Here is a 52,249-nt window from a genome sequence, read left to right on the forward strand (position 1 = left end):
CACGGCTCCGGCAAAACGACGCTGGTGAGCGGAAATCTCCGACTCGCCGCAGCCCTGGTCGGCAAAGAATTTAACCTGTTCTTCTTCCCAGACTGCGTCCAGCGCCTGCGGCGTATCGTCGCGGGCTTCGTCGGCAATCTTCTCCGCCACTTTCTGGCTGTCGACCTGAGTGTTGGCCAGCTTCAGCAGCAGCTCGAACAGCACCGCATAGCGGCTCTCGCGCTGCTGCAGGCGCGCGCTGAGCAGGCCGAGGATCGGCGCGACGTCCCGCAGGCCGCCAAGCGCGTCCTCTTCCGGCAGCTGCGCCAGATACTCCAGATACAGCGGCAGATGATCCGGCAGCTCATGGCTATCGAGCAGCAGACCGTGGCGCTCATACTGCGCCATCAGGTCAACCATCGCCTGGCCGCGATCGCGGGATTCGCCGTGCACGTGTTCAAACAGCAGCAGCGAGGTGGCCCGGCCGCGGTCAAACAGTTCGCTGTAGGCCGCCTGGGCATCCAGCGGATCCTGAGCCAGCAGATCGCGCAGAAAAACGCCCAGCGCGTGAGCATCTTCTTTGCTGAGTTTCTCCGATGACGCGAGCGCCTCGAACATCTCCTGCTGATGCTGCCATAAGGCAGCGTCAGGGTATTCGAGCAAACGCGACACAATCACAAGTTCAATCATGCGTGCGGCTCCGTTTTGCTGGTCACGTCGATGGCGTCGATGCGACGGCTGTTGAACAGGTTGAACTGGCTGTCAGAGCCGTGGCAGCCGTCGCCAAAGCTAAAGCCGCAGCCATTTTTCTCCGGAAACGCTTCCCGCGCCTGTTCACGATGGCTGCTCGGCACCACGAAACGATCTTCGTAGTTGGCGATCGCCAGGTAGCGGTACATCTCCTGAGCCTGCGCTTCGCTTAAGCCCACCTCTTCCAGCGCGCGGGTATCGACAACGCCGTCAACGGTTTCCGCCCGCTTATAGTGACGCATCGCCAGCATCCGCTTCAGGGCCAACAGGACCGGTTGGGTATCGCCGGCGGTCAGCAGGTTCGCCAGATACTGCACCGGAATACGCAGGCTTTCCACGTCCGGCAGGATCCCGTTGCTGCCCAGTTCGCCGGCATCGGCGGCGGACTGAATCGGCGACAGCGGCGGCACGTACCAAACCATCGGCAGGGTGCGATATTCCGGGTGCAGCGGCAGGGCCAGCTTCCAGTCCATCGCCATTTTCCAGACCGGCGACTGCTGCGCGGCTTCAATCACGCCCTGCGGTACGCCATCTTTCAGCGCCTGCTCAATCACTTTTGGGTCGTTCGGATCGAGGAACACGTCCAGTTGACGCTGATAGAGATCTTTCTCGTTCTCGGTGCTGGCGGCATTTTCGATCGCGTCCGCGTCATACAGCAGGACGCCGAGGTAGCGGATTCGGCCCACGCAGGTTTCGGAGCATACCGTCGGCATTCCGGATTCAATACGCGGGTAGCAGAAGATGCACTTCTCAGATTTCCCGCTCTTCCAGTTGAAGTAGATCTTCTTGTACGGGCAGCCGGTGATGCACATCCGCCAGCCGCGGCACTTGTCCTGGTCGATCAGTACGATGCCGTCTTCTTCACGCTTATAGATGGCGCCGCTCGGGCAGGTTGCGACGCACGCCGGATTCAGGCAGTGCTCGCACAGGCGCGGCAGATACATCATGAAGGTGTTCTCGAACTGGCCGTACATCGCCTTCTGCATGTTGTCGAAGTTCTGGTCTTTGGCGCGCTTTTCAAACTCGCCGCCGAGGATCTCTTCCCAGTTCGGACCGCTGGTGATCTTGTCCATCCGCTGGCCGGTGATCAGCGAGCGCGGACGGGCGATCGGCTGGTGTTTACTCTCCGGGGCGTTATGCAGGTTCTGGTAGTCGTAATCGAACGGCTCGTAGTAATCATCGATGCCCGGCAGATGCGGGTTCGCGAAGATTTTACCTAACAGCATCGCGCGGTTGCCCATGCGCGGCTGCAGCTTGCCGTTGATTTTGCGGATCCAGCCGCCCTTCCATTTCTCCTGGTTTTCCCAGTCGTTCGGAAAACCAACGCCAGGCTTACTCTCCACGTTATTGAACCAGGCGTACTCCATCCCTTCCCGGCTGGTCCAGACGTTTTTACAGGTTACCGAGCAGGTGTGGCAGCCGATGCATTTATCGAGATTCAGCACCATGCCGACTTGTGAACGAATTTTCATTTTACGCTCTCCTGTACCTGGTCATTGCCTTCGCCGTCTAACCAGTTAATGTTCTTCATCTTACGTACCACCACAAACTCATCGCGGTTGGAGCCGACGGTTCCGTAGTAGTTAAAGCCATAGGCCAGATGGCCATAGCCGCCGATCATATGGGTCGGTTTCGGCGTAATACGGGTAACCGAGTTATGGATCCCGCCGCGCTGGCCGGTGACTTCAGAGCCAGGCAGGTTCACGATGCGTTCCTGCGCGTGGTACATCATGGTCATCCCGGCCGGCACGCGCTGGCTCACCACCGCGCGCGCCGTCAGGGCGCCGTTGGCGTTGAACACTTCGATCCAGTCGTTATCTTCGATACCCAGATCTTTCGCATCCGCCTCGCTCATCCAGACGATCGGACCGCCGCGTGACAGGGTCAGCATCAGCAGGTTATCGCTGTAGGTCGAGTGGATACCCCATTTCTGGTGCGGCGTCAGGAAGTTCAGCGCCTTCTCCGGGTTGCCGTTGGACTTCTCGCCCATCACCGCTTTCACCGAGCGGGTGTCAATCGGCGGACGATAAACCAGCAGGCTCTCGCCAAAGTCGCGCATCCACTGGTGATCCTGATACAGCGACTGACGACCGGACAGGGTACGCCATGGGATCAGCTCGTGAACGTTGGTGTATCCGGCGTTATAGGAGACGTGTTCGTCTTCCAGCCCGGACCAGGTGGGGCTGGAGATGATTTTCCGCGGCTGCGCCTGGATATCGCGGAAACGGATCTTCTCGTCTTCTTTGTTCAGCGCCAGGTGCGCGTGCTCGCGGCCGGTGATTTCGCTCAGCGCTTTCCACGCCTTCACCGCCACCTGACCGTTCGTTTCCGGCGCCAGGGTGAGGATCATCTCCGCGGCGTCGATGGCCGTTTCCAGCTTCGGCTGACCTTTCGCCGGGCCGTCGGCCTTGGTGTAGTTGAGCTTACGCAGCAGGTCCATTTCGCTCTGGGTATTCCAGGCGATGCCTTTCCCGCCGTTGCCGATGGTTTCCAGCAGCGGGCCAATGGAGGTGAAGCGCTCATAAGTCGCCGGGTAATCACGCTCGACCGGAATAATATGCGGGGCGGTTTTCCCCGGAATCAGGTCACATTCGCCCTTCTTCCAGTCTTTGACGTCCAGCGGCTGCGCCATTTCCGCGGCGGAATCATGCTGGATCGGCAGCGTAACGACGTCGGTTTCTTTACCGAGGTGGCCCACGCACACTTCAGAGAATTTCTTCGCGATACCTTTATAGATATCCCAGTCGCTCTTCGATTCCCAGGCCGGGTCAACGGCCGCCGACAGCGGATGAATAAACGGATGCATATCCGAGGTATTCATGTCGTCTTTTTCGTACCAGGTGGCGGTCGGCAGCACGATGTCGGAGTAGAGACAGGTGCTCGACAGACGGAAGTCGAGCGTCACCACCAGGTCCAGTTTGCCGTCGAGGCCGTTATCGCGCCATTCGACTTCTTCCGGCTTCACGCCGCCCTGCTTGCCAAGGTCTTTACCCTGAATGCCGTTCTCCGTACCCAGCAGGTACTTGAGCATGTACTCATGACCTTTACCGGAGGAGCCCAGCAGGTTGGAACGCCAGATAAACAGGTTACGCGGATGGTTTTTTCCGTTTTCCGGCTGCTCTGCCGCAAAGCGAATCGATCCCTCCTTCAGAGATTTGACGGTGTAATCCACCGGCGTCATGCCCGCTTTTTTCGCCTCATCGGCGATGCGCAGCGGGTTTACGCCCAGCTGCGGCGCCGACGGCAGCCAGCCCATCCGCTCGGCGCGGACGTTGAAGTCAATCAGATGGCCGCTGTAGCGGGATTTATCCGCCATCGGCGAGAGCAGCTCCTGCGCGGTCACGCTTTCATAGCGCCACTGGCTGGAGTGGTTATAGAAGTACGAGGTGCTGTTCATATGACGTGCCGGGCGTTGCCAGTCAAGGGCGAACGCCAGCGGCTGCCAGCCGGTCTGCGGACGCAGTTTTTCCTGGCCCACATAGTGCGCCCAACCGCCGCCGCTCTGGCCGACGCAACCGCAGAAGATCAGCATGTTGATCAGACCGCGGTAGTTCATGTCGAGGTGGAACCAGTGGTTGAGACCCGCCCCGACGATAATCATCGACCGACCATGGGTTTTATCGGCGTTATCGGCAAACTCGCGGGCGGTACGGATAATATGCGCGCGGGAGACGCCGGTAATTTTCTCCGCCCAGGCCGGAGTGTAGGCTTTCACTTCATCATAGCTGGCGGCGCAGTTGTCATCGTTCAGACCGCGCTCCAGGCCATAGTTGGCCATGGTCAGGTCGTACACGGTGGTCACCAGGGCGGTGGAGCCGTCAGCCAGCTGCAGGCGTTTAACCGGCAGTTTGTGCAGCAGAATGTTTTCCAGCGCGACTTTGTTGAAGTGTTCAGAACCTTCGCCGCCGAAGTACGGGAAGCCGACGTCCGCGACCTCGTCATGGCTGCCCAGCAGGCTCAGACGCAGCTCAATCTCTTCGCCGGTTTTACCGTCGCGCTGTTCGAGGTTCCATTTGCCTTTGTCGCCCCAGCGGAATCCGAGGGAACCGTTCGGCACGGTCAGATCGCCCTTCTCATCAAAGGCGACGGTTTTCCATTCCGGATTCTTCTCCTGACCAAGGGAATCCACGAGGTCGGACGCGCGCAGCGTGCGGCCGGCGGCGTAATAGCCGTCGCGCTCCTCAAGCATCACCAGCATCGGCATGTCGGTGTAGCGACGCACATAATCGGTGAAGTACTGGCTCGGTTTATCAAGATGGAACTCACGCAGCATCACGTGGCCCATCGCCAGCGCCATCGCGGCATCGGTACCCTGCTTCGGCGCCAGCCACAGATCGCAGAGCTTGGCGATTTCGGCGTAGTCCGGGGTGATGGCGACAGTTTTGGTCCCTTTATAGCGAACTTCGGTAAAGAAGTGCGCATCCGGGGTACGGGTCTGCGGCACGTTGGAGCCCCAGGCGATGATATAGCTGGAGTTGTACCAGTCGGCGGATTCCGGCACGTCGGTCTGCTCGCCCCAGGTCATCGGCGAGGCCGGCGGCAGGTCGCAGTACCAGTCGTAGAAGCTCAGGCAGGTACCGCCGATCAGCGACAGGTAACGAGCGCCGGAGGCGTAGGAGACCATCGACATCGCCGGGATCGGCGAGAAGCCGGCCACGCGATCCGGACCGTAAGTTTTCACGGTATAGACGTTGGAGGCGGCAATCAGCTCATTCACTTCCTGCCAGGAGGAGCGGACAAACCCGCCGCGACCGCGAGCCTGCTTGAAGCTTTTCGCTTTGTCGGCGTCTTCGATAATCGAGGCCCATGCCTCAACCGGATCGCTATGCTGGACCTTCGCTTCCCGCCACATCTTCATCAGGCGTTTGCGCATCAGCGGGTATTTCAGGCGGTTCGCGCTGTACAGATACCAGGAGTAGCTGGCGCCGCGCGGGCAGCCGCGTGGTTCGTGGTTTGGCAGGTCCGGACGAGTGCGCGGATAGTCCGTTTGCTGGGTTTCCCAGGTCACCAGTCCGTTTTTGACATAAATCTTCCAGCTGCATGAACCGGTGCAGTTGACACCGTGAGTGGAACGCACAATTTTGTCATGCTGCCAACGTTGACGGTATCCATCCTCCCAGTCCCGGTTGGTGTTTAGAAGCTGGCCGTGCCCATCGGCAAAGGTTTCACCCTTCTGTTTGAAGTAGCGAAACCGGTCCAGGAATTTACTCATCGGGTTTCTCCTGATATGGAGCCTGACGGCTCTCTGATAAATCGACATTGCTGGATTTGCAGCGAAGGTAACGCTATGAAAGCGGACGGGAATTGATAGCGATCAATACGGACTGGCTTGTTATCGCGGCGGAAATTGGCATTTACCACCAAGGTGGTAGTAATCTCGATTTTTTAACTTAATGTTTTTTAATGGTTTTTATCGAAAAATGGGTCGCCAGGCGCGGTATTGTTCACCAGGGAGGTATTAAGGGGTAGAGCAGTGACGCTGGCAAGCCGTCCCTTCCCGGCTCAGTGGCCAATACGCATACAATCACCTATTAGTATGTTGTAACTAAATAGACCGGTAAAAAAAAGGCGCCTCCTCCGGGAGTACGCCTATACGAAGCAACATCGACGATAGCGAATTACTGACGCTTACGGCCGTATACCGCCCAGGTGATGATCACGCAGGCGATATAGAAGATCAGGAAGACTTTCATCGCGCCGGCCGGCGAGCCGGTCAGATCCAGCGAGATACCGAACGCCTTCGGAATAAAGAAGCCGCCGATGGCGCCAATGGCGGAGATAAAGCCCAGCGCCGCCGCGGTATCGGTCGCCGCCTCGCGCATCGCCTGGGCTTCGCTGCCGCCCTGGGCCTTCACCCGGTCCATGGTCAGCTTACGGAAGATCACGGAGATCATCTGGAAGGTGGAAGCGCTCCCCAGCCCGGCGGTCAGGAACAGCACCATAAACACCGCGAAGAAGGCGATGAAGTTACCGCCCTGGCCGTTGGTCGGCAGGGTCAGGAACAGCAGCGCACAGAAGACAGCCATCACCACAAAGTTGACCAGCGTCACGCGGGTACCGCCGAGACGGTCGGAGATCGCCCCGCCCATCGAACGCGCCAGCGCGCCAATAAACGGACCGAAGAAGGCGTAGTGCAGGATCTGCACGTCCGGGAACTGGGTCTTTGACAGCATGGCGAAACCGGCGGAGAAACCGATAAAGGAGCCGAAGGTCGCCAGATAGAGCAGCGCCATGATCCACAGGTGCAGGCGTTTGAGCACCGGCAGCTGTTCGCTCAGCGAGGCTTTAGAAGCGGACAGGTCGTTCATAAAGAACCACGCCGCCAGGGTGAAAATAATCAGGAAAGGTACCCAGATCCATGCGGCGTTTTCCAGATACAGCATTGAGCCGTCCGGCTGCTCGCTGCCGGTCCCGCCAAAAATGGCAAACACCGAGACCGACACCACCAGCGGCGCGACCAGCTGCATCACGCTGACGCCCATATTACCAAGGCCGCCGTTGACGCCCAGCGCCCCGCCCTGCTTCGCTTTCGGGAAGAAGAAGCTGATATTGGCCATACTGGAGGCGAAGTTGGCCCCGGCGAAGCCGCACAGCAGAGAGATGATCACGAAGACGCTAAACGGCGTGGAGGTATCCTGGACCGCAAAGCCCAGCCACACGCACGGCACAATCATGATCCCGGTACTGAACGCCGTCCAGCGGCGGCCGCCGAACAGCGGTACCATGAAAGCGTAAGGCACGCGCAACAAAGCGCCTGACAGCGCCGGCAGCGCGGTCAGCATAAACAGCTGATCGGTCGTAAACTGAAAGCCCACTTTGTTGAGGTTAACGGCAACGGCGCTGAACAACATCCACACGCAGAACGCCAGTAACAGACAGGGAACGGAGATCCATAAATTGCGGCTCGCCACATGGTGGCCGCGCTGTTGCCAGAATTCAGGATCTTCAGGCCGCCAGTCGGTAATGACCGAGCGGTTAGCCTTCTCCGGGAGGGAAGATTGACTCATAGATACCTCTGATTATTCATTTTTCCTGCCGCTACCTTAGGGGTTGCCCCGGGCGGTAAGTTGATATAAATCAAAGGAAAAGCGCGCGCTAATTTGTGCGAAAATAAACCATGCTCCGAAGTGAGTAGAGAATGGTGGGAAAAAAAGTGTGGTTTTTCACACGGCTGCCGGGATGCGTCTAACCCCTCTCCCAACGGCGCCTACCACCGACAATTAAGGAGTAACTCTTTGTGGGTATGGGTATACTCCAGGGGATAGCCGAGAATAAGCGCCACTCCCGGGGACACGACCGGTCAGGAGCCACGCATTCCATGTTAAAACGTCTTTTTACCCCGCTGACGCTGGTCAATCAACTGGCGTTGATCGTCCTGCTTGCCACCCTTACAGGCGTCGCCGGTATGGCGATCTCCGCGCGCCTGGTCAACGGCGTGCAGGGCAGCGCGCACGCCATTAACAAAGCCGGGTCATTACGCATGCAGAGCTACCGGCTGCTGGCGGCGATCCCGCTGAATGAACACGACCAAAAGCTGGTCGATGATATGACCGCCACCGTCTTCAGTCCGGAGCTGCAAAACTCCGCCCGCCGCGACGGGCAGGAGCGCCAGCTGCAGGCCCTGCAGCAGTACTGGCAGCTGGCGCTGGCTCCCGGCATGCAGCGCGCGGTCAACCAGGCGGAGGTCGCCCAGGATGTCGCCGACTTTGTCGATCGTATCGACCAGCTGGTCACCGCATTCGACCATACCACCGAGCAGCGTATCGAACGGGTGGTCTGGATCCATCGCCTCCTCGCCATCGGCATGGCGCTGCTGCTGATCTTCACCATCATCTGGCTACGCGCCCGCCTGCTGCGGCCATGGAAACAGCTGCTGAGCATGGCGCGAGCGGTGAGCCAGCGTGATTTCACCCAGCGGGCGCACATCAGCGGACGCAACGAAATGGCGACTCTTGGCATGGCGCTAAATAACATGTCGGAAGAGCTGGCGGAAAGCTACGCCGTGCTGGAGCGCCGGGTGCAGGAGAAGACCGCCGGGCTGGAACAGAAGAACGAGATCCTCGCCTTCTTATGGCAGGCCAACCGCCGGCTGCACGCCAACGCCCCGCTCTGTGAACGCATTTCGCCGGTGCTGAACGGTCTGCAGGGTCTGACGCTGCTGCGCGATATCGAGGTGCGGGTCTACGATCTGGAAGATGAAGACAACCATCAGGAGTTTACCTGCCACTCGGATAATGAATGTGATGACATGGGCTGCTACCTCTGCCCACGCAACCTGCCGCCGCTACCGGATGGCGGCACAACGCTGAAGTGGCGGCTGTCGGATGCGCATAATCAGTACGGCATCCTGCTGGCGACGCTGCCGGTTGGCCGTCATCTCAGCCACGATCAGCAGCAGCTGGTGGATACGTTGGTTGAACAACTGACCAGCACCCTGGCGCTGGACCGCCATCAGGAGAAACAGCAGCAGCTGATCGTTATGGAAGAGCGGGCCACTATCGCTCGCGAGCTGCATGACTCCATCGCCCAGTCGCTATCCTGTATGAAGATGCAGGTCAGCTGCCTGCAGATGCAGGGCGACGCCTTGCCGGCGGAGAGCCGCCAGCTGCTGGGGCAGATACGTAACGAGCTGAATACCTCCTGGGCCCAGCTGCGTGAGCTGTTGACCACCTTCCGCCTGCAGCTGACCGAGCCAGGCCTGCGCCCGGCACTGGAGGCCAGCTGTCAGGAGTACAGCGCCCACTTCGGCTTTACGGTGCAGCTTGATTATCAGCTCCCACCGCGCTTTGTGCCGTCGCATCAGGCCATTCACCTGCTGCAGATCGCCCGCGAAGCGTTAAGCAATGCCCTGAAGCATGCCTGCGCGACCCAAGTCACCGTGACGGTGTCACAACGCGATAATCAGGTCCGTCTGGTGGTGGCGGATAACGGCCGCGGCGTGCCGGACCACGCCGAGCGGAGTAACCATTACGGTTTAATCATTATGCGGGATCGCGCGCAAAGTCTGCGCGGCGACTGTCAGGTTCGGCGCCGGGAAACCGGCGGGACCGAAGTGATCGTCACGTTTATCCCGGAAAAAACGTTTTCCATCCAATAAGGAGACCCCCATGAGTCAACAGGAACGGGCAACCATCCTTCTCATTGACGACCATCCGATGCTGCGCACCGGCGTGAAACAACTGATCAGCATGGCGCCGGACATCCAGGTGATTGGCGAAGCCAGCAATGGCGCGCAAGGTATCGAGCTGGCGGAGTCGCTGGATCCGGACCTGATCCTGCTGGACCTCAATATGCCGGGCATGAACGGTCTGGAGACGCTGGACAAACTGCGTGAGAAATCGCTGTCTGGCCGGGTGGTGGTCTTCAGCGTCTCTAACCATGAAGAGGACGTTGTTACCGCCCTCAAGCGCGGCGCTGATGGCTATCTGCTGAAAGACATGGAGCCGGAAGATCTGCTGAAAGCGCTGCAGCAGGCCGCCGCCGGCGAGATGGTATTAAGCGAAGCGTTAACCCCGGTGCTGGCCGCCAGCCTGCGCGCCAACCGCGCCACCTCCGATCGCGACATCAGCCAGCTGACCCCGCGCGAGCGCGACATCCTCAAGCTGATCGCCCAGGGGCTGCCGAACAAAATGATCGCCCGCCGGCTGGATATCACCGAAAGCACCGTCAAAGTGCACGTCAAGCACATGCTGAAGAAAATGAAGCTCAAATCCCGGGTGGAAGCCGCGGTATGGGTCCACCAGGAGCGAATTTTTTAAGGCGAGTCCGTCCACGAGACGCCAGGCGCGGTGAACTTGACCAGCGGCTCAGTCAGCGCCAGGACGATCTCATTGGAGGAGACGCGCTGCCCCTGTTTATCCTCTACCACCACCGACAGGCGCCAGCGGTTCGCGGCGCCCGGTTCACTGTTCCACACCGGCATAATCACGCTCCAGCCATCGGGGCTGCTGGCATCCACCGGCGGCGTCAGGCTGAGTGCCTGGGTGTCGCCCTGCCAGTGCAGCGACTTGATGCCGTGCAGACTATGGATCTGCAGCTTCAGCTGCACCGTCTCCCCGGACTGTAGATCCCAGGGCGGCGTGGCCAGATAGACCGTCAGATTTTTGCGCTGCCGATACTCCACCACCGGCAGATTATCCCGCTCCGGGCTGTCGAAGCGGCTGCCGCGCAGCGAGTTGCTGAACGCCACCTCGTCCGCCGCCAGCTGCTGCTTGAGCGGCACGCCAAAGCGGTAGTTGAGCTTCAGGCCAACGTTGTTCTGGCTGACGCCATTTTCCCCTTGCTTATGCTTGGCGGTCACGGTGACCAGCGGGACCGGGGTATAATTGAGCCCGACGGAGACGGCCACCGGGTTATGGTAGCCTGTGCCGGTGTGAAACAGATCGACGCTGTCGCCGAAGTACTGTTCGACGCTGACGCTGGTGTTGATGTGCTCATAAAACGGCAGCCGCGCCTGGGCGGTAACGTCATACCCCGCGGCCATCCGCTGCTCCTGAGTTTGATTCTCCCGCAGCTGCCAGTCGCCCAGCGGATGATAGTAGTTCGCCGACAGGCGGAGATATTCCCCCCACGCCTCGGCGCCGACGCTGCCGCGGGCCAGGCTTTCGCTCAGCACCTTGTCATAAAACGAGTTATAGCCCAGCAGCCAGCCGCCGACCCGCCAGCGCTGGCCAAGCCCAATGTTGCCCACCAGATCGTTCTCGCGCCGGGTCACCGAATACTGGTTCCACGTCAGGTAGCGATCGTTATCCTGCAATGGCACGAACCAGCTCCCTTTACTGCCGGTGAACTTCCCCTCTTTATCGACCAGCAGGTCGACATTGGCGTTGCCCCACGGCGAGAGCCAGCTCTCCAGCTGGTGGCTCACTTCATTGCCGAGTTTGTTGATGGCGAACATCTGCGCCTGCTCGCCCGCCGTCAATCCGTTATCGCTCATGCTGGCCTCGCCGAATTTCTTCGCCACTTCGGCAAAGTGTCTGGCGTCGTCATCGACCTGCGGGGCGATCCCCAAATCGGGCAAGGGATCTTCTCCCTGGGGCGTAAGAGCGGTGTCGCTGGCGGTCAGCGCCCAGACGGGAGCGCCCGGCAGCAGCAGGAGAAAGATCAGGGATGGCAGCAAACGGTACGACACAGGCATCAACAGGTTTTGCGCGGGCTCGCAGAAAAAATTGGAAGATAGTTTTAGTTTATCGTTTTTTCCCTTCTCCCGCAGCCCTGCGGACAATTCCAGGAATATGCTGAAACCGGTTGGGCAAATAGTCGCCCAACCACAGAAGGTGCCGCCGCGCCGTTACGCCCCGGCGCGGGTCGGTTGCGCCGTCAGCAGCGCGTTGAGCTCCGGCACGCAGGAGCCGCAGTTGGTCCCGCACTTAAGCCTGGCGCCCAAAGCCCCAACGCTGGCGCAGCCGCTGGCGATGGCCTCGCCGATCGCCCGCTCCCCCACCCCAAAACAGCTGCAGACGATCCGCCCCGGCGGCGCGGCGGCGGCGTCCGGTCGGCCGCTGAGCAACGCATGGCGCCGGGCGGCATCGGACGGCGGCGCGGCGAAGGCGGCGCTTATCCCTGCGCTATCCACCGCCGGCTCGCGCGCATCGCTCCACCAGCCCAGCATCAGCCTCCCCTGATGCCACGCCAGCAGGTTCCACACCGCGCCGCCGTCTGCTATCTGCAGCTGCCAGCCGCGCTGCGCGCACCAGACGCTGAGCCACTGCCGGGCTGACGCCTCCCCGGCCAGCGAGTAGTGCAATACGCCCGCCGCCGCCCGCCGCCGCCAGTGCCAGGCCGCAGGAAACGGAAGCGGTTCGCGACAAAACAGTTCGCTATGCCAGGCAGGCTGCCAGGGGGCGATGGCCACCGCCGCCTGTTTACTTTCCGGCTGGGCGGAATGCGGGTCCGTGACGGCGGCCAGCAGATTATTCACCCGCCCCTGGCGGGCGAACTGATTGTTCCAGTGCATTGGGACAAACAGCGAGCCGGGGCGCTGGCCTTCGCTGATCGCCACTTTCGCCACCATCACCCCATGGCGCGACCAGATCCGCGCCAGCCCGCCGGCGACAAGCTGGTAGCGAACGGCGTCCTGCGGCGCCACCTCCACCACCGGCTCCGCGATATGCTGCATCAGCCGCAGCACGGCGCCGGTGCGGGTCATGGTGTGCCACTGATCGCGGATCCGCCCGCTGTTGAGGATCAGCGGATAAAAGACATCGGTTGCCGCCCGGGTCGGCTGAGGCGTCACTGGCACCATCCGCAGCCTGCCATCGCTATGCCAGCCGCGCGTGACATCCCAGGCGGCGCGGCGGCGGCTGACCGGCCAGCGTACCGGCGCCATGGCGTCCCATGCCTCGCGGCTGAGATCCGCCAGCGCGCCGATATCAAACGCCCGCTGGCCGTCGTTTTCGAAACCGGACAGCGCCGCATGCTCGCGGAAGACGTCATGCGGATGCTGCCAGGCAAACGCCTCGCGATACCCCAGCGCCTGCCCTACTCTGGCGATGATCCACCAGTCCGCTTTCGCCTCCCCCGGCGGCGGCAGGAAGCTACGCTGACGGGAGATGCGCCGCTCCGAGTTGGTGACCGTGCCATTTTTCTCGCCCCAGGCCAGCGCCGGAAAGCGAATGTGGGCGAATTGTCCGGTATCCGTCTCAGCGGCGACATCCGAGACGATCACCAGCGGACAGCCGGCCAGCGCCTGGCTCACCGCGTGGCTGTCGGGGAGCGACACCACCGGGTTGGTGCCCATGATCCACACCGCTTTCACCTCGCCGCGGCCGATGGCGGCAAACAGCTCCACGGCGGTCAGCCCCGGGGTCTGCGCCAGCCGCTCGGTTCCCCAAAAGCGGGCCAGCCGCTGCAGATCGTCTGGCACAAAATCCATGTGCGCCGCCAGCATCGTCGCCAACCCGCCGACTTCGCGCCCGCCCATGGCGTTGGGTTGACCGGTCAGCGAAAAGGGGCCGCAGCCGCGGCGGCCATACTTTCCGCTGGCCAGATGGACGTTGATGATGGCATTACATTTGTCGCTGCCGCTGGCTGACTGGTTAATTCCCATGGTGTAGAGGGTGATGGCCCGCGGGGCGGCGATAAAATCGCGATAGAAACCCGCCACCTCATCGGCGGGCAGGCCGCAAAAAGCCGCCACTTTCGCCACGTCCCAGCCGCGGGCGGCGGCCAGCGCCTGCGGGCCGTCGCGAAAACCGTCGACGCAGGCCCCGGCCTGCGCCAGGGCGTTAAGCAACCCCACGAACAGCCCGCCGTCGCTTCCCGGCGCCAGCGCCAGATGGCGATCGGCGATCTCGCAGGTGGCGGTGCGCCGGGGGTCGATCGCCACGATCTGCAGCCGGGGATTATCCCGCTTCGCCTGCGCCAGACGCTGGTACAGCACCGGGTGCGCCCAGGCGGCGTTCGAGCCGACCAGCACCACCAGATCGCTGTTTTCCACATCCTCATAGCTACAGGGCACCACGTCGGCGCCAAAGGCCCGCTTGTAGCCGGTCACCGCCGACGACATGCACAGCCGCGAATTGGTGTCGATGTTCGCCGCGCCGATAAATCCCTTCATCAGCTTGTTGGCGGCATAGTAATCCTCCGTTAACAGCTGGCCGGAGGCGTAGAAGGCCACCGCCTGCGGACCGTGCTGGTCGATAACCTGTTGCAGGCGGGAAGCGGTCTCCGCCAGCGCCTGAGACCAGGCCACCGGCTGGCCGTCCACCTCCGGCGCCAGCAGCCGCCCCGCCAGACCCATGGTCTCCCCTAGTGCCGCCCCTTTGACGCACAGGCGGCCGAGGTTGGCCGGGTGCTGATCGTCGCCGCGCACGCTCACCTGACCCGCGTCATCCACGCTCGCCAGCACGCCGCAGCCTACGCCGCAGTAGGGACAGGTCGTTCGGATGGTCTTCATCAGGAGGCCTCCGCTCGCGCCAGCAGCTGCTGGCTGCCCACCCACACTTTGCCGTTTTCCACTTTCACCGGCCAGGCGCGCACTGCCTGTTCACCGCCGTCGCACGGCCAGCCGTCGCGCAGGCGAATCCGCTGTTTGTACAGCGGGGAGATCACCACCGGTTCCCCGCCGACGTCCCCTAACAGCCCCCGCGACAACACGTTGGCCGCGCTGCCCGGCTCGCGGTTGTCCAGGGCATACACCCGATCGCCGAAGCGGAACAGGGCGATCTGCCGCTCCCCTAACCGGGCGCCGATCCCCGCCTGCGCCGGGATAGCGTCAAGGTCGCAAATCGCCTGCCACGGCCGGGATGGGAGTTCGCCTTCAGGCAACGCTTCAGCAGGCAACGGCTGCGGCTGACCGCGCAGATCGTGGCGCTGCACCGCCTCGTCGGGCTGGTCGCTGTTCACGAAGGAGCGGAACAGCGCCAGGCGCTGGGGATCGTTGAGCGTGGTCTGCCACTCGCACTGGTAGCTGTCGACGATGCGGGCCATCTCCTGTTCCAGCTCCTCGCCAATGCCGAGGCTGTCCTCCAGCACCACCTGCCGCAGGTAGGCCACTCCGCCCTCCAGGTTGTCCATCCAGGTGCTGGTCCGCTGCAGGCGATCGGCGGTGCGGATATAGAACATCAGCAGACGATCGATGCTGCGGATCAGCGTCGCTTCGTCGAGGTCGCTGGCAAACAGGTCGGCGTGACGCGGCTTCATTCCGCCGTTGCCGCAGACGTAGAGATTCCAGCCTTTGTCGGTGGCAATCACCCCGATGTCTTTGCCCTGGGCTTCGGCGCATTCGCGGGTGCAGCCGGAGACCGCCATCTTGATTTTGTGCGGGGCGCGCAGCCCTTTATAGCGATGCTCGAGCCGCACCGCGAGCCCGGTGGAGTCCTGCACGCCGTAGCGACACCAGGTTGCGCCGACGCAGGACTTCACCGTGCGCAGCGACTTGCCATAGGCGTGGCCGGTTTCAAACCCGGCGTCGGCCAGCTCGCGCCAGATCGCCGGCAGCTGTTCCAGCCGCGCGCCAAACAGGTCGATGCGCTGGCCGCCGGTCACTTTGCTGTAGAGCTGGTAACGTTTGGCGATCTGCCCGATGGCGATCAGCCCGTCCGGGGTCACTTCCCCTGCCGCCATCCGCGGCACCACCGAATAGGTGCCGTCCTTCTGAATGTTGGCGAAATAGCGGTCATTGGTATCCTGCAGCGGCAGGTGCGCCGGCTTCAGCAGATATTCGTTCCAGCAGGAGGCCAGCACCGAGGCCACCAGCGGTTTACAAACCTCGCAGCCGTGCCCCTGGCCGTAGCGGCTAATCAGCTGCTCGAAGGTATGGATATGGTTGACCCGCACCAGATGGTAGATCTCCTGACGCGACCACGGGAAATGCTCGCAGACGTCTTTTTTCACTTCGACGCCCTGCGCCGCCAGCTGGTGCTCCATCACCTGTTTCACCAGCGCGCTGCAGCCGCCGCAGCCGGTGGCCGCTCTGGTGCAGCTTTTTATCGCCGCCATATCCCCCGCGCCATTGTTCACCGCCTGGCAGATATCGCCTTTGCTGACGCTATGGCAGGAGCAGATCGGCGCGCTGTCGGGCAGCGCCGCCACCCCCAGCGCCTTCGGCGCGGCCCCCTCCAGCGCCGGCAGGATCAGGCTCTCCGGACGCGGCGGCAGCGCCATGCCGTTCAGCATCATCTGCAGCAGCGTGGCGTAGTCGCTGGCGTCCCCCACCAGCACGCCGCCAAGCAGGGCTTTGCCGTCCTGACTGACGACGATTTTTTTGTAAACCTGCTGCGGACCGTCGGTCCATTGATAGCTCTGGCAGCCCGGCGTGCGCCCCTGCGCATCGCCAAACGAGGCTACGTCAACCCCCAGCAGCTTCAGTTTGGTGCTCATGTCGGCGCCGCTAAAGCAGGCGTCCTCTCCTGCGAGGGTGGCCGCGGCGATCCGCGCCATCTGATAACCCGGCGCCACCAGGCCGTAAATTTTATTATCCCACAGGGCGCATTCGCCTATCGCCAGCACGTCCGGGTCAGTGGTGCGGCACTGGCCGTCGATGCCAATCCCCCCGCGCTCGCCAACCTGCAGCGCGCAGCCGCGGGCCAGCGCGTCCTGCGGGCGGATCCCTGCCGAGAAGACCACCATGTCGGCCGCCAGCGTGCCGCCGTCGGCAAAGTTCAGCCGCAGGCCGTCGGCCTCGCGCACGATGGCGGTGGTGGCTTTGCTGGTATGCACCCCCACGCCGAGGGCGACGATCTTCTCCCGCAGCATCGCCGCCCCGCCGTTATCCAACTGGACGGCCATCAGGTTCGGGGCAAACTCCACCACGTGCGTCTCCAGCCCCAGCTGTTTCAGGGCGTTGGCGGCCTCCAGTCCGAGCAGGCCGCCCCCGATCACCACCCCGGTCTTCGCCGCGGCGGCATGGGCGGCGATACGGTCGAGATCGTCAAGGGTGCGATAGACAAAGCACCCGTCGAGATCGTTGCCAGGGATCGGCGGAACAAAGGGATAGGAGCCGGTCGCCAGCACCAGTTTATCCCAGTGGGTTTCATGCCCCTCGGCGTCCCGCACCAGCCGCGCGTCGCGGTCGATCGTCGCCACCGCCTTGCCGAGGCGGAGTTCGATGCCGTGCTGGTGAAAGAAATCATCGGCCACCAGCGACAGCGATTCGGCGCTGCGTCCGGCGAAATATTCGGAGAGATGCACCCGATCGTAGGCGGCGTAACGCTCTTCGCCAAACACCACGATACGATATTGCTGATGCAGGTTGCGGCTCACGCATTGTTCGAGAAAATGGTGGCCGACCATGCCATGTCCCACCAGCACTAATACAGGTTTCGTCATCGTCATTATTCCTGCAGCCTGCGGCTGCGTTGAAGAAGGGTCAAAAAGCCAGTCCGCGGTGGCGGGCTCGTCGCTTTCCAGGCGCGCGGTGAGCGCGGCGGCGGTGGTACAGTCGCCCATCAGCAGCACGCCGCGCAGGCGGCCGTCGCGCAGCAGCAGGCGACGATAGTGCCGGTCGATGGGATCCCAGCTGGTATAGATGTCATCCTGTTCGCCGGCCTGCTGTTCGCCGACGCTAAAGAGTTCAATGCCGGTGACCTTCAGGCGGGTCCCGGCGTCCTGCCAGACAAAGCCCTCGCCGGGGGCGCCGCACAGGCGATCCGCCAGCACCTCGGCCTGGCGCAGGCAGGGAGCCACCAGCCCCCAGGTCTGGCCGTCAATTTCGCAACACTCGCCAATGGCGCTGATCCCTGGCAGCGAGGCGGCCATCTGGCGGTCAACCACGATCCCCTGCTGGCACAGTACGCCGGACTGCGCCGCCAGACGGCTGTTGGGCTGCACGCCGGTCGCCAGCACCACTCTGGCGGCGCGGAATACGCGCCCGTCCGCCAGCCGCACGCCGTCGGCGTCGATGGCGGCGATCCGGCACTCCAGCACGCAGCGGATACCGCGCGCTTCAAGCTGCAGCCTGAGCTCATCGGCGGCAAAGGCGTCGATCAGCGGCGCCATTAAGCCGCTGCCGCGATGCAGGAGTGTGACCTCCCCGCCGCGGCGACGCAGCGCCGCCGCCGCTTCCACGCCCAGAACCCCACCGCCAATCACCACCGCCGGGCCGGGTATCGCCAGAATACGTTCCACGTCCGCCAGGGTGCGGAAGGGCATAACCTGCGGACGATCAATGCCCGGCAGCGGCGGGATAAAGGGCCCCGAGCCGGTGGCGAAAACCAGCTCGTCCCACGGCAGCCAGGCGTCAGCGATGCGCAGCCGCCGTTGCGCAACATCCACTTCATCCACCGCCTCGCCAGACCGCAGACACACCCCGTGCCGGGTGTACCACTCCGCCGGCAGCAACGGGATCTGTGATGCCGTTTTTTCGCCAGCCAGCAGCGGCGAGAGCTGGATGCGGTTATAGGCCGGGTGCGGCTCGTCGCCGACGACGGTAATGGCAAACCGCGCAGGGTCGCGCTCAACCAGCCGCTGCACCAGCCGGGTGGCCGCCATGCCGTTACCGATCACCACCAGTCGCCGCGTCATGACCGCCTCCTTATGCCGCTTTCGGCTGTTTTTCATACAGGAAATGGAGGATCTGCTGGCGCAGATGGTGATACCGGCTGTCGTCCGCCAGCTGAACGCGATGCCGCGGACGCGGCAGATCGACCGCGAGGATCTCGCCGACCGTCGCCGCCGGGCCGTTGGTCATCATCAGCACCCGGTCGGAAAGCAGCACCGCTTCATCAACGTCGTGGGTGATCATGACGATGGTGGTATTGAGCTCCTGCTGGATATGCATCACCGTGTCCTGGAGGTGAGCGCGGGTCAGCGCGTCCAGGGCGCCGAAGGGCTCATCAAGCAGCAGCACTTTCGGCTTCATCGCCAGCGCCCGGGCGATACCCACCCGCTGCTTCATGCCGCCGGAGATCTCCCCGGGCCGTTTATGCAGCGCATGACTCATCTGCACGCGCGCGAGGTTGTGTTCAATCCACTCCCGACGCTCATGCTTGCTCATGGTGCGACGGAACACCTGATCCACCGCCAGCGCCACATTGTCGAAACAGCTCAGCCACGGCAGCAGCGAGTGGTTCTGGAAAACCACCGCCCGCTCCGGCCCGGGCCCGGCGATTTCCCGGTTATCGCACAGCAGTCCGCCCTCGGTAGGGGTCGTGATCCCGGCGATTAGATTCAGCAGGGTCGATTTTCCACAACCCGAGTGGCCGATCAGGCTAATGGTCTCCCCTTCGACGATATCGAAGGAGACATTCTGCAGCGCCAGAAACTCGCCGCTGGCGGTGTTGAAGCGCTGGCTGACGGCCTGCACCTGAATTAATGGTTTCATGTTGGCTCCTTATTTTTCCTGCCAGCTAAAGCGGCGGGCGAGCAGCATCAGGCCCTGCTCCAGCAGCAGGCCGACGACGCCGATAATGACGATGGCGATGATGATGTTTTCCACATTGAGGTTGTTCCACTCGTTCCAGATCCAGAAGCCGATCCCCAGCCCGCCGGTGAGCATTTCCGCCGCCACGATCACCAGCCAGGCGATGCCGATGGAGAGGCGCACGCCGGTGAGCACCGCCGGCAGCACCGCCGGAAAGAGAATTTTGCGCATCACCGTCCACTCTGAGAGCTGGAGGACGCGGGCGACGTTGAGATAGTCCTGCGGGATCCGCCGCACGCCTTCCGCGGTGTTGATCACCATCGGCCAGATGGAGCAGATAAAAATGGTCCAGCTGGAGGCTGGCTCCGCCTTCTGGAACAGCAGCAGGCCAATCGGCAGCCAGGCCAGCGGGCTGACCGGGCGCAGCAGAGCAATCAGCGGATTAAACATGCGGGCGAAGAACAGCGAGCGGCCGATCAAAAACCCCAGCGGAATGCCCGCCAGCGCCGCCAGGCCGAAGCCCACCGCCACGCGCTGCAGGGAGGCCAGCACGTTCCAGCCGATCCCCATGTCATTCGGCCCGTCCTGATAGAACGGATCGGCGAACAGCGTCAGCGCCGAGTCCAGCGTGCTCAGCGGGGTGGGAAAGCCTTTGCTGTGCATCGCCGCCAGCTGCCAGGCCAGCAGCAGCACCCCCAGCCCCAGCAGCGGGGGCAGCAGGCGTTGGGTGAGTTCACGCAGCCAGCGCGTGACGGTCGGCGTGGTGCGCCGGACCTGCACCGGCGGCAGGATAATGACTTCGCCAGGCGCGTTCTCCACGCTGACGACCGGTTGCTTACGTTGTGCCTGCTTCATCTCATGCCCCCTTACGTTGAATAGCGAAATGGCGGGCGTAGCCTTCCGGGTCAGACCCGTTCCAGACCGTACCGTCCATCAGTGTGCTGCTGCGCATCGTGGCTGCCGGTGTGCTGATTCCGCCGACCGCCTGGGCGGCCGCCTGCCAGACGTCGATGCGGTTAAGGCGCGACGCCACCGCGAGGTAATCCGGAGCCTGCTTCAGCAGCCCCCAGCGACGAAACTGGGTGAGGAACCATATTCCGTCCGACAGCCAGGGAAAGCTCACCTCTCCCTCGGCGAAAAAACGCATCGGATGGGCATCCTGCCAGCGGCGGCCGAGGCCGTTGTCATACTCCCCAAGCATCCGGCCGGTGAGGTACTGCTCTTTGGTATTGAGCCAGCCGCGTCTGGCGAGCAGGCGGGCCGTCTCCCGGGTGTTCTCCGCCGAGGCGGCGATCCAGCGCTGCGCCTCCATCAGGGCCGCCACCAGCGCGCGGGCGGTGTTCGGGTGGCGTTCCACCCAGTCGCGACGGGCGCCCAGCACCTTTTCCGGATGTTCAGGCCAGATATCCTGGGAAGTGGCCGCGGTGAAGCCGATACGGTCGTTAATGGCGCGGGCGTTCCACGGCTCGCCGACGCAAAAGCCGCTCATATTGCCGATGCGCATGTTCATCACCATCTGCGGCGGCGGCACGACGACGGTGCGCACATCGTTAAAGGGATCGATGCCGGCGCTCGCCAGCCAGTAGTAAAGCCACATGGCATGGGTGCCGGTGGGAAAGGTATGGGCGAAGGTGTAGCTGCCCGGCGCGCTGCGGTCGATCAGCCGTTTCAGTCCGCCGAGGTCGGTCACCCCTTTCTCCTGCAGTTCGCTGGAGAGGGTGATGGCCTGACCATTGCGGTTGAGGGTCATCAGATTAGCCATCGCCTGCGGCTTGCTGGCGATCCCCAGTTCAAGACCGTACAGCAGGCCATAGAGAATATGCGCCGCGTCCAGTTCACCGGCCACCAGCTTGTCGCGCACCGCCGCCCAGCTGGCCTCCTTACTCGGCGCCAGGGTAATGCCATATTTTTTGTCAAACCCCTTCGCCGCGGCGATGGCCAGCGGCGCACAGTCGGTCAGCGGAATAAACCCTACCCGCACGGTGGTTTGCTCCGGTCTGTCCGAGCCGCCGGCCCATGCGGCCTGCATCACGCCCGGCAGCAGCATCGCGCCGCCCAGCGCGGCCCCTGCCTGCAGTAAGCGCCGCCGTGAAATTGAAAACTTATCGCTCATATCCGCTCCACACGCGCAAAAAAAAAAGCGCCCGACAGTGCATATGCACTGCAGGACGCCTTTATCCACGGACACCCGAACCGCCATTGGTTCGTCGCCCGGACTTTTATTTACTCACTAATGCTAATGCAAAGGGGATGCCAGCTTTGGCTATGGCGCGCTGGCGGGCTTTTCCTTTCGCTCTGGTCGGTTTGTCAGGCAAAAGTGCACCGCCGACAGGCAGCGAATGCCCATCGATTGTGCATCTACTCCTTTGGGGTTAATGGCCAGATCGCCTTCACCATCAGCAGCGCGCGGGCTATCTCAACCATCCGCTGATTCTTGTCCATGGCCATCTTGCGCAGCGTCTGCCAGGCCTGCTCCTCCGGCATCCCCTGGTGAGTCATCAGCAGGCTTTTCGCTTTTTCGATCAGCTTGCGTTCCTCGAGCGCGTCTTTCAGCGAAGCCAGCTGGCTGGAGAGCTGTTGCAGCTCATAGGCCTGCTGGCGCACCAGCGGCAGCAGCTGTTTATCCAGCCGCGGCGTCACGCTGTCGCTCTCCTCCCCAGCCAGCCAGCCAGGCGCGTCGTCTTCTAACAGCGCGTCGGTGGCGTCCAGCAGATCGTCGATCAGTTGCTCTTCCACTTCGCGCAGTTGCTCAAGCCGCTGGGTTTGCAGGCCGAACCAGCGCAGCGCCGTTTCCCCGCCGTCCGCCGCCGGCTGGCGGGTGCAGGCGATCCGCCGCAGTTGCTCGATGTCCAGACTGGCCTGGCACTCGGTCGTAAACAGCTGGACCGTCGCCGGACTGCCCAGCGCCTGGAAGCTGTCAAAGCAGGGCTGCTGACCGTCAATACGGTCCACCAGCTGCTGGCGCAGGCTGTCGCTGAACTCGCCGCGGGTAAAGCCCAATGCTCCCAGCGCGCGCTCCTGGCCCACCAGCTCTTTTCCCTGCATAAAGCTGTACAGGGCGACCATACGCCCGGCTACCGACGGGTCGTCAATGCTGTCATTGAGCTGCGGGACGATATTCAGCAGATGGCGGATAATACGGCTGAACTGCTCCGTCGCGGCTTCAGCGGCGACCTGCCGACGGCTGACCTGCTCACGCAGCGCCGGGAGCTGCGCCAGATCGCCGACCGCCCGGGCGATGCGCCAGCACAGCGCGCTGCCGGCGACCGCGCGCGCCCGTTCGAGGGCGGCATAGAACAAGGCCAGCCGCTCATCAACCAGCGCCCCACCCGCCCGACACTCCGCCGCGTACAGCTGACCGCCCGAGCAAAGAAAAATATTCGACGCCCCGCGCTCGCACTGCAGCATATGCACCAGCGCGCTAAGCTGACTTGCCAGCTCGCCCAGCCGGGCAAGTTGCTGAAGCTGTTGTTTTTGCAGGCGGCGCGCCAGCTGCAGCCAGGCCGTCGCCTCGTCCGCGTGACCAGTCGTATTATTCATACCCCTCCTCCGGGTTAACGCTTTATACTGCGGTAAAGCAATAACCGTGCCTTTAAGAAGGAGTTTGTATGCAACGTATTGTGATTATCGCCAACGGCGCCGCCTACGGCAGTGAATCCCTGTTCAACAGCCTGCGCCTGGCCATTGCCCTGCGCGAACAGCAGTCCGACCTCGATCTCAAACTGTTTTTGATGTCCGACGCCGTCACCGCCGGGCTACGCGGGCAGAAGCCGGCGGAAGGGTATAATGTGCAGCAGATGCTGGAGATCCTCACCGCCCAGCAGGTTCCCGTGAAGCTGTGCAAGACCTGCGCGGACGGCCGCGGGGTCAGCGCACTGCCGCTGGTTGATGGGGTGGAGGTTGGCACTCTCGTTGAGCTGGCCCAGTGGACCCTGGCGGCAGATAAAGTGCTGACCTTCTAAATCTGCGCCGCCGAACGGGAGGAAATATCAGGTTTCGCCGCCTGAAGAGGTAAAAAAAACGTTAGCTGAATGCTTTCAGGAACAACGTCATTTTTGTTTAATCTTTATCCCTTTTTTTGATCAAAATCAGCATCCCGACCCGCGCCGTTTGGTGTGATGCACAGAGCAAAGTGTGAACAATATCACGCGAGGACTGGGTGGGCAGGATGCTGTAGCGGGACAGAAACGGGGTACAAAAATGGCGATGGTAAAAGCAAGTTTGACGTTGTTTGGCGGTGACACGCTGGTGGTGCGGTGCTCAGAGCGCTGCCATATTCATCTGATGAGCGCGAAGGTTCCTGGCGACAGCCATGCGGATATTCTGAGCGTGCAGGATCGGGACAGCGCCTATCTGACGGTGCCCTACAGCGGCACCTGGAACGTGCTTATCGACAGTCACAGCCAGTCACTGGAGCACTCCATCAGCTACGTTCCGGCCTGACAGTCACTGCCTTAACACACGCCCGGCCATGCCGGGCGTTTTTCTTTTCCGCGCGCTCAGGCCAGGCCCGGCGTCGGGCTCTCGCCCAACAGCGCGCGGACGCTGGCCACCAGATCATCAAGACTGGCGTCGTGCATCCCGAGCTTACTCAACGCCTGCTCCAGCGAAAACAGGTACTGGGCGTTGGTGCCGAGCGGCCCGCTGGCCCGGGCGATCAGCGGAGCAATGACCTGGGCGCTGGTATCCGGCTCAAACAGCGGATGACGCGGATCCATAATAAACACCAGCGCATTTACCGTCCGCCCGTCGTCCAGCTCCAGCTTGCACCAGGTGGGCAGATAGCAGCCGGTAATCATCTCCCGTTTCCACAGCAGCGTCAGCTCTTCTTCCAGCGTGTCGTCCGGCAGACGATAAGCGACGCCGGTGGTTCGACCGCCCTCTTTCAGGGCCAGCATACGTCCCGGCTGGCAGGCGCTCCCGCGCCCGGCGGTCAACCGCAGGCAAAACGCGCGGTGCCAGCCCGGAAGCGTGCCAGTGCAGGACTCGCGATAATTGAGCGCCGGGTTCCAGATAAGCGAACCGTAGCCAAAGATCCATACTGAGCCATCATCCGGGCGGCAGGCCAGCGTCGCCGCCAGCGAGGCTGCGCGTTGTTCTGCCGACCAGAGTAGCGATTCCTCAATAGCGCCAAACGCTGTCTTACAATCCGCATTCATCAAGAAATCACGAGTTAACACTGTTTACTACCTCCGCCACTGCCCGCTTCCCGGCGTTCGTCTCATGCATCCGTCAATATTGCTGAAATATTATCCAGCTTTATCTTTCAATAAGCAATCAGCGGGGCGCTGGCAAGCATAAAAGCGGCGTCAGCAATTATTTTTTCTTATGCCACTTATCGTCATCGCCTTTCTCGTAACTGTTTTTCACCGCCGCCCAGGCGACTTTGTGCGCCGTCTCTTCACGGCTGGCGTCATCGCGCCGCTCGTCTTTATCTTTATATTGATCCCAGGCGCTGTTAAACGCTTCTTTATAAATTTCCTGCGCATGGGCAGGCAGAACATGCTGAACGCTGTCGGGGAGCTCTTGTTTACTGTTATAGGGCATAATGACCTCCTGTTTGAGCATAAAATTTAAGTCTGGAACGCAGGCGGCAGGCTATCAAGCCGATGATGAGTTAAAAATGAATTTTAGTAATTATCTGAATAGTAAGTATAAAAATAGCGTAATCGCAAATTATAATAAACTAATCAAGATATCTCTCGATACCCGTAAACTTAAGTAAAAATACAGCAGAAATTTAGCAAAATCTGTTACTTTATCGCCCTGCGTTTTTATAATTATAACACCTGCATAAATGGAGATGGTTCATGACCCATGCACATGAGGCGGTAAAAACCCGCCATAAGGAGTCTTCCCTCGTCTTTCCGGTGCTGGCGCTGGCAGTGCTGTTTTTCTGGGGCAGCAGCCAGTCACTGCCAGTGGTTATCGCGATTAATATCCTCGCGCTGGTCGGTATTTTAAGCAGCGCCTTCAGCGTGGTCCGCCACGCCGACGTCCTCGCCCACCGCCTGGGCGAACCCTACGGCTCCCTGATTCTCAGCCTGTCGGTGGTTATCCTTGAGGTCAGTCTGATCTCCGCGTTGATGGCCACCGGCGACGCCGCGCCGACCCTGATGCGTGATACGCTCTACTCCATCATTATGATCGTCACCGGCGGTCTGGTCGGTTTCTCCCTGCTGCTGGGCGGGCGTAAATTCGCCACCCAATATATGAATCTGTTCGGCATTAAGCAGTACCTTATCGCCCTGTTTCCGCTGGCGATTATCGTGCTGGTGTTTCCCATGGCGCTGCCGGGCGCGAACTTCAGCACCGGGCAATCGCTGCTGGTGGCGGTGATTTCGGCGGCCATGTACGGCGTTTTCCTGCTTATTCAGACCAAAACCCATCAGAGTCTGTTTGTTTACGAGCATGAAGACGACGGCGATGACGACGACCCGCACCACGGTAAACCGTCCGCCCACAGCAGCGGGTGGCATACCGCCTGGCTGCTGGTGCACCTGGTGGCGGTGATCGCCGTCACTAAAATGAACGCCAACCCGTTGGAAACGCTGTTGACCAGCATGAATGCCCCGGTGGCCTTCACCGGCTTCCTCGTGGCCTTGCTGATCCTGTCGCCGGAAGGCCTTGGCGCGCTCAAAGCGGTGCTCAACAATCAGGTACAGCGGGCGATGAACCTGTTCTTCGGCTCCGTGCTGGCCACCATCTCGCTGACGGTCCCGGTGGTCACCCTCATCGCCTTCCTGACCGGCAATGAGCTGCGCTTTGGCCTTGGCGCGCCGGAGATGGTGGTGATGGTCGCCTCGCTGGTGCTGTGTCATATCTCCTTCTCCACCGGACGCACCAATGTGCTGAACGGCGCGGCCCATCTGGCGCTGTTCGCCGCCTACCTGATGACCATTTTCGCCTGACCCCGCTTTCCCGTCCGGCGGAGTCCGGGCGAAAAAAAAGCCTGCCGGTTTTGACGCCGGCAGGCTTTTTCAGTGATGCGGTCAGGCTTACTTGCTGGTATCCAGCTCGTCGAAGCTTTTCACCAGATCGTCAATCGCTTTCATCTGCTTGAGGAACGGCTCCAGTTTATCCAGCGGCAGCGCGGACGGGCCGTCGCATTTCGCGTGGTCCGGATCCGGATGCGCTTCGATAAACAGACCGGCGATACCCACCGCCATACCGGCGCGGGCCAGCTCGCTCACCTGCGCGCGGCGACCGCCGGAGGCAGCGCCAAACGGGTCGCGGCACTGCAGCGCGTGGGTGACGTCGAAAATAACCGGCGAGTTGTTGGAGGCTTTCTTCATCACGCCGAAGCCGAGCATATCCACCACCAGGTTGTCGTAACCGAAGTTCGCGCCGCGGTCGCAGAGGATCACTTTGTCGTTACCCCCTTCGATGAATTTATCGACGATGTTGCCCATCTGGCCCGGGCTAACGAACTGCGGTTTCTTGACGTTGATCACCGCTCCGGTTTTGGCCATCGCTTCCACCAGGTCAGTCTGGCGCGCGAGGAAGGCGGGAAGCTGGATCACGTCCACGACGTCAGCCACCGGCTGCGCCTGGCTGGCTTCATGAACGTCGGTAATGATTTTCACGCCAAAGGTCTGCTTCAGCTCCTGGAAAATCTTCATCCCTTCTTCCAGACCCGGCCCACGATAGGAGTGAATGGAGGAACGGTTGGCTTTATCAAAGGAGGCTTTGAAGACGTAGGGGATGCCAAGCTTCTGCGTAACGGTGACGTAATGTTCGCAGATGCGCATCGCCAGATCGCGTGACTCCAGCACGTTCATCCCGCCGAACAGCACGAACGGCAGGTCGTTCGCTACGTTGATATCACCAATGCTAACCACTTTTTGTTTCATAAATTCGCCTTATCAGGGTGTAACCGGAATGGTTCCAGACTAATGCAATGTAATTTGTTTGTGCGAAATCGTGTTGATTTGTGCGCGGATCATCTCGCTGATCGGATCCTCCGGACACTGCTCGACAAAATAGCTCAGGTCCAGCAGCGCCACGTGATCGCAATCCAGCTGGGCGTATATCAGCCCGCGGTCGCGGATCTCATACGGATCTTCCGGGTTAAACTGCAGCAGCGCTTCGCTGGCGCGCAGGGCCAGCTCCATCTGCCGCTCTTCCATCAGCGCCGACTTCAGGGTGTCCAGCAGCTTGCGGATCACCTCGGCGTTATCCGCTTCGTCGAGATCTTCATTAAACAGTTCCGCCACCGGCCCGATGTTGCCCTTCAGCCATACCTCCAGGGTATGTTCGTCGAGGGTTTCGCCGTTGAACGGATTAATCAGCCACATCTCTTCGCTGGTTTCCGGGTCCGCGCGCAGCAGCATCTGGGTCGGGAAGATCACCGGCACCACCGGCAGCCCCATGCGCTGGGCGATCCACAGCAGGATCGCGCCTAATGACACCGCGCTCCCCTGGCGGTTGACCAGCACTTTATCGAGCCATAGCGCGTCGGATAGACGATAAACGCCCTGCGAGGCGCCAAAGCCCCACTCCTCGTAAAACAGCGCCAGCAGGCGTTCTATCTGGCGTTCCTGGTCCCACGAAGGCGCAATCTCCTCCTGCGCGAGGCGCAGCAGCCGCTGCAGCTCTTCCTCGACAAAACGCGTCGGAAAATCGTCGCGGACCTGTTCAGAAATGAGGACCATGCCATCACACAATGGCGCTTTGTTAAATTCGAAATCCGCTAATGACCCCATGACCTACCCCAGTATCGGTATTCTTGTGATGGCGAGTTGAATGATGATAAACAACACCACCAGCGCCAGCAGGAACGCGATAAAGCGGCTCTGCTGGCTGCGCGGACGACGACGGCCCAGCGCGATAAAACCTAATGCGATGTAAATGATAACGCCAAACAGCTTTTCAGTCAGCCATGCGCCGTCTTCTGTGAACGGCAGGTAGTGCGTTATCGCCATTAATCCCGCACCGCTGAGAAACAGCAGCGTATCGCTGCAGTGCGGCGCAATTCGCACCCACCGCTGGTTCAGCAGCGGGCTCTGGTGATACATCCACCAGTAACGTAAAACGAACAATCCTACCGACACCACCACGCTGGCGATGTGCAGGTAGAGGACAGCCGTGAATAAGTTCATCAGCCAACGTTCTCCATGTCGGGTAAACGTCCGAGGGTCAGACGCTCATTGTCGCCATAGTCGCGGCAGGTCGCGACATCCAGATAGCCCGCCTCGCGGAACAGGGCGCGTACCGCTTCGCCCTGGGTCCAGCCATGCTCCAGCAGCATCCAGCCGCCGGGCTGCAGATACTGCCGCCCCTCGCGGATAATCTGCGCCAGATCGGCCAGCCCCTGGTCGCCTGCCACCAGCGCCGTCAACGGCTCAAAACGCACATCGCCTTCGGCAAGATGCGGGTCGGCGGCGTCGATATAGGGGGGATTGCTGACGATCATGGCGAAGCGCTGCCCGGCCAGCGCACTGAACCAGTCGCTTTGCCGTATCGTCACGTTAGCGATGCCCAGATGGGCGGCATTACGCAACGCCAGCGCCACGGCGGCCGGCATCACGTCCACCGCGATCACTTCACAGTCAGGACGTTCGCTGGCCAGCGCCAGGGCAATGGCGCCGGTCCCGGTGCCGAGGTCGAGAATACGGCACGGCGCGACGGGCAGACGCGCCAGCGCCTGCTCCACCAGACATTCGGTATCCGGGCGGGGGATCAGCGTCGCCGGGGAGACAAACAGCGGCAGCGACCAGAACTCCCGCTGCCCGACCAGATGGGCGATGGGCTCCCCGCGCTGGCGTCGCTGCAGGAGCGCCTCCAGCGTCGTCGCCTCGTCGGCGGACAGCGTCGTTTCGCCGAAGGCCAGGATCCAGGTGCGCGCCCGACCGGTGACGTGTCCCAGCAGGATCTCGGCGTCGCGTCGCGGACTGTCGCTCTCCGCCAGGCGGGCGATTGCCTGCTGCAGCCAGGCCTGAAAGGTCATCATTCCTGCTCGGACAGCGCCGCCAGCTGATCGGCCTGGTGTTCCTGGACTATCGGCTCAATCAGCATGTCGAGTTTGCCCTCCATCGCCTCATCGAGACGGTAAAGGGTCAGGTTGATGCGGTGGTCGGTCACGCGGCCCTGCGGGAAGTTGTAGGTACGGTTGCGATCGCTGCGGTCGCCGCTGCCCAGCAGGTTGCGGCGCGTGGAGGCTTCCGCCTGCTGACGCTTGGCCACTTCGGCGGCGCGGATCCGCGCCCCCAGCACCGACAGCGCCTTGGCTTTGTTTTTATGCTGGGAACGTTCGTCCTGACACTCCACCACGATGCCGGTGGGCAGGTGGGTAATACGGATCGCCGAGTCGGTGGTGTTAACGTGCTGACCGCCCGCGCCGGAGGAACGGAACGTATCGATGCGCAGATCCGCCGGGTTGATATCCGGCATTTCCGCCTCCGGCAGCTCCGGCATCACCGCCACCGTACAGGCGGAGGTGTGGATACGCCCCTGCGACTCGGTGGCCGGCACGCGCTGCACGCGATGGCCGCCGGATTCAAATTTGAGCCGGCCATAGACGCCGTCGCCGCTGATCTTGGCGATCACCTCTTTAAAGCCGCCGTGTTCACCTTCGTTGGCGCTGAGGATCTCCACCTGCCAGCGGCGCGATTCCGCGTAACGGGTGTACATGCGGAACAGGTCGCCGGCAAACAGCGCCGCTTCGTCGCCGCCGGTCCCGGCGCGCACTTCCACGAAGGCGTTACGCTCGTCATCAGGATCTTTCGGCAGGAGCAGGACCTGTAGCTGTTGCTCCAGCTGTTCGCCTTTATCTTTGGCGTCGCGCAGCTCTTCCTGCGCCATTTCGCGCATTTCCGGATCGTCGAGCATCATCTGCGCGGTTTCAATATCCTCCTGCACCTGACGCCAGTCGGTATAGCAGCGCGCCACATCGCTTAGTTGAGCATACTCCCGCGACAGCGCGCGGAATTTATCCTGATCGGCAATCGTCGCGGCATCGCCGAGCAGCACCTGCACTTCTTCGTGGCGCTCGTACAACGCTTCCAGTTTGGCAACAATAGAAGACTTCATAGGCGTGAATTCACCCTGTCCTGAAAATAAGAGAAAGGTGCGCTATTCCAGCCCGAGGCTGTTGCGCAGAATATGCAGGCGTTCGTCGTCCCCGTCACGGGCGGCCTGCTGAAGTGATTTGGTTGGCGCGTGGATCAGGCGGTTGGTGAGCTTACGCGCCAGATCCTGCATAATTTCCTGGGCATCACCGCCCTGCTCCAGCGCGGCCAGCGCCTTCGCCGTCAGCTCCTCACGGACCTGCTCGGACTGAGAACGGTATTCGCGGATGGTCTCGCTGGCGCTCTGCGCGCGCAGCCAGGCCATAAATTCGCTGGTCTCCTGCTCGACGATCGATTCCGCCTGCACCGCCGCGGCCTTACGCTGCGCCAGGTTATGCTGAATGATGTTTTGCAGATCGTCGACGCTGTAGAGGTAAGCGTTAGCCAGTTTGCCGACCTCCGGTTCGACGTCGCGCGGGACGGCGATATCCACCAGCAGCATCGGCTGGTTGCGCCGCGCCTTGAGCGCTCGCTCCACCATGCCTTTGCTGATGATCGGCAGCGGGCTGGCGGTGGAGCTGATAATGATATCGGCCTCTTTCAGCCGTTCGTCGATATCGCTGAGGGCAATCACCTCGGCGCCCACTTCTTCCGCCAGCGCCTGGGCGCGTTCACGAGTGCGGTTGGCGATCACCATTTTGCGCACGTGATGTTCGCGAAGATGGCGCGCCACCAGTTCGATGGTTTCACCGGCGCCGACCAGCAGCACCGTCACGCTCGACAGGGATTCAAAGATTTGCCGCGCCAGGGTACAGGCGGCGAACGCGACGGAAACGGCGCTGGCGCCGATATCGGTTTCGGTACGCACGCGCTTGGCCACCGAGAACGATTTCTGGAACATCCGCTCCAGTTCGCTGACGTTAAGATGGCCGCGGCTGGAATCGGCGAAGGCTTTTTTCACCTGGCCGAGGATCTGCGGTTCGCCCAGCACCAGCGAATCAAGGCCGCTGGCGACGCGCATCAGATGGCTGACGGCATCGTTATCCTGGTGCCAGTAGAGGCTTTTACGCAGGTCTTCTTCATTGAGGCCGTGGTAATCGCACAGCCAGCGGATCAGCGCTTCCTGCAGGTTATCCTGCTCTTCGACACTGAGATAGAGTTCCGTACGGTTGCAGGTCGACAGCACCACCCCACCCTGCACCATCGGCTGAGCCAGCAAGCTCTCCAGCGCCTTATCGAGCGTTTCCGGCGAAAACGCGACGCGTTCTCGCAGGGCGACCGGAGCTGTTTTGTGATTGATGCCAAGAGCTAAAAGGGTCATTGTGAGGGAGTAGTACCAGCGTTGCTAAGGTTAGTCTGAGTGCATCATACAGGATGCGCGTAATCAATAAAAGAGAGGCTCCCCTTTTGGAGTAATAGCCAAAGCAAGACCGCCATTAAGGTTAATTTTTTGATTTCAGACAACTTGAACGTAGACGCTATCGCCCGGCGACGCTAGCATTAAGGATTATAAATGTAACCTGCTACACAAATCGGCCCGCTGTTCCCCTGCCGCCGGATTTCACTGTAGACATCAAGGATTTGTCATCATTATGAATCGACTGTTCCGCCTGCTGCCGCTGGCCAGCCTCGTCCTGACCGCTTGTTCTGTTCATACCCCCGAGGGGCCTGGCAAAAGCCCGGATTCGCCGCAGTGGCGCCAGCACCAGCAGGCTGTTCGCAGCCTCAACCAGTTCCAGACCCGCGGGGCGTTTGCCTATCTCTCCGATGAGCAAAAAGTCTATGCCCGCTTCTTCTGGCAGCAGACCGGCCAGGACCGCTATCGCCTGCTGTTGACCAACCCGCTGGGCAGCACCGAGCTGTCGCTGACCGCGCAGCCTGGCAGCGTGCAGTTGATCGACAACAAAGGCCAGACCTACACCGCCACCGATGCCGAAGAGATGATTGGCCGCCTGACCGGGATGCCGATCCCGCTGAACAGCCTGCGCCAGTGGATCATCGGCCTGCCGGGCGACGCCACCGACTATTCGCTGGACGATCGGTACCGTCTGCGTGAACTGAACTACACGCAAAACGGCAAAACCTGGCACGTCACCTACGGCGGCTACACCAGCGATACCCAGCCCGCCCTGCCGTCTAATGTCGAGCTGAACAATGGCGCCCAGCGCATCAAGCTGAAGATGGATAACTGGATCGTGAAATGATGAGCCGCTGGCCCTCACCTGCAAAACTGAATCTGTTTTTATATATCACCGGCCAGCGGGCCGATGGTTACCACACCCTGCAGACGCTGTTTCAGTTCCTCGACTACGGCGATACGCTGACCATCGAACCGCGCGCTGACGGCGAACTGCGCCTGCTGACGCCGGTGGCCGGGGTGCCGGACGAAGAGAATCTGATCGTTCGCGCCGCGCGTCTGCTGATGCGCGCCGCCGGCGAAAGCGGCCGCCTGCCGGCGGGCAGCGGCGCCGATATCAGTATCGATAAGCGCCTGCCGATGGGCGGCGGTCTGGGGGGCGGCTCGTCCAATGCCGCCACCGTGCTGGTGGCGCTCAACCATCTCTGGGGCTGCGGACTCTCGGAAGATGAGCTGGCGACCCTTGGCCTGCAGCTGGGGGCCGATGTGCCGGTCTTCGTGCGCGGCCATGCCGCCTTTGCCGAGGGGGTAGGTGAAATTCTGACGCCGGTGGAGCCTGAGGAAAAATGGTACCTGGTGGCCCATCCGGGCGTCAGTATTCCGACGCCGATCATTTTTCGCGACCCGGAGCTACCACGAAATACCCCGCGCCGGTCAATTAATACGTTATTAAATTGTGAATTCAGCAACGATTGCGAGCTTATCGCAAGAAAACGTTTTCGCGAGGTTGATGCCGCGCTTTCCTGGCTGTTAGAATATGCGCCGTCACGCCTGACCGGCACAGGGGCCTGTGTGTTTGCTGAATTTAACACCGAATCCGCTGCCCGTCAGGTGCTGGACACTGCCCCGGCATGGCTAAATGGCTTTGTGGCGCGCGGAGTAAACCTCTCGCCCCTCAAGCAGGCCCTGCTCTGAATCCTGCGCCGTGAGGGCGCATCGTTCATGAGTCAGCCGGGGAAATTGAGTTACGGTGACAACGTCACCCTGTTCCAGACGTTGCATCGTGCTCTTTAAATACACCGACTGGATCGAATGGCGCCAGCCCGCACATTATTGGCCCATTCATCCACCACTGGACGCATGCCTGAGGTTCTTCTCGTGCCTGATATGAAGCTTTTTGCTGGTAACGCCACCCCGGAACTAGCACAACGTATTGCCAACCGCCTGTACACTTCTCTTGGCGACGCCGCTGTAGGTCGTTTTAGCGACGGCGAAGTCAGCGTACAAATCAATGAAAACGTACGCGGTGGTGATATTTTCATCATCCAGTCCACTTGTGCTCCCACCAATGACAACCTGATGGAACTGGTTGTTATGGTTGATGCTCTGCGTCGTGCTTCGGCAGGTCGTATCACCGCCGTTATCCCTTACTTCGGTTATGCTCGTCAGGACCGTCGTGTTCGTTCTGCTCGTGTGCCAATCACCGCGAAAGTGGTGGCAGATTTCCTGTCCAGCGTCGGCGTTGACCGCGTACTGACCGTTGACCTGCACGCAGAACAGATCCAGGGCTTCTTCGATGTGCCAGTTGATAACGTGTTCGGCAGCCCAATCCTGCTGGAAGATATGCTGCAGCTGAACCTGGACAACCCGATCGTGGTTTCTCCGGACATCGGCGGCGTGGTTCGTGCTCGCGCTATCGCTAAACTGCTGAACGATACCGATATGGCTATCATCGACAAGCGCCGTCCGCGCGCCAACGTCTCCCAGGTGATGCATATCATCGGCGACGTCGCGGGTCGTGACTGCGTGATGGTCGACGATATGATCGACACCGGCGGCACCCTGTGTAAAGCGGCAGAAGCGCTGAAAGAGCGCGGCGCGAAACGCGTATTCGCTTACGCGACGCACCCGATCTTCTCCGGCAACGCCATCCAGAACATTAAAAACTCTGTGATCGATGAATTTGTCGTCTGCGATACCATTCCGCTGGCACCAGAAATTAAAGCGCTGGATAAAGTGCGTACTCTGACGCTCTCCGGTATGCTGGCTGAAGCTATTCGCCGTATCAGCAATGAAGAATCAATCTCTGCTATGTTCGAACATTAATCGAGCCGAGCACAAAAACCCGCTGCGGCGGGTTTTTTTGTCTCTGAATTTTTAATTCTTCCACAAAATCATTCGGCATGCGTCAAGGCGGCAAGTGAATGAATCCCCGGGAGCGTACAGGCAGTACGTGACCGGGATAAATGAACGCAGCCAACACAGAGGCATCCCGAAGGATGATGTGGCAATGACCGATGCCTCCTTCACCTGCCATTCAGTTGACAGATGATGCGCTCATGGATGAAACATTATTGTGAACAGATTATTTTCCTCACATGTGATGCCTTTCCGCGCCCTCATCGACGCTTGCTGGAAAGAAAAGTACACCACTGCCCGCTTTACCCGCGACCTGATCGCCGGGATCACCGTCGGGATCATTGCGATTCCGCTGGCGATGGCGCTGGCGATTGGCAGCGGTGTGCCGCCGCAGTACGGCCTCTATACCTCAGCGGTGGCAGGGATTGTGATCGCCTTAACCGGCGGATCGCGCTTTAGCGTTTCCGGACCGACCGCCGCCTTTGTGGTGATCCTCTATCCGGTTTCCCAGCAGTTCGGCCTGGCGGGGCTGCTGGTGGCGACGCTGATGTCGGGGATCTTTTTAATGCTTTTCGGCCTGGCGCGCTTTGGCCGCCTGATCGAATATATCCCGCTGTCGGTCACCCTCGGCTTCACCTCCGGGATCGGTATCACCATCGGTACCATGCAGATTAAAGATTTCCTCGGCCTGCAGATGCCCCATGTGCCGGAGCATTATCTGCAGAAAGTGGCGGCGCTGGCGATGGCCCTGCCGACCATTAACGTCGGGGACGCCGCCATCGGCGTCGTCACCCTCGGCACCCTGATCCTCTGGCCGCGGCTGGGTATCCGTCTGCCGGGCCACCTCCCGGCGCTGCTGGCCGGCTGTGGGGTGATGCTGGTCGTCAACTTGCTCGGCGGCGATGTGGCGACGATCGGCTCGCAGTTCCACTATCAGCTGGCGGACGGCACTCAGGGCAACGGCATTCCGCAGCTGCTGCCGCAGCTGGTACTGCCCTGGGATATGCCGGGTTCCAACTTTACCCTGAGCTGGGCTTCGCTGCAGGCGCTGCTGCCCGCGGCTTTCTCCATGGCGATGCTGGGCGCTATTGAATCTCTGCTGTGCGCGGTGGTGCTCGACGGCATGACCGGTACCAAACATAAAGCCAACAGCGAGCTGATTGGCCAGGGGCTGGGCAACATCGTTGCGCCGTTCTTCGGCGGGATCACTGCCACCGCGGCGATTGCCCGCTCGGCGGCGAACGTCCGCGCCGGCGCCACATCGCCGATCGCCGCCGTGATCCACGCCCTGCTGGTGATCATGGCGCTGCTGATCCTCGCCCCGCTGCTCTCCTGGCTGCCGCTGTCGGCGATGGCCGCCCTGCTGCTGATGGTGGCATGGAACATGAGCGAGGCGCATAAAGTCATCAATCTGCTGCGCCACGCGCCGAAGGACGACATCGTGGTGATGCTGATGTGCATGTCGCTGACGGTGCTGTTTGATATGGTGATCGCCATCAGCGTCGGGATCGTGCTGGCTTCGCTGTTGTTTATGCGCCGTATCGCGCGCATGACCCATCTGGCGCCGGTCAACGTCGAAGTGCCAGACGACGTGCTGGTGCTGCGGGTGATCGGTCCGCTGTTCTTTGCCGCCGCCGAAGGTTTATTCAACGACCTGGAGACCCGGATCGCCGGCAAGCGCATCGTGGTGCTGAAGTGGGACGCGGTGCCGGTTCTCGACGCCGGCGGTCTGGATGCCTTCCAGCGCTTTGTGAACAAGCTGCCGGAAGGCTGTGAATTGCGCGTATCTAACCTCGAATTTCAGCCGCTACGCACGTTAGCGCGCGCCGGCGTCAAGCCGCTGCCCGGACGCCTGAGCTTCTACCCCGATCGTCAGGCCGCGCTGGCTGACCTGTGATCACCCGGCGGCAGGCCCCTGCGCCTGCCGCATCAAGGCTCCGGTCGCCTGCTGCAGCCAGCTCAGCACCGCCGGCGTCATCCAGGTGCCCTTCATCAAATGCGGCTCCTGCTCCATTGCCTGACGAAACTTCTGCAAGGTCTGCGGCCGGGTGCCGGCGTAGGACTGAAACAGCTCAAGCCACGCCCGGGCCAGCGCCTGACCCGACGCCGAGTCCGGCGCTACGCCCTCGCGGCACGCCTGATGCAGCTTCGCCACCAGCGCTGGCCACTCCTGTAGCCGGTCGAAGTAGTGCCGGCGGGTGAACGCCATCTCCTCGTCGTCGAGATACCGCGCCCAGATGGCCAGTTTGCTTTCGGCAAAGGCTTCGGTGATAAAGGCAATGATGGCCGGGGTGACGCCGGTCTGTTCAACCATTTGCGGCTCGGCGGCATGCATCTCGTTCAGGCGGGTCAGAAACTCCGGGCGCCCGGCCGTATCCTGCTCCAGGCGCTCCATCCAGCGCGTCGCCAGACTCATCGCCTGCGGACTGTCCGTCGGGCAGCCGCTCGCCATCAGCGTCTGCACCTCCTCTGTTAGCTCGCGCCACGCCTGCGCGCGCTGTTCATCCTGTGCCGCAAACGGCAGCACGGCTAACTCCTGTTGACTAAACCAACGATCGTACATTTTCATTAACTCCAGCGTCTGTAGCCAGGACTCCAGATCGGGTTCATTGCCGCTCGCCAGCGCCTCACGCAGCGCCAACAGCCGGTCGCGCAGCCTGCCGACATCGCGCAGTTGGTCATTAAGCGTCTCTATCTGCTGCGTCAGCAGTTCGGGTAGCGACAGCGTTCGCCGATCGAGATAGTCCTTGATGGTGGCGAGCGTCAGCCCGGTCTGCGCCAGCGCCTTGATCATATGCAGGCGCTGAACCGCGGACAGGTTATAGAGCCGATAGCCCGCCTCGCTTCTGGCCGAAGGCGTTAACAGCCCCGTCTGTTCATAATGATGCAGCGTACGCACCGTCAGCCCGGCGCGCTTCGCCAGCTCTCCCACCTGAATTAACATGACTGCTCCTCTCTGTGGCCAGGTCCGCTACTCTGCTGCCTGACGTAACGTCAGGGTCAAGCGAAAAACGCGCTTGATATTCACTTTTGGCGGCAACCATAGCATCACGAAGGTCAGGTCGGAACGGGGGTCGTCAAATGGCGGGAAAAAGAAGAAGAGATAACGAGAGGCACAGTAAAACGCATCGGTCTTCAGGGACCGATGCGGGAATCATGCTGCGGTTAGCTGTGGCGATGCTGATTACGACGGCAGCGTTTATCGTAGTGGCGCACCCACCAGTAGCGGTCGCTGACCTGCTCGTGGCCGCCAATACGGGCACCGGCCAGCCAGAGCACCGCACCAACGAAGATGCTTAAGATTGCGCCATGCGCAAAGAATTGTGGCAGGTTAAGCTGCGGAAGCTGGTTCAGAATGGAGTAACCCACCCCCACAACCATCACCACCAACCCTAACCCCATGAGTACGTTACCGAGTAACGAAGCGTTTTTGCGTTTCATGTGTCACCTCCGGACTTTGGGTTGCCAGGGAATGTCCCCAAATCTTATAGGTGTAGTATAGACAAGGTCTCTTCTGTGGAGTGCGCCCACGATCACATTAGTGAACAGCAAATAGACAAAAATTTACAAATAAGCCTATGAACAATATCAAATTCTAATGGTTTAGAGAGTAAATCATCAATGCTGGTATTGTCTCGAGGCCAGAACTTTGTCAAGCGCGCCCGCAGACAGTACACTACGCGGCAGAGAATGCCCCATGCAGGAAAGAAAACGTGACCATTAAACTGATTGTCGGCCTGGCCAACCCCGGTGCGGAATATGCCGCCACCCGGCACAACGCTGGCGCCTGGTATGTGGATTTACTGGCGGATCGCCATCGCGCGCCGCTGCGCGAAGAGAGCAAATTCTTCGGCTATACCTCGCGCATCAACCTGGCGGGTGAGGATGTTCGCCTGCTGGTGCCCACCACCTTTATGAACCTTAGCGGTAAAGCCGTGGCCGCGATAGCGACCTTTTATCGCATCAACCCGGACGAAATTCTGGTTGCCCATGATGAGCTGGATTTGCCGCCGGGCGTGGCGAAATTTAAGCTTGGCGGCGGCCATGGCGGCCACAACGGCCTGAAAGACATCATCAGCAAGCTCGGCAATAACCCGAACTTTCACCGCTTACGCGTCGGGATCGGCCATCCGGGCGACAAAAACAAGGTTGTCGGCTTTGTACTCGGCAAACCACCGGCCAGCGAGCAGAAACTGATTGATGATGCCGTCGACGAAGCGGCGCGCTGTACGGAAATCTGGTTAAAGGATGGTCTCACTAAAGCGACCAACCGTTTACACGCCTTTAAGGCGCAATAAGCCGTTGTCGTGCGGCATTTTTGCCGCGCACCGTGTATAATAGGCAAAGCTATTCAATTTTCTGCAATCTGTTCCTGATAACAGATTGATTATCCAAAGATTAAGGTGATTTAAATCATGGGATTCAAATGCGGTATCGTCGGTTTGCCCAACGTCGGCAAATCCACCCTGTTCAATGCGCTCACCAAAGCGGGTATTGAAGCGGCCAACTTCCCCTTCTGTACCATTGAGCCGAACACCGGTGTCGTACCGATGCCCGATCCGCGTCTGGACAAGCTGGCTGAAATCGTCAAACCGCAGCGTATCCTGCCGACCACCATGGAGTTCGTTGATATCGCGGGCCTGGTGAAAGGCGCGTCCAAAGGCGAAGGTCTCGGCAACCAGTTCCTGACCAACATCCGCGAAACCGAAGCTATCGGCCATGTGGTTCGCTGCTTTGAAAACGACAATATTATTCACGTGGCAGGGAAAGTGAACCCGGCGGAAGATATCGACGTTATCAACACCGAACTGGCGCTGTCTGACCTTGATACCTGCGAGCGCGCTATTCACCGCGTCTCCAAAAAAGCCAAAGGCGGCGATAAAGACGCGAAAGTTGAGCTGGCCGCGCTGGAGAAATGCCTGCCGCAGCTGGAAAACGCCGGTATGCTGCGCGCGCTGGATCTGACCAAAGAAGAGAAAGAGGCCATCCGCTATCTGAGCTTCCTGACCCTCAAGCCGACCATGTACATCGCGAACGTCAATGAAGACGGTTTCGAGAACAACCCATACCTCGATCAGGTTCGCGCTATCGCCGAGCAGGAAGGGTCTGTAGTGGTGCCGGTGTGCGCCGCGGTTGAAGCGGACATCGCCGAACTGGACGATGAAGAGCGTGATGAGTTTATGGCTGAGCTGGGTCTCGAAGAACCGGGCCTGAACCGCGTGATCCGCGCTGGCTACGCCCTGCTGAACCTGCAGACCTACTTCACCGCTGGGGTGAAAGAAGTTCGCGCCTGGACCATTCCGGTCGGGGCGACCGCGCCGCAGGCAGCCGGTAAGATCCACACCGACTTCGAAAAAGGCTTTATCCGCGCGCAGACCATCGCTTATGAAGACTTTATCGCCTACAAAGGCGAACAGGGCGCGAAAGAAGCCGGTAAAATGCGCGCTGAAGGTAAAGACTACATCGTGAAAGATGGCGATGTGATGAACTTCCTGTTCAACGTCTAATCCCGCTGGCTGGCGTTTCTGCCGCCATCGAGTAATAAAAAATCCACGCTCCGGCGTGGATTTTTTTTCCTGTGCGCAAGGCGGCGCGCTACTCCACGATATGGGTCTCTTCTGCCGCCTCGTAGCCATCAACGATCTGCACAATCTTTTTTAACTCGTCCTCAATAAAAGCCGGGCTGGCGCTTTCTCCTGAGGCCGGGTGATGAAGCTCCACCGAGATGCCGCTGGCGGCATTGGTCAGCGACAGGCTGATCTCCTGCGGATCCGCCGCAGACGAGGGTCGCCCGATATGCTGCGCGATGGTCGCCGCCGCCACGCGCGTATCAACTTCCGCGAGATGCCCCCACCTCATTTCAACATGCCCCTGCTGCCCTGCCTTTATCACCTGCAGCGTGTAGCCGCTTTTTGCCGTTGCCATCTCTTTTCCTCCGGTTTCGTTGCCCGGGCGTCATATTCTCAGCCCGGTTTTATCAGCAAAGTTCGAACATTTCTGCCTTGCCGTTAATGACTCTTTTCCACATAGGTCTGCATGTTTTCTTTGGTCACTAACTCAAACGGGATCCAGACATGGGACTCGACTTTTTCTCCTTTAATCAGCTTCAACGCCACCGCTAAGGCCGTTTTGCCCTGACCAACGGCATCCTGGAAAACCGTTACCTGGATCTTATCGCTGGCCAACGCTTTCAGCCCATCCGGCGTGGCGTCGATGCCGCCGATCAGCAGCTTCTTCTGGCTCTTCTCCAGCGCCATCGCCGCGCCAATCGCCATCTCGTCGTTGTTCGCCGCCACAATATCAATCGCTTCCCCGTTGCCTGTCCAGTTCTGCATCAGATCCATTCCCTCGCTGCGGGAATAGTTGGCCGGCTGTTTCTGCACCACTTTCATCGCCGGATATTTGGCCACCACCTGCTCTACGTCCCTGGTGCGCTGCAGCGCGCCGGCATCGGTGAGATTACCAATCATGATGGCGACGTTGCCTTTGTAGTTCGCCAGCTTCGCCAGCGCTTCCATCTGCAATGTGCCGGACTCCCGCTCGTCCGAACCGACAAACACCACGCCAGGGGGTAACGTTTTATCCCCCGGCGTCCGGTTCACATACACCAGCGGCATCCTGGCCTGCTGCGCCATCTTCGTCAGCTGCGGGGTGCTGGCGGAGTCAACGGGGTCAACGATGATCGCGTCCACGCCGGAGGCAATGAAGCTCTGCACCTGATCGGCCTGGCGTCCGGTGTCGCCGCGGGCGTCTTCGAACTGCACCTCGACCTGGCGGGCTTGAGCTTCTTTCTCAATGGACTGACGAATAATGGTGAGAAAGTTTTGATCGAAGTAAGCCATCGAGACGCCGATCTTCTCCGCCAATGCCGAAGCGGAACTGGCCAGAAGGCCAACTAACAGGATGATGTTACAGTGCTTCATAGCATGCCCTCAGGGTTTGAAATAAAATTTTCAATATAAAACCAAACGATATATTTAAATCATTTTCAGACTACGAAGGGCGTAGAGTTCTTGCAATCATGATGTAAAGAAAATGTTGCCATGCGCACACTTTATTTCACCGCCTCACTCACCGAGGGCCCACCGGTTGCGGGTCGCGCAGCGGGCGGTGGCGCCGGCTGTTTTCGCTTCAGCAGGGCATACTCCACGATCAGCTGTTGCAGATGCAGTTCGGCGAGACTGCCGCGGGCGGCTGGCCAGGGTTGACCTGCGGGGAGCGCGGCCAGCTCGCGCAGCTGCTCTTCCAGCGGAACGGCGCGGTTAAGCGACTGCATAATGGCAAACACCGCCGTTTTCAGTTCGCTCACCGTCAGGTACTTCCCCTTCTGCTCGTCGAGGGCATTGAGCTGACCGGCGAGCCGTTGCAGCTGACGCATGCCCTCCGCCCAACCGGTGAGGTTTTCCGCGGGCAATGCCGCAGCGCTTAGCTGCCGCTGCCACTGCTGCGCCAGGGGCTTTGCCTGTTCCGGCCAGCGGCTCAGGGCCAGCTGGACCAGCCGGTCGCCGTAGCTTATCGCCCAGTCAGGCGCCAGGCGGCCGAGATCGTCAAGCTGGCGCTGCGCCTGGCGCAAATCGACCGGCGCGTGGGGAGATCCCCCCGGGAGGTCCGCTAGCGGCCCGGCCTGTTGCGTCATCACAGTCGGCGGCAAATCGGTCTGGCGCAGCGCCAGCCATCCGCCGACGGCGATGCCCGACACCGCCAGCATGGTGACCATTCCGGCGATAAATGGCTTCCAGCGCGACGCGGCGACCGGAGTCGATGCCATCCCTGGCGCGGGCCGCTTTGCTGGTGAAGACGGAGCCGGCGGCTCAGCCTCTGGTCTACGTTGTCGTTCTGGCGCTGGCTCAGCCTTCGCAGCATCCTCTTCGCTGACCAGAGCGTCGGGAAGCGCCGCCTCAGACATCGCCACCGGCGGCGCGACGGGAGGCGCTGGCGCAGGGTCGAGGTTCTCAAAGCGGGTTGCCGTGCTGCGCAGCAGCGCCCGCAGGTCATTCAGCGGGTTTTCAGGCGCGATCTCAAGGCGCTGGAGCACCGCGTCGAAGGTTTGCAGCGAACACTCAGCCTGGCTAAGCGACGCAAGATCGTCCGGGGTGAGGTTCAGGGTGCGGATCACCTGCCGCAGCCGCTTGCTCAGGGTGCGGAAGATCTCGGTGCGGGCCGGGAGCGCCTGCGGCCACAGGTTTTTACCCTGGTGGGCCAGCAGCGTTTCCAGCAGCGATAGCCCCTCGTTGATCCCTGCCAGGCCGTCCAGCCGGGCGCGGGCCAGCGTATACCAGGCGACAGTCTGCAGATCCGCGCCGTGATGCTCCAGCAGTGCACGGGCAAGCTGCTCGGCATACGGCCAGTTAATATCCGGCCGCGCCGGGTGGCTGAGCTTGTTCATTTCCGCACGCAGGGCAATAAAATCAGCCAGCGTGCGTGGGTCGCCACCGGTTTTATAGCGGCGGTCTTTATGTGTTGTCATCATGATGTCTTTCAGCGAGAGATTAGAGGGCGGAGCGGGCGTCAAGGTACTGCTGACGTTTAAGGTGGCGGATCAACACCCTGCCTTCAGGCATAAACTCTGTGCCGTAACGTACCAGACCGATATCCTTCAGCTCAGCATCAATGGCATAGCGCAGTTCGCCGGGCGCATCCTGATCGAGCATCACCACCGCGATCCGCTGCAGGCGCGGTTCGTATTTCAGCAACACCGCCGACAGCGTGCTCATCAGCTGATGCGCCGACGCCGGCATGCCCTGGAGGATAGCGGTCATATCAGGCAGGCCGTAGTCCGGCAAATGCGCCAGCGTTCCGGCCCGACAGTTGAGGATGCGCTGCATGTTATCGAGCACCGACAGGATGACCTGATCCGTTTCGCTGACGTTGTTCAGGTCCAGCCCGCCGGCGAAATTGCCGTAGAGGATGTCGTACAGGGAGGGACGAGGCATTTCACTTCTCCTTAAGCGGGTGCAGCGTCAGTTGATTTTGGCTGGCTTCGATAATGCGCGGTCTCGCCGGGTCGAGATCGTCCCGGGTGAGTACCAGCCGCCAGCTATTTAGCGTCAGGTCTGGATCGATAAACATGGCCGCCACAGCCACAAACTGCGCGCTGGTTTCCATGGGCATATCAACGGTCACCGATTCGCCCGGACGCAGGCGAATATCTTTTTCCGCCACCCGGTCCGCCTGCAGCGCCTGGCCATCACCGGCAAACAGCGACGGGTAGTCAGTATTGTCAAACGCCTGCCGGTCCTTCAGCTGGTAAATACGCACCACCGTCGCCAGGGAGGCGCCTTTGGCGTTGTTATTCACGCCTTCCCGGGCGCGAAGATCCAGATGAAGCGTTTTCACCTGGGGGTAAAAAATGGACTGGGTCACGGAAACGGCGCCGTCTTTCACGGTCTGCGTCAGGCCGCAGCCGGTTAAGAGGGTGACCATGAAGAATGCCAGTAACGTGGCAGAGGGTTTAACTGCGGTAATCGCCATCTTCATCGCTCTCCCTGCGGTGGAGGTTTTCCCGGACGCGCTGATAGCGCCCCAGATAAATCGTGATCCTGTCGTCAGCCTGCTTCTGCGCATCCAGCGGTTGCAGCACAGCCGTTCTCCCGAGCTGGACGGCATGCGCCTGCTGGCAGCAAAGTTGCGCATCCGGCAGTAAATGGCGGGCGACGCAAAGCTGCAGCCGCACGTCGAGATGAGATCCGAGCCAGACGTGCAGGAGCGCCATCAGGTCGCTGAACAGTTCGCCGCCGGGCAGCCAGCCGCGGACCTCATCAGGCTTTTCCGTCGCCAGCTGCAGCAACACCTGACCGTTCACATCCGTAGCGTGAGTTCCCATCACTGGCCTGTGTTGCAGGCTAACTGGCTGGCGGATGCTCATCGTTAACGGCTGCGACAAGGGGATCCGGCAGGGATCGTGGTGGTACACCGTCGCCCGGGTCCCCGGAGCCAGGAGCGCCACCAGCGCCTCCATGCCTTCCCCGGATCTCCCCGGCAACATCATCCCCGGCAGCAGCGCCAGAAATCGCGACAGCGGCGCTGCGGCGACAGCGGCACATCCCGGTATGCCCAGCCCCGCCAGGCCCAGCAGATACTGCGAGGTGTTGTCCGTGCCACCTACCCGAAAGGTTGCCGGGTAGGAATATTTGCGCCAGATACGGTAATACTGGGCGATTAGTCGATGGTTGAAGATATCGAGAAAATCCTCGGTAGCCTCGACGCCTTCCCGCCGTTGCGCAATATCATCGCTATAGTGGGTCGGCAGCGGGGATTCCACGCCGTAGAGACCCATAAAAGCAACGCGAACCGCCGGCGGCCGGGGCGGGTCAGGATCGTCCATTCCACGGATTTCGCCGGCCGGGAAACCCATCCCCGGATGCGGGCGAAAGCGTATGGGTTCATCACCCACCAGCCAGCCGCTGCCGATGATCGGCGCCTTCGGATGGTTCTCCTCCAGCAACTGGCAGAAGCGGTAAAAATTCATGTACGGCAACTGAGGCCGGAGCTGCGCCATCAGCCGGGCAGGCGCAGACTGTGATTCTCTTTCCACCGGATACATTTCCCTTCAGGTTGAACAATGAGCGTCAGCTGGATGAACTGATTCATATCGGCATACAGCGCGAAAAAGCGGTTGAGCATGTCGCCAAACAAATGGACATCGCCCGCGCCGGTAAATCCGCTACCGTCGAGCGTCACTTCGATATCCAGCCCGCGCAGCAGGAAGCCCTGCTCGAAACGCTGAATTCGGTGATGACTTACCGCCAGAATGGCGTCCAGACGGCGGTTATTGAGCTCATCTTCCCGCCAGTTGTAGAGCGACAGCGTGCCGCGCAGCACCTCGGCGCTGCTCATCATGTTGAGAAAACGGGTGCCCAGATGGCTCATGACCCGCCAGTGGTAGCGGTCTTCCGCCGGGGGATATGCCGGCAGCGTGGGTTTACAGAGATTACGGACGGTAAGCGGCGTAGCTGATATCGACTCACAGCGATCCAGCAGCGTGCTCTGTAGCGCCCGGCGCGGCAGCTGGCCGTTAGTGCCGGTGATGCGCAAGGAGACCGTTTCCCGCGCCAGCGCCCGGTCAGCCTCCCATTGCTGTCCGCCGAGGATAAGCCAGGTATCGTGCATGCCGGTGACGCCCCGTTTGACGCGGGTGTGGTAGTAGCGCTCCGGCGCATGGCGACGCATCATTCCCCCCTGGTGACGAAAGCGGGTGAAAGGCACATAGCGCGCCTCCCCGGTGCGCCCGGAGCCGGTCACGCTGTCGACAGAATAGATTTCGGTATGCCCGTCCTGCAGGCGCTTCGGACGCAGGAGGTATTCGCTCTCCAGCCCGCTGATGGTCAACGGGTCAGCCTCGAGGGTAAACAGGTTAATCACCGGCACACAGTGCAGGCGCAGGCTGCTTGCGCTGACGGGTAAATCGCTTTGCCAGACCTCGCTGAACACCACCTCAAGCGTGAAATGCGATATCCCCGCCGGTAGCGTCATGTTTTCGAGGCCATTTAGCTGCACGAACATAAATTTTTCGCGAAAGGTGAAATACTCGAGCAGCAACTGATAGCCGCTGAAAGCGCTCTCCCCCTTCGGCCATAAACGATCCTCCTCGCTGAATCCCCCCGGCGAAAAATAGCCGTCCAGACTTACCCGCTCCGCCTGCCCTGGCAGACGCAGGTAAATCGCGGCCTGGCGTCGGGTCAGCCACAGATGAAGAGCGCTGCCGGTAACGGCGTCTTCCCCCAGGTACAGCGGCAGGCGGCGGAGATCGGTCTGCGACCAGTCTGCCAGCTCGCTACAGGCGAATCGTAGCCGCAGGGCCGAACGTCCGTCCGGCTCTGCCATCATCACCGCCTCCTCTATCGCCAGCGGGTTAAGCGTCAGATCGCGGGTGGTTCGGTACCGGCACACGGTATTTTTCGGCCCCAGTGGGCGGGAGCTTATTTCAAACCCGGCGGGCACCGTTTCCACCATCTTCATCGCCGGCAGCGTTGGGGTCAGCGCCACGATCGATAGCGATGGAATGGTGCGCAGGTAGTGCGGCCACAGCATGCTGACCAGCCCCTCGGTCAGCTCCGGCAGATCATCATCAATTTTTTCGCGCAAGCGACCTACGGAAAAGGCAAAGCCTTCAAACAGGCGCTCAACGTAAGGGTCCGGCGTGCCGGCTTTATCGAGATCCAGCATCGCCGCCCGGTCGGGGTGAGCCTGCGCGAACGCTTTTGCCGCCTCACGCAGGTAGCGCATTTCAGCGTCAAAATATCGCAGGGTTAAATCGTCCATTATGACTATTCCATTATTCGTCTTCAGGGAGACACGCAGCATGGCTGCGCGGGCAGATTAGTTGGCCGCCGGGGGCCATGAGCAGAGGCGGCCCGGCGTCGCAGGTCAACGCCAATCAGTGAGGGAGGCGGTTTCAGTATCCCTCTTCGCCGGGTATATCGTCGGTCAGCGGAACACGCTCAGCAGGCGCGCGCACGCTGAATATCGTCTCAGGTAGCGTAAAGTTTCGCAGGGCCAGCAGCGCCAGCGGTCCTTCCCCCGACTCGGTACGCAGGGTGTAGTTCAGCGACAGACCATCCGGCGCTTTCCAGCTCAGGCTCCAGCTGCTGCTCGTTCCGGGGTAAGCGCTGACCACCGCCTTATCCAGCAGGCGGATCCAGCCCCAGGCCCCCTGAAGATCTGCATACTGGCGGGTGCCCGCCCGGGTGCTGATCCAGCTCAGACTGGCGCCCGGCGCTTCGGTATCGGCGGGCCAGCTGAACCGCCGCCAGGCCGGCATCTGGTTCATGTAGACAAGTTTCTGGCTGTCGATGACCAGCTCCGTCTGCATCACGCCATCCGCGGTGCCGGGGCGTAGCGCAAAATGCAATCCCGCTTCGCCGTTGGCGAACGCGACGTCGGAGAGATGGCTCAGGGTATTCATCGCCTGCAGAAAGGCCGGGTTAAACGTCAGCCCCTGGGCATTGATACTGTCCGCCATCCAGCGGCTCCCCTCTTTATGCAGTACGCCGTTCAGCCGGGTCTGCAGAAAGCGGGCGATGCGTCCGGTCTCGCTATTGAGATATTTTGCCAGCAGCGGCAGTGAAACTTCACTGCTGGTATTTTTAAAGGGGTAGCGACCGCCAAAAGCGCTATTCCAGTCCTCCACCACCGCGCTGCGCCACTGGGCGTTGAGACTTTCCGCCGCCGGGGTCAGCACCTGCTGCCAGGCCTGCTCCATCGGGCGAACAAACAGCGTCTGCCCAAAACCACTCCACTGCTGGCCCAGTCCCGCCGCCACCAGGCTGCCGTAGTCGCGCGTTTCGGTTAGATCCACAGCCTTGCCCTGGAACACCGTCTGCGCAAGCAGGCGCGTCATCGCCTGCGGGTCGGTGGCGTTGGTGACCTGCTGCAGGCGCAGACGCACCTGGGTGACGCGGGTCAGGAAGGTCTGCAGGCTAAGACGGCTGGTGGGCGTCCCGCCGTCGCGATTGTCCAGCAGCGCCAGTACGGGCCCGAAGGTTGCATCCAGAGGACCGCGCGCGCCGGACTGCTGATCGATGGCGGGTGGGTTGTCACGGTTGAACAGCTGCCTGGCCGATTTGACCAGCGAATCGGCGATGGCTTCCCCGGTCTGGCCGGTTCGCCCCTGCACGCTCAGGGTGTTCATCAGCGCCACCAGCGGCGATTGGCGCACATCGGCCATCAGGGTCAGCTGGTCGATGGCATCGGAGAGGGTCTCCACGCGCTGCCAGCGTAAGCTGTTGAGAAAATCCAGCCAGGCGCCGCTGAAATCAGCGAAATAACGCTCCGCCAGCCGGACTCGCAAGGCTTCCGGCGACGCCGACTGCGCGGCAGGCTGCTTCGCGTCGCTCAGCACCCAGTCCATGTCATCGCGGCGTTCCGCGACCACTTTCTCAATGGCGGGCTGCACCGTCTCTTCCCAGGCTTTCCGGCTGAACATCCCCGGCACCACCTCATCGGTGGTGAACAGGCGCGACGCGTCGGTGTCGCCGGTCATGTCCGCCAGGTGCAAGTCCGCATACTGGTTCGCCACCTGCGCGAGCATCTTCTGATATAGCGTGGACTCACTGTTGCGCTGGCCCAGTTGGCGAATTAACCGTGTGCGCGCCTGGCTGACCAGACCGTCGTCGACAGGCAGACGCCACTGCGGATGCGACGCCAGGCTGGCAGCGTAAAATGCCAGTAACGAAGGGCCGCTGCCCTGCCAGACGGCGTCGGCCACGCCGGAACGCTGCGGCCACTCGCGCATCAACGCTCCCGCAAACCACGCAGCATCCATTCTCTCCGGGCGGGTCAACATCAGGTACAGTTTCAACTGGTCGTAAGCGGTCTTCGTCATCTTCTCACGCAGCGGGCTGTCCGGCGGCAGCTGTGCGAAGGCGTTCAGCTGCCGCTGAAGGTGCGCTGCTGCCGCATCGCGCAGCAGCGGCTGCGCCCTCTCTCCGTAGCGCGGAAACAGCGCCGCCAGCAGGTCATCGTTCTGGCTGAGGCCAGCGCGGAGGTACCAGGGTACTCCGTGCTGTGAGCGGTATTCCAGTTTAGAAAGCGTTTTCTGTAACGCGGAGAGCGCATGCAGGCGTACGGCCAGAGGCTGTTTTCCCGCCGAGGCCTGCTGCACCTGCTCCTGTGCGGTCGCAACCAGCTCGCGGTTGGCGATAAAAGAGACTGACATTGAGACGGCCCAGAATAACATCAGGGCGGCAGCGGCCACGCTCATCCCACGCATCCAGTCGACGCCCTGTTTGCGCGGACGTAGACCGGCTGGCAACCACAGCACAGAGTCTGGTATCGTTTCCCAGCGGTTATCCCGTCCCCAGTGATGACTGACACTGCGACCAGCCTCTACTGATGCCTCACTAAATACCACCCCGGCCAGCGGCAATGGTCGGTATGGATTAAGCAGTATCGATAACGGTTCCACCACCGCTTCCGCTTCCCGAGTCAACTGGTCGGCCAGCGCGAGTAAAAAATTGTGCTGTGGTTGCCCGCATATCTGCTGGATGCCCTGCTCTATCAGTAACGGCGCCAGGGCAGTGAACTGTTCGGCAACTATTTGCGGCGTACAACCTGTGGGTAACAGGCAGCCTACAGGCTGAGTGATACGTCCATTTTTTTCGTTGCCCTCCTCATACAGCGACCAGACGTATAGGGGAAGTTTCCATCCAAGAGCTTCGTAGCGTAGCTTTAGAGAGTGAGACACATTGTCCATTTCATCTGGCGTGAGCCTGGGCTTCGTTCTGTTCATCGTTGTCAAAACGCCGTCAAAGCCCGATGTTACCCACACCATACCATCAGCCGGGCGATAACGCAGTTTACGCAGCGCTGTGAACCAGGCGTTATCTACCGCTGCCCCAGGGTCTCCACCCCACAGCAATAATGTACCCTGATCTTCCTGCCAGAGTTCCTGCGTGAGCTTTGGGGTCAGTTGTTCTACGTCTCTGACTGAGCCAATTATCAGCAGAATACGGACTTTGCGGGACCAGGCGCGTCCATACTGATAGCGCAGAGTCTGGCGAATTTCCCCCACCGTAATATGATGGGGAGGTGTCAGCGCCACGCGCCCTTCTTCGCCGGGTAAGATGTTGGCCTGCTGCGACTGCCGGCGATATAAACTCTCCTTCACACGGCGGGACATTGCAGGAAGGTAAAAAACAAATACCAACGCCAGACAGACCAGAACAAACGCCAGTACCTGCTCGCCCCGCGTATTGATATTCAGCATGCCGCCATAGCGGGTGATCCCCCCCCATATTGCAGCCATCCCGGCCAACGTAAGCCCGGCCAGGCCAAACCGGCCCAGGCCATTACCCGGTATATTCATCTTCACTCCCTGGGGTGATGGTACTGATAAAATGTTCCTGTTCGCTGGAAAATAACGCCAGCAGGGGCTGTTTACGGAGGCTGACCAGATCGGCTGCCAGCGCGGTCAGGAGCCAGGGCGCTGCGGGTCCCGGAATACCGCACCATTTTTCCAGCAGCGCGATATCTTCAGCTTTCCATGGGGTATGCATTTTGCCGCCCTGCGTGATAAGCGCGGCGCTTCTTTCCGTCCATTTTTTTGCGTCCCCGATAACGGAGGGCGTCTGGCAGGCGACAGTCTGGGTTTCCAGAAACAGGGTGATATCGTCTTCAAAGTTCGTCATATCTAAGGGCATCGGACGTAACAGCCGTGATGAGTGCGGCAGATGGTATTTTTGCGCCACATCATCGCTGGTCAGCAGCAACACGGCCAGCCCGTCGGAGTATGCTGTACCACCGTTGAGCTGGATGACCAGGAGTAGATTGACCGTCAGTACAGGCTGCTTCAGGCGCTCCTCCACTTCCGACAGTGAGAATGAGCCGGTAACGGTAATATCATCGGACACGGCGCGGCCAGGAATGTGTTCTTTCCAGAGATTACTGAAACTGCTGGTCAGCTCAGGCGAGGGATTATCCGTGATCAGGGTGACATGCAGCGGTAGCTCTTCCGGTAGGCACTGCACGCGCTCTTCTATACTGGTAAGCAGCGCATGCATCGCACTCAACTGCACGGGCTCTTCTGCCGGAAGGTAATTAATCCTGCGGGTAAGTCCGTATTGCTGAGGCCGCTCACTCCCCCAATGCGCCGCAGAAGTATGATCCGGCAACAGCACTGCACTGCCCAGAACGGCCAGCCAGCGCCCGGCCCAGTCTTCCCACCTCTGCTGTCCGTATTCCGCCTCTTTCAGCAAGAACTGATGCGCTTTCAGATCCCTGTCCCACAGGTAGCAACGCAGACAAAAAATCAGCAACCAGCATCCTGCAGGCATCAGGGATACCCACCAGATATTTATCACTGAGAGAATTTTTACGGTGCCGGAAGCATGGAGGATAAAGAGCAGGACACCGATAATCGCCATCAGTACACCGGCAAACAACCATCGGGTCAGTGAAGGAGCCGATGGCTGCTCCATGGTCAATGCTTTTGTTCGTACCCAGCCCATTTTTTATCCTATCGCGCATTCCGGCGCGCCGGAAATCACCTGGCAACCGCACTGACATTTGCAGCCATCGACCACGATGGCTTTACCATCGGAAGACCATTCCGGCGCTCCCTCAATAATGGCATTAGTGCCATGTCCCGGAATCGGGCAGCTGACTTTATCCCCCACCAGCGCTACGGGCTTTCCATTTACAATGATGGTGGAGGATGCGGAAATAACAGCACCGCCGTGCGTGGTTTTATCGCCGAGTAATACAAAACCTTTGAACATTGAATTTCCTTTTATATATCAGCGATACAGTAATTATTAATTAGAATACTCAATCGCATCAATTTCAACCTAAAGAGTGAGGCAATAACATTTAATAACAGACAAAAACCGGCTACTCCTATCAAAGAAAGGATAATAAACATAAAATAATATCTGGAATATCTGCACACCTCTCTTTACTTAATATATACTTCTTCCCCCAGGTGATATCCCCTACATTAAGGAAGGTGCGAACAAGTTCCTGATATGAGATCATCATATTCATCCGGAGCGCATC

The 52,249-nt window shown here is 60.7% G+C and carries 42 protein-coding genes (1 of these 42 only partly in view); 11 read left to right on the forward strand and 31 right to left on the reverse strand.

Features of this window, described 5'->3' with window-relative positions; genetic code table 11:
* The 4 genes from narJ to ABLV54_RS20945 form a co-directional block, all read right to left on the reverse strand.
* Window positions 1-669 carry the 5' portion of a nitrate reductase molybdenum cofactor assembly chaperone gene (gene narJ, locus ABLV54_RS20930; RefSeq protein ID WP_226564361.1) on the reverse strand. The gene continues 42 nt to the left of window position 1, outside the view, so 669 of the gene's 711 nt are visible here — the first part of the coding sequence; its start codon is at window positions 667-669; its stop codon lies off the left edge, out of view.
* Window positions 666-2,201, reverse strand: a complete 1,536-nt coding sequence (narH, locus tag ABLV54_RS20935) for a nitrate reductase subunit beta (protein WP_023290133.1) — start codon at window positions 2,199-2,201, stop codon at window positions 666-668. Before narH ends, narJ begins: the two co-directional genes overlap by 4 nt.
* Window positions 2,198-5,941 carry a nitrate reductase subunit alpha gene (locus tag ABLV54_RS20940; protein ID WP_044523861.1) on the reverse strand — a complete coding sequence of 1,248 codons (3,744 nt, stop codon included), beginning with the start codon at window positions 5,939-5,941 and terminating at the stop codon, window positions 2,198-2,200. The genes narH and ABLV54_RS20940 overlap by 4 nt, the downstream gene beginning before the upstream one ends.
* Window positions 5,942-6,347: 406 nt before the next feature.
* Window positions 6,348-7,736, reverse strand: coding sequence for a NarK family nitrate/nitrite MFS transporter (locus ABLV54_RS20945; RefSeq protein ID WP_023290135.1), 1,389 nt, complete (start codon window positions 7,734-7,736; stop codon window positions 6,348-6,350).
* A gap of 311 nt (window positions 7,737-8,047) precedes the next feature.
* On the opposite strand from ABLV54_RS20945, the gene narX reads away from it, so the two are divergent.
* On the forward strand, window positions 8,048-9,826 hold the full coding sequence (narX, locus tag ABLV54_RS20950; protein WP_109547197.1) for a nitrate/nitrite two-component system sensor histidine kinase NarX: 1,779 nt from the start codon (window positions 8,048-8,050) through the stop codon (window positions 9,824-9,826).
* 10 nt (window positions 9,827-9,836) lie between these two features.
* Window positions 9,837-10,487 (forward strand): two-component system response regulator NarL, encoded by a 651-nt coding sequence (narL, locus tag ABLV54_RS20955; RefSeq protein WP_002910198.1) that lies wholly within the window; start codon window positions 9,837-9,839, stop codon window positions 10,485-10,487.
* On the opposite strand, the gene ABLV54_RS20960 is transcribed toward narL, so the two are convergent.
* From ABLV54_RS20960 to nasR, 7 genes are all read right to left on the reverse strand, one after another.
* Window positions 10,484-11,866: a YchO/YchP family invasin gene (locus ABLV54_RS20960; RefSeq protein ID WP_044524070.1), complete on the reverse strand. Its 1,383-nt coding sequence runs from the start codon at window positions 11,864-11,866 to the stop codon at window positions 10,484-10,486. The two genes, narL and ABLV54_RS20960, sit on opposite strands and share 4 nt — an antisense overlap.
* A gap of 153 nt (window positions 11,867-12,019) precedes the next feature.
* On the reverse strand, window positions 12,020-14,626 hold the full coding sequence (locus ABLV54_RS20965) for a nitrate reductase (RefSeq protein WP_226564072.1): 2,607 nt from the start codon (window positions 14,624-14,626) through the stop codon (window positions 12,020-12,022).
* Entirely contained in the window at window positions 14,626-18,693 is a 4,068-nt protein-coding gene (gene nirB / locus ABLV54_RS20970; protein ID WP_226564070.1) for a nitrite reductase large subunit NirB, read from the reverse strand. The genes ABLV54_RS20965 and nirB overlap by 1 nt, the downstream gene beginning before the upstream one ends.
* A 10-nt stretch (window positions 18,694-18,703) precedes the next feature.
* Window positions 18,704-19,492, reverse strand: a complete 789-nt coding sequence (locus ABLV54_RS20975) for an ABC transporter ATP-binding protein (RefSeq protein WP_023290140.1) — start codon at window positions 19,490-19,492, stop codon at window positions 18,704-18,706.
* A gap of 9 nt (window positions 19,493-19,501) precedes the next feature.
* Window positions 19,502-20,386, reverse strand: coding sequence for a nitrate ABC transporter permease (gene ntrB, locus ABLV54_RS20980; protein WP_023290141.1), 885 nt, complete (start codon window positions 20,384-20,386; stop codon window positions 19,502-19,504).
* A 1-nt stretch (window position 20,387) separates the two neighbouring features.
* A complete protein-coding gene (locus tag ABLV54_RS20985) occupies window positions 20,388-21,644 on the reverse strand; it encodes a CmpA/NrtA family ABC transporter substrate-binding protein (RefSeq protein ID WP_226564069.1) in 1,257 nt (418 codons plus the stop codon).
* Window positions 21,645-21,889: 245 nt separating this feature from the next.
* Window positions 21,890-23,071: a nitrate regulatory protein NasR gene (nasR, locus tag ABLV54_RS20990; RefSeq protein WP_226564067.1), complete on the reverse strand. Its 1,182-nt coding sequence runs from the start codon at window positions 23,069-23,071 to the stop codon at window positions 21,890-21,892.
* A gap of 68 nt (window positions 23,072-23,139) precedes the next feature.
* Between nasR and ABLV54_RS20995 the strand changes: the two genes are divergently transcribed.
* Both ABLV54_RS20995 and ABLV54_RS21000 read left to right on the forward strand, forming a co-directional pair.
* Window positions 23,140-23,493 carry a DsrE/DsrF/TusD sulfur relay family protein gene (locus ABLV54_RS20995; RefSeq protein WP_002910380.1) on the forward strand — a complete coding sequence of 118 codons (354 nt, stop codon included), beginning with the start codon at window positions 23,140-23,142 and terminating at the stop codon, window positions 23,491-23,493.
* A gap of 238 nt (window positions 23,494-23,731) precedes the next feature.
* Entirely contained in the window at window positions 23,732-23,974 is a 243-nt protein-coding gene (locus tag ABLV54_RS21000) for a DUF1883 domain-containing protein (protein ID WP_002910387.1), read from the forward strand.
* A 56-nt stretch (window positions 23,975-24,030) separates the two neighbouring features.
* Here ABLV54_RS21000 and ABLV54_RS21005 read toward each other — a convergent pair whose 3' ends face one another.
* Window positions 24,031-24,711, reverse strand: a complete 681-nt coding sequence (locus ABLV54_RS21005; RefSeq protein ID WP_004203203.1) for a gamma-glutamylcyclotransferase — start codon at window positions 24,709-24,711, stop codon at window positions 24,031-24,033.
* A 136-nt stretch (window positions 24,712-24,847) separates the two neighbouring features.
* Window positions 24,848-25,078, reverse strand: coding sequence for a putative cation transport regulator ChaB (gene chaB / locus ABLV54_RS21010; RefSeq protein WP_023290145.1), 231 nt, complete (start codon window positions 25,076-25,078; stop codon window positions 24,848-24,850).
* A gap of 263 nt (window positions 25,079-25,341) precedes the next feature.
* Between chaB and chaA the strand changes: the two genes are divergently transcribed.
* Window positions 25,342-26,442: a sodium-potassium/proton antiporter ChaA gene (gene chaA / locus ABLV54_RS21015; RefSeq protein ID WP_004203207.1), complete on the forward strand. Its 1,101-nt coding sequence runs from the start codon at window positions 25,342-25,344 to the stop codon at window positions 26,440-26,442.
* 87 nt (window positions 26,443-26,529) lie between these two features.
* Here the strand turns inward: chaA and kdsA are convergent, their stop codons facing one another.
* The 6 genes from kdsA to hemA are packed head-to-tail and all read right to left on the reverse strand — an operon-like array spanning window position 26,530 to window position 31,861.
* Complete coding sequence (kdsA, locus tag ABLV54_RS21020; RefSeq protein ID WP_002910393.1) at window positions 26,530-27,384, reverse strand: 3-deoxy-8-phosphooctulonate synthase; 855 nt, start codon at window positions 27,382-27,384, stop codon at window positions 26,530-26,532.
* Window positions 27,385-27,423: 39 nt separating this feature from the next.
* Window positions 27,424-28,236, reverse strand: a complete 813-nt coding sequence (gene sirB1, locus ABLV54_RS21025; protein WP_226563896.1) for an invasion regulator SirB1 — start codon at window positions 28,234-28,236, stop codon at window positions 27,424-27,426.
* A gap of 3 nt (window positions 28,237-28,239) precedes the next feature.
* Window positions 28,240-28,632, reverse strand: a complete 393-nt coding sequence (gene sirB2, locus ABLV54_RS21030) for an invasion regulator SirB2 (RefSeq protein WP_008804389.1) — start codon at window positions 28,630-28,632, stop codon at window positions 28,240-28,242.
* Window positions 28,632-29,480, reverse strand: coding sequence for a peptide chain release factor N(5)-glutamine methyltransferase (gene prmC / locus ABLV54_RS21035; protein ID WP_248860832.1), 849 nt, complete (start codon window positions 29,478-29,480; stop codon window positions 28,632-28,634). The genes sirB2 and prmC overlap by 1 nt, the downstream gene beginning before the upstream one ends.
* A complete protein-coding gene (prfA, locus tag ABLV54_RS21040) occupies window positions 29,480-30,562 on the reverse strand; it encodes a peptide chain release factor 1 (RefSeq protein ID WP_226563897.1) in 1,083 nt (360 codons plus the stop codon). Before prfA ends, prmC begins: the two co-directional genes overlap by 1 nt.
* Before the next feature lie 42 nt (window positions 30,563-30,604).
* Window positions 30,605-31,861, reverse strand: coding sequence for a glutamyl-tRNA reductase (gene hemA, locus ABLV54_RS21045; protein ID WP_348814221.1), 1,257 nt, complete (start codon window positions 31,859-31,861; stop codon window positions 30,605-30,607).
* 271 nt (window positions 31,862-32,132) lie between these two features.
* Here hemA and lolB point away from each other — a divergent pair, with 271 nt between their 5' ends.
* From lolB to dauA, 4 genes are all read left to right on the forward strand, one after another.
* A complete protein-coding gene (gene lolB, locus ABLV54_RS21050) occupies window positions 32,133-32,744 on the forward strand; it encodes a lipoprotein insertase outer membrane protein LolB (protein ID WP_023290149.1) in 612 nt (203 codons plus the stop codon).
* Window positions 32,744-33,592 carry a 4-(cytidine 5'-diphospho)-2-C-methyl-D-erythritol kinase gene (gene ispE / locus ABLV54_RS21055; protein WP_072413462.1) on the forward strand — a complete coding sequence of 283 codons (849 nt, stop codon included), beginning with the start codon at window positions 32,744-32,746 and terminating at the stop codon, window positions 33,590-33,592. The genes lolB and ispE overlap by 1 nt, the downstream gene beginning before the upstream one ends.
* A gap of 183 nt (window positions 33,593-33,775) precedes the next feature.
* A complete protein-coding gene (prs, locus tag ABLV54_RS21060) occupies window positions 33,776-34,723 on the forward strand; it encodes a ribose-phosphate diphosphokinase (RefSeq protein WP_002910407.1) in 948 nt (315 codons plus the stop codon).
* A gap of 250 nt (window positions 34,724-34,973) precedes the next feature.
* A complete protein-coding gene (gene dauA, locus ABLV54_RS21065) occupies window positions 34,974-36,653 on the forward strand; it encodes a C4-dicarboxylic acid transporter DauA (RefSeq protein WP_064157472.1) in 1,680 nt (559 codons plus the stop codon).
* Here dauA and ABLV54_RS21070 read toward each other — a convergent pair whose 3' ends face one another.
* Together ABLV54_RS21070 and ychH are read right to left on the reverse strand one after the other, a co-directional pair.
* Complete coding sequence (locus ABLV54_RS21070) at window positions 36,654-37,700, reverse strand: MerR family transcriptional regulator (RefSeq protein WP_048297769.1); 1,047 nt, start codon at window positions 37,698-37,700, stop codon at window positions 36,654-36,656.
* A 221-nt stretch (window positions 37,701-37,921) separates the two neighbouring features.
* Window positions 37,922-38,197 (reverse strand): stress-induced protein YchH, encoded by a 276-nt coding sequence (ychH, locus tag ABLV54_RS21075; RefSeq protein ID WP_002910437.1) that lies wholly within the window; start codon window positions 38,195-38,197, stop codon window positions 37,922-37,924.
* 272 nt (window positions 38,198-38,469) lie between these two features.
* Here ychH and pth point away from each other — a divergent pair, with 272 nt between their 5' ends.
* Window positions 38,470-39,054 (forward strand): aminoacyl-tRNA hydrolase, encoded by a 585-nt coding sequence (pth, locus tag ABLV54_RS21080; protein WP_226563901.1) that lies wholly within the window; start codon window positions 38,470-38,472, stop codon window positions 39,052-39,054.
* Window positions 39,055-39,171: 117 nt separating this feature from the next.
* Window positions 39,172-40,263 carry a redox-regulated ATPase YchF gene (ychF, locus tag ABLV54_RS21085; RefSeq protein ID WP_002910443.1) on the forward strand — a complete coding sequence of 364 codons (1,092 nt, stop codon included), beginning with the start codon at window positions 39,172-39,174 and terminating at the stop codon, window positions 40,261-40,263.
* Window positions 40,264-40,351: 88 nt separating this feature from the next.
* On the opposite strand, the gene ABLV54_RS21090 is transcribed toward ychF, so the two are convergent.
* The 10 genes from ABLV54_RS21090 to ABLV54_RS21135 form a co-directional block, all read right to left on the reverse strand.
* Window positions 40,352-40,681, reverse strand: coding sequence for a DUF1869 domain-containing protein (locus ABLV54_RS21090; protein ID WP_065812925.1), 330 nt, complete (start codon window positions 40,679-40,681; stop codon window positions 40,352-40,354).
* 83 nt (window positions 40,682-40,764) lie between these two features.
* Entirely contained in the window at window positions 40,765-41,679 is a 915-nt protein-coding gene (locus tag ABLV54_RS21095) for a sugar ABC transporter substrate-binding protein (RefSeq protein ID WP_123822656.1), read from the reverse strand.
* A gap of 131 nt (window positions 41,680-41,810) precedes the next feature.
* Entirely contained in the window at window positions 41,811-43,226 is a 1,416-nt protein-coding gene (locus ABLV54_RS21100) for a VasL domain-containing protein (protein ID WP_226563904.1), read from the reverse strand.
* A gap of 19 nt (window positions 43,227-43,245) precedes the next feature.
* A complete protein-coding gene (tssE, locus tag ABLV54_RS21105; protein WP_048297773.1) occupies window positions 43,246-43,689 on the reverse strand; it encodes a type VI secretion system baseplate subunit TssE in 444 nt (147 codons plus the stop codon).
* A 1-nt stretch (window position 43,690) separates the two neighbouring features.
* Window positions 43,691-44,227: a type VI secretion system lipoprotein TssJ gene (tssJ, locus tag ABLV54_RS21110; RefSeq protein ID WP_072199221.1), complete on the reverse strand. Its 537-nt coding sequence runs from the start codon at window positions 44,225-44,227 to the stop codon at window positions 43,691-43,693.
* On the reverse strand, window positions 44,208-45,224 hold the full coding sequence (tssG, locus tag ABLV54_RS21115) for a type VI secretion system baseplate subunit TssG (protein ID WP_164481495.1): 1,017 nt from the start codon (window positions 45,222-45,224) through the stop codon (window positions 44,208-44,210). The genes tssJ and tssG overlap by 20 nt, the downstream gene beginning before the upstream one ends.
* Before the next feature lie 29 nt (window positions 45,225-45,253).
* Entirely contained in the window at window positions 45,254-47,017 is a 1,764-nt protein-coding gene (gene tssF / locus ABLV54_RS21120; protein WP_123822654.1) for a type VI secretion system baseplate subunit TssF, read from the reverse strand.
* A gap of 133 nt (window positions 47,018-47,150) precedes the next feature.
* A complete protein-coding gene (locus ABLV54_RS21125) occupies window positions 47,151-50,561 on the reverse strand; it encodes an ImcF-related family protein (protein ID WP_123822653.1) in 3,411 nt (1,136 codons plus the stop codon).
* Window positions 50,545-51,702: a type VI secretion protein gene (locus ABLV54_RS21130; RefSeq protein WP_123822652.1), complete on the reverse strand. Its 1,158-nt coding sequence runs from the start codon at window positions 51,700-51,702 to the stop codon at window positions 50,545-50,547. Before ABLV54_RS21130 ends, ABLV54_RS21125 begins: the two co-directional genes overlap by 17 nt.
* A gap of 3 nt (window positions 51,703-51,705) precedes the next feature.
* The gene (locus ABLV54_RS21135; RefSeq protein ID WP_123822651.1) at window positions 51,706-51,972 is read right to left on the reverse strand and encodes a PAAR domain-containing protein; all 267 of its coding nucleotides are present in this window, start codon (window positions 51,970-51,972) and stop codon (window positions 51,706-51,708) included.
* Window positions 51,973-52,249: the final 277 nt, after the last annotated feature.

The organism is Klebsiella sp. JB_Kp042, from assembly GCF_040065275.1.
In the GTDB taxonomy this organism is placed as follows: Bacteria; Pseudomonadota; Gammaproteobacteria; order Enterobacterales; family Enterobacteriaceae; genus Klebsiella; species Klebsiella quasipneumoniae.

Coding starts and splice junctions, on each gene's coding strand:
- narH (WP_023290133.1), bottom strand. CDS start 2,201: ATGAAAATTCGTTCACAAGTCGGCATGGTGCTGAATCTCGATAAATGC.
- ABLV54_RS20940 (WP_044523861.1), bottom strand. CDS start 5,941: ATGAGTAAATTCCTGGACCGGTTTCGCTACTTCAAACAGAAGGGTGAA.
- ABLV54_RS20945 (WP_023290135.1), bottom strand. CDS start 7,736: ATGAGTCAATCTTCCCTCCCGGAGAAGGCTAACCGCTCGGTCATTACC.
- narX (WP_109547197.1), top strand. CDS start 8,048: ATGTTAAAACGTCTTTTTACCCCGCTGACGCTGGTCAATCAACTGGCG.
- narL (WP_002910198.1), top strand. CDS start 9,837: ATGAGTCAACAGGAACGGGCAACCATCCTTCTCATTGACGACCATCCG.
- ABLV54_RS20960 (WP_044524070.1), bottom strand. CDS start 11,866: ATGCCTGTGTCGTACCGTTTGCTGCCATCCCTGATCTTTCTCCTGCTG.
- ABLV54_RS20965 (WP_226564072.1), bottom strand. CDS start 14,626: ATGAAGACCATCCGAACGACCTGTCCCTACTGCGGCGTAGGCTGCGGC.
- nirB (WP_226564070.1), bottom strand. CDS start 18,693: ATGACGCGGCGACTGGTGGTGATCGGTAACGGCATGGCGGCCACCCGG.
- ABLV54_RS20975 (WP_023290140.1), bottom strand. CDS start 19,492: ATGAAACCATTAATTCAGGTGCAGGCCGTCAGCCAGCGCTTCAACACC.
- ntrB (WP_023290141.1), bottom strand. CDS start 20,386: ATGAAGCAGGCACAACGTAAGCAACCGGTCGTCAGCGTGGAGAACGCG.
- ABLV54_RS20985 (WP_226564069.1), bottom strand. CDS start 21,644: ATGAGCGATAAGTTTTCAATTTCACGGCGGCGCTTACTGCAGGCAGGG.
- nasR (WP_226564067.1), bottom strand. CDS start 23,071: ATGAATAATACGACTGGTCACGCGGACGAGGCGACGGCCTGGCTGCAG.
- ABLV54_RS20995 (WP_002910380.1), top strand. CDS start 23,140: ATGCAACGTATTGTGATTATCGCCAACGGCGCCGCCTACGGCAGTGAA.
- ABLV54_RS21000 (WP_002910387.1), top strand. CDS start 23,732: ATGGCGATGGTAAAAGCAAGTTTGACGTTGTTTGGCGGTGACACGCTG.
- chaB (WP_023290145.1), bottom strand. CDS start 25,078: ATGCCCTATAACAGTAAACAAGAGCTCCCCGACAGCGTTCAGCATGTT.
- chaA (WP_004203207.1), top strand. CDS start 25,342: ATGACCCATGCACATGAGGCGGTAAAAACCCGCCATAAGGAGTCTTCC.
- kdsA (WP_002910393.1), bottom strand. CDS start 27,384: ATGAAACAAAAAGTGGTTAGCATTGGTGATATCAACGTAGCGAACGAC.
- sirB1 (WP_226563896.1), bottom strand. CDS start 28,236: ATGGGGTCATTAGCGGATTTCGAATTTAACAAAGCGCCATTGTGTGAT.
- sirB2 (WP_008804389.1), bottom strand. CDS start 28,632: ATGAACTTATTCACGGCTGTCCTCTACCTGCACATCGCCAGCGTGGTG.
- prmC (WP_248860832.1), bottom strand. CDS start 29,480: ATGACCTTTCAGGCCTGGCTGCAGCAGGCAATCGCCCGCCTGGCGGAG.
- prfA (WP_226563897.1), bottom strand. CDS start 30,562: ATGAAGTCTTCTATTGTTGCCAAACTGGAAGCGTTGTACGAGCGCCAC.
- hemA (WP_348814221.1), bottom strand. CDS start 31,861: ATGACCCTTTTAGCTCTTGGCATCAATCACAAAACAGCTCCGGTCGCC.
- lolB (WP_023290149.1), top strand. CDS start 32,133: ATGAATCGACTGTTCCGCCTGCTGCCGCTGGCCAGCCTCGTCCTGACC.
- ispE (WP_072413462.1), top strand. CDS start 32,744: ATGAGCCGCTGGCCCTCACCTGCAAAACTGAATCTGTTTTTATATATC.
- ABLV54_RS21070 (WP_048297769.1), bottom strand. CDS start 37,700: ATGTTAATTCAGGTGGGAGAGCTGGCGAAGCGCGCCGGGCTGACGGTG.
- ychH (WP_002910437.1), bottom strand. CDS start 38,197: ATGAAACGCAAAAACGCTTCGTTACTCGGTAACGTACTCATGGGGTTA.
- ychF (WP_002910443.1), top strand. CDS start 39,172: ATGGGATTCAAATGCGGTATCGTCGGTTTGCCCAACGTCGGCAAATCC.
- ABLV54_RS21090 (WP_065812925.1), bottom strand. CDS start 40,681: ATGGCAACGGCAAAAAGCGGCTACACGCTGCAGGTGATAAAGGCAGGG.
- ABLV54_RS21095 (WP_123822656.1), bottom strand. CDS start 41,679: ATGAAGCACTGTAACATCATCCTGTTAGTTGGCCTTCTGGCCAGTTCC.
- ABLV54_RS21100 (WP_226563904.1), bottom strand. CDS start 43,226: ATGATGACAACACATAAAGACCGCCGCTATAAAACCGGTGGCGACCCA.
- tssE (WP_048297773.1), bottom strand. CDS start 43,689: ATGCCTCGTCCCTCCCTGTACGACATCCTCTACGGCAATTTCGCCGGC.
- tssJ (WP_072199221.1), bottom strand. CDS start 44,227: ATGGCGATTACCGCAGTTAAACCCTCTGCCACGTTACTGGCATTCTTC.
- tssG (WP_164481495.1), bottom strand. CDS start 45,224: ATGAATTTTTACCGCTTCTGCCAGTTGCTGGAGGAGAACCATCCGAAG.
- tssF (WP_123822654.1), bottom strand. CDS start 47,017: ATGGACGATTTAACCCTGCGATATTTTGACGCTGAAATGCGCTACCTG.
- ABLV54_RS21125 (WP_123822653.1), bottom strand. CDS start 50,561: ATGAATATACCGGGTAATGGCCTGGGCCGGTTTGGCCTGGCCGGGCTT.
- ABLV54_RS21130 (WP_123822652.1), bottom strand. CDS start 51,702: ATGGGCTGGGTACGAACAAAAGCATTGACCATGGAGCAGCCATCGGCT.
- ABLV54_RS21135 (WP_123822651.1), bottom strand. CDS start 51,972: ATGTTCAAAGGTTTTGTATTACTCGGCGATAAAACCACGCACGGCGGT.